47 protein-coding genes (1 of these 47 running past the window's edge) are annotated in these 57,671 nt (G+C 63.4%); 31 read left to right on the forward strand and 16 right to left on the reverse strand.

The genetic code is table 11. The features are described from left to right. From DUPY_RS17240 to DUPY_RS17260, 5 genes are all read left to right on the forward strand, one after another. Positions 1-1,230: PEP-CTERM sorting domain-containing protein (locus DUPY_RS17240; RefSeq protein WP_141749588.1), on the forward strand; the 1,230-nt coding region annotated here is incomplete at its 5' end. A gap of 328 nt (positions 1,231-1,558) precedes the next feature. Then, complete coding sequence (locus DUPY_RS17245; protein ID WP_070249631.1) at positions 1,559-3,487, forward strand: methyl-accepting chemotaxis protein; 1,929 nt, start codon at positions 1,559-1,561, stop codon at positions 3,485-3,487. 114 nt (positions 3,488-3,601) lie between these two features. Continuing rightward, complete coding sequence (locus DUPY_RS17250; protein ID WP_070249632.1) at positions 3,602-5,863, forward strand: TonB-dependent siderophore receptor; 2,262 nt, start codon at positions 3,602-3,604, stop codon at positions 5,861-5,863. A 66-nt stretch (positions 5,864-5,929) separates the two neighbouring features. Further along, entirely contained in the window at positions 5,930-6,331 is a 402-nt protein-coding gene (locus DUPY_RS17255; protein ID WP_070249633.1) for a DUF2946 domain-containing protein, read from the forward strand. 58 nt (positions 6,332-6,389) lie between these two features. Continuing rightward, positions 6,390-8,396 carry a TonB-dependent receptor gene (locus DUPY_RS17260; protein ID WP_167359079.1) on the forward strand — a complete coding sequence of 669 codons (2,007 nt, stop codon included), beginning with the start codon at positions 6,390-6,392 and terminating at the stop codon, positions 8,394-8,396. A 125-nt stretch (positions 8,397-8,521) separates the two neighbouring features. Here the strand turns inward: DUPY_RS17260 and DUPY_RS17265 are convergent, their stop codons facing one another. Next, on the reverse strand, positions 8,522-9,817 hold the full coding sequence (locus DUPY_RS17265; RefSeq protein ID WP_070249634.1) for an aminotransferase class V-fold PLP-dependent enzyme: 1,296 nt from the start codon (positions 9,815-9,817) through the stop codon (positions 8,522-8,524). 136 nt (positions 9,818-9,953) lie between these two features. On the opposite strand from DUPY_RS17265, the gene DUPY_RS17270 reads away from it, so the two are divergent. Then, positions 9,954-10,868, forward strand: coding sequence for a LysR substrate-binding domain-containing protein (locus tag DUPY_RS17270; protein ID WP_070249635.1), 915 nt, complete (start codon positions 9,954-9,956; stop codon positions 10,866-10,868). A gap of 31 nt (positions 10,869-10,899) precedes the next feature. Here DUPY_RS17270 and DUPY_RS17275 read toward each other — a convergent pair whose 3' ends face one another. Next, positions 10,900-12,045, reverse strand: coding sequence for an FAD binding domain-containing protein (locus DUPY_RS17275; protein WP_070249636.1), 1,146 nt, complete (start codon positions 12,043-12,045; stop codon positions 10,900-10,902). Between the two features lie 169 nt (positions 12,046-12,214). Here DUPY_RS17275 and DUPY_RS17280 point away from each other — a divergent pair, with 169 nt between their 5' ends. From DUPY_RS17280 to DUPY_RS17295, 4 genes are all read left to right on the forward strand, one after another. Next, on the forward strand, positions 12,215-13,075 hold the full coding sequence (locus DUPY_RS17280) for a CPBP family intramembrane glutamic endopeptidase (protein WP_070249637.1): 861 nt from the start codon (positions 12,215-12,217) through the stop codon (positions 13,073-13,075). Positions 13,076-13,095: 20 nt separating this feature from the next. Further along, on the forward strand, positions 13,096-13,542 hold the full coding sequence (locus DUPY_RS17285) for a MarR family winged helix-turn-helix transcriptional regulator (protein WP_229255409.1): 447 nt from the start codon (positions 13,096-13,098) through the stop codon (positions 13,540-13,542). 214 nt (positions 13,543-13,756) lie between these two features. Continuing rightward, complete coding sequence (locus DUPY_RS17290; protein ID WP_070249639.1) at positions 13,757-14,578, forward strand: nidogen-like domain-containing protein; 822 nt, start codon at positions 13,757-13,759, stop codon at positions 14,576-14,578. A 68-nt stretch (positions 14,579-14,646) separates the two neighbouring features. Next, positions 14,647-15,828, forward strand: coding sequence for an aminotransferase class V-fold PLP-dependent enzyme (locus DUPY_RS17295; RefSeq protein WP_070249640.1), 1,182 nt, complete (start codon positions 14,647-14,649; stop codon positions 15,826-15,828). On the opposite strand, the gene DUPY_RS17300 is transcribed toward DUPY_RS17295, so the two are convergent. Next, a complete protein-coding gene (locus DUPY_RS17300; protein ID WP_070249641.1) occupies positions 15,803-16,744 on the reverse strand; it encodes a LysR substrate-binding domain-containing protein in 942 nt (313 codons plus the stop codon). The two genes, DUPY_RS17295 and DUPY_RS17300, sit on opposite strands and share 26 nt — an antisense overlap. Positions 16,745-16,845: 101 nt before the next feature. On the opposite strand from DUPY_RS17300, the gene DUPY_RS17305 reads away from it, so the two are divergent. Next, on the forward strand, positions 16,846-17,856 hold the full coding sequence (locus DUPY_RS17305) for an aldo/keto reductase (protein ID WP_070249642.1): 1,011 nt from the start codon (positions 16,846-16,848) through the stop codon (positions 17,854-17,856). 3 nt (positions 17,857-17,859) lie between these two features. On the opposite strand, the gene DUPY_RS17310 is transcribed toward DUPY_RS17305, so the two are convergent. The 3 genes from DUPY_RS17310 to DUPY_RS17320 all read right to left on the reverse strand — a co-directional run bounded on the left by DUPY_RS17310 (position 17,860) and on the right by DUPY_RS17320 (position 21,573). Beyond that, the gene (locus DUPY_RS17310) at positions 17,860-19,092 is read right to left on the reverse strand and encodes an SUMF1/EgtB/PvdO family nonheme iron enzyme (RefSeq protein WP_229255410.1); all 1,233 of its coding nucleotides are present in this window, start codon (positions 19,090-19,092) and stop codon (positions 17,860-17,862) included. After that, complete coding sequence (locus DUPY_RS17315; RefSeq protein WP_371851799.1) at positions 19,092-20,960, reverse strand: arylsulfatase; 1,869 nt, start codon at positions 20,958-20,960, stop codon at positions 19,092-19,094. Before DUPY_RS17315 ends, DUPY_RS17310 begins: the two co-directional genes overlap by 1 nt. 172 nt (positions 20,961-21,132) lie before the next feature. Further along, on the reverse strand, positions 21,133-21,573 hold the full coding sequence (locus DUPY_RS17320) for a DUF3597 domain-containing protein (protein WP_070249644.1): 441 nt from the start codon (positions 21,571-21,573) through the stop codon (positions 21,133-21,135). A 118-nt stretch (positions 21,574-21,691) separates the two neighbouring features. Between DUPY_RS17320 and DUPY_RS17325 the strand changes: the two genes are divergently transcribed. Continuing rightward, the gene (locus tag DUPY_RS17325) at positions 21,692-22,966 is read left to right on the forward strand and encodes an MFS transporter (RefSeq protein ID WP_070249645.1); all 1,275 of its coding nucleotides are present in this window, start codon (positions 21,692-21,694) and stop codon (positions 22,964-22,966) included. Positions 22,967-23,112: 146 nt separating this feature from the next. On the opposite strand, the gene DUPY_RS17330 is transcribed toward DUPY_RS17325, so the two are convergent. Beyond that, positions 23,113-23,580 (reverse strand): PIN domain-containing protein, encoded by a 468-nt coding sequence (locus DUPY_RS17330; RefSeq protein ID WP_070249646.1) that lies wholly within the window; start codon positions 23,578-23,580, stop codon positions 23,113-23,115. Then, the gene (locus DUPY_RS27990) at positions 23,571-23,777 is read right to left on the reverse strand and encodes a hypothetical protein (RefSeq protein WP_141749589.1); all 207 of its coding nucleotides are present in this window, start codon (positions 23,775-23,777) and stop codon (positions 23,571-23,573) included. Before DUPY_RS27990 ends, DUPY_RS17330 begins: the two co-directional genes overlap by 10 nt. 299 nt (positions 23,778-24,076) lie before the next feature. Between DUPY_RS27990 and DUPY_RS17335 the strand changes: the two genes are divergently transcribed. Then, positions 24,077-25,393: an alpha/beta hydrolase family protein gene (locus tag DUPY_RS17335; protein ID WP_070249647.1), complete on the forward strand. Its 1,317-nt coding sequence runs from the start codon at positions 24,077-24,079 to the stop codon at positions 25,391-25,393. Positions 25,394-25,467: 74 nt separating this feature from the next. Here DUPY_RS17335 and glmS read toward each other — a convergent pair whose 3' ends face one another. Continuing rightward, positions 25,468-27,297 carry a glutamine--fructose-6-phosphate transaminase (isomerizing) gene (gene glmS, locus DUPY_RS17340; protein ID WP_019924073.1) on the reverse strand — a complete coding sequence of 610 codons (1,830 nt, stop codon included), beginning with the start codon at positions 27,295-27,297 and terminating at the stop codon, positions 25,468-25,470. A 141-nt stretch (positions 27,298-27,438) separates the two neighbouring features. On the opposite strand from glmS, the gene DUPY_RS17345 reads away from it, so the two are divergent. Beyond that, the gene (locus DUPY_RS17345; protein ID WP_070249648.1) at positions 27,439-27,891 is read left to right on the forward strand and encodes an Lrp/AsnC family transcriptional regulator; all 453 of its coding nucleotides are present in this window, start codon (positions 27,439-27,441) and stop codon (positions 27,889-27,891) included. Between the two features lie 137 nt (positions 27,892-28,028). On the opposite strand, the gene DUPY_RS17350 is transcribed toward DUPY_RS17345, so the two are convergent. Beyond that, a complete protein-coding gene (locus DUPY_RS17350) occupies positions 28,029-30,236 on the reverse strand; it encodes a TonB-dependent siderophore receptor (protein WP_070249649.1) in 2,208 nt (735 codons plus the stop codon). A 527-nt stretch (positions 30,237-30,763) separates the two neighbouring features. Then, the gene (gene glmU / locus DUPY_RS17355; protein WP_070249650.1) at positions 30,764-32,140 is read right to left on the reverse strand and encodes a bifunctional UDP-N-acetylglucosamine diphosphorylase/glucosamine-1-phosphate N-acetyltransferase GlmU; all 1,377 of its coding nucleotides are present in this window, start codon (positions 32,138-32,140) and stop codon (positions 30,764-30,766) included. A gap of 26 nt (positions 32,141-32,166) precedes the next feature. Between glmU and DUPY_RS17360 the strand changes: the two genes are divergently transcribed. Genes DUPY_RS17360 through DUPY_RS17375 form a run of 4 tightly spaced genes read left to right on the forward strand, consistent with a single transcriptional unit; the run spans position 32,167 to position 34,587 of the window. Beyond that, positions 32,167-33,054, forward strand: coding sequence for a DUF6279 family lipoprotein (locus DUPY_RS17360; protein WP_371851798.1), 888 nt, complete (start codon positions 32,167-32,169; stop codon positions 33,052-33,054). A 51-nt stretch (positions 33,055-33,105) separates the two neighbouring features. Beyond that, positions 33,106-33,765 carry a 16S rRNA (guanine(966)-N(2))-methyltransferase RsmD gene (gene rsmD / locus DUPY_RS17365; protein ID WP_070249652.1) on the forward strand — a complete coding sequence of 220 codons (660 nt, stop codon included), beginning with the start codon at positions 33,106-33,108 and terminating at the stop codon, positions 33,763-33,765. Between the two features lie 60 nt (positions 33,766-33,825). After that, positions 33,826-34,317: a pantetheine-phosphate adenylyltransferase gene (gene coaD, locus DUPY_RS17370; RefSeq protein ID WP_070249653.1), complete on the forward strand. Its 492-nt coding sequence runs from the start codon at positions 33,826-33,828 to the stop codon at positions 34,315-34,317. Between the two features lie 15 nt (positions 34,318-34,332). Beyond that, positions 34,333-34,587: a YfhL family 4Fe-4S dicluster ferredoxin gene (locus tag DUPY_RS17375; protein WP_070249654.1), complete on the forward strand. Its 255-nt coding sequence runs from the start codon at positions 34,333-34,335 to the stop codon at positions 34,585-34,587. On the opposite strand, the gene DUPY_RS17380 is transcribed toward DUPY_RS17375, so the two are convergent. Continuing rightward, entirely contained in the window at positions 34,584-34,769 is a 186-nt protein-coding gene (locus DUPY_RS17380) for a hypothetical protein (RefSeq protein WP_070249655.1), read from the reverse strand. The genes DUPY_RS17375 and DUPY_RS17380 overlap by 4 nt on opposite strands. 160 nt (positions 34,770-34,929) lie before the next feature. Between DUPY_RS17380 and DUPY_RS17385 the strand changes: the two genes are divergently transcribed. After that, the gene (locus DUPY_RS17385) at positions 34,930-35,892 is read left to right on the forward strand and encodes a LysR family transcriptional regulator (RefSeq protein ID WP_019924063.1); all 963 of its coding nucleotides are present in this window, start codon (positions 34,930-34,932) and stop codon (positions 35,890-35,892) included. Positions 35,893-36,023: 131 nt separating this feature from the next. Here DUPY_RS17385 and DUPY_RS17390 read toward each other — a convergent pair whose 3' ends face one another. After that, a complete protein-coding gene (locus tag DUPY_RS17390; protein WP_070249656.1) occupies positions 36,024-37,589 on the reverse strand; it encodes a methyl-accepting chemotaxis protein in 1,566 nt (521 codons plus the stop codon). A gap of 82 nt (positions 37,590-37,671) precedes the next feature. Beyond that, a complete protein-coding gene (locus DUPY_RS17395) occupies positions 37,672-38,127 on the reverse strand; it encodes an Lrp/AsnC ligand binding domain-containing protein (protein WP_008443393.1) in 456 nt (151 codons plus the stop codon). A 233-nt stretch (positions 38,128-38,360) separates the two neighbouring features. Between DUPY_RS17395 and putA the strand changes: the two genes are divergently transcribed. Further along, positions 38,361-42,011, forward strand: a complete 3,651-nt coding sequence (gene putA / locus DUPY_RS17400; RefSeq protein WP_070249657.1) for a trifunctional transcriptional regulator/proline dehydrogenase/L-glutamate gamma-semialdehyde dehydrogenase — start codon at positions 38,361-38,363, stop codon at positions 42,009-42,011. A 113-nt stretch (positions 42,012-42,124) separates the two neighbouring features. On the opposite strand, the gene DUPY_RS17405 is transcribed toward putA, so the two are convergent. Both DUPY_RS17405 and DUPY_RS17410 read right to left on the reverse strand, forming a co-directional pair. Continuing rightward, on the reverse strand, positions 42,125-42,811 hold the full coding sequence (locus DUPY_RS17405; protein WP_070249658.1) for a 5'-methylthioadenosine/adenosylhomocysteine nucleosidase: 687 nt from the start codon (positions 42,809-42,811) through the stop codon (positions 42,125-42,127). 382 nt (positions 42,812-43,193) lie between these two features. Continuing rightward, positions 43,194-45,011 (reverse strand): sensor domain-containing diguanylate cyclase, encoded by a 1,818-nt coding sequence (locus DUPY_RS17410; RefSeq protein ID WP_071651664.1) that lies wholly within the window; start codon positions 45,009-45,011, stop codon positions 43,194-43,196. Between the two features lie 636 nt (positions 45,012-45,647). On the opposite strand from DUPY_RS17410, the gene DUPY_RS17415 reads away from it, so the two are divergent. The 11 genes from DUPY_RS17415 to DUPY_RS17465 all read left to right on the forward strand — a co-directional run. Then, a complete protein-coding gene (locus tag DUPY_RS17415) occupies positions 45,648-46,439 on the forward strand; it encodes an ABC transporter ATP-binding protein (RefSeq protein WP_070249660.1) in 792 nt (263 codons plus the stop codon). Next, complete coding sequence (locus DUPY_RS17420; RefSeq protein ID WP_070249661.1) at positions 46,439-47,146, forward strand: ABC transporter ATP-binding protein; 708 nt, start codon at positions 46,439-46,441, stop codon at positions 47,144-47,146. Before DUPY_RS17415 ends, DUPY_RS17420 begins: the two co-directional genes overlap by 1 nt. A gap of 33 nt (positions 47,147-47,179) precedes the next feature. Beyond that, positions 47,180-48,376, forward strand: a complete 1,197-nt coding sequence (locus DUPY_RS17425) for an ABC transporter substrate-binding protein (protein ID WP_070249662.1) — start codon at positions 47,180-47,182, stop codon at positions 48,374-48,376. A gap of 114 nt (positions 48,377-48,490) precedes the next feature. Beyond that, on the forward strand, positions 48,491-49,375 hold the full coding sequence (locus DUPY_RS17430; RefSeq protein WP_070249663.1) for a branched-chain amino acid ABC transporter permease: 885 nt from the start codon (positions 48,491-48,493) through the stop codon (positions 49,373-49,375). 10 nt (positions 49,376-49,385) lie between these two features. Continuing rightward, positions 49,386-50,369: a branched-chain amino acid ABC transporter permease gene (locus DUPY_RS17435; RefSeq protein ID WP_070249664.1), complete on the forward strand. Its 984-nt coding sequence runs from the start codon at positions 49,386-49,388 to the stop codon at positions 50,367-50,369. Between the two features lie 138 nt (positions 50,370-50,507). Continuing rightward, the gene (locus tag DUPY_RS17440) at positions 50,508-52,583 is read left to right on the forward strand and encodes a 3-hydroxybutyrate oligomer hydrolase family protein (protein WP_070249695.1); all 2,076 of its coding nucleotides are present in this window, start codon (positions 50,508-50,510) and stop codon (positions 52,581-52,583) included. A 233-nt stretch (positions 52,584-52,816) separates the two neighbouring features. Beyond that, complete coding sequence (locus tag DUPY_RS17445) at positions 52,817-53,578, forward strand: sulfite exporter TauE/SafE family protein (protein WP_208600063.1); 762 nt, start codon at positions 52,817-52,819, stop codon at positions 53,576-53,578. Between the two features lie 184 nt (positions 53,579-53,762). After that, a complete protein-coding gene (gene mnmG / locus DUPY_RS17450) occupies positions 53,763-55,700 on the forward strand; it encodes a tRNA uridine-5-carboxymethylaminomethyl(34) synthesis enzyme MnmG (protein WP_070249665.1) in 1,938 nt (645 codons plus the stop codon). Continuing rightward, entirely contained in the window at positions 55,697-56,356 is a 660-nt protein-coding gene (gene rsmG / locus DUPY_RS17455; RefSeq protein WP_070249666.1) for a 16S rRNA (guanine(527)-N(7))-methyltransferase RsmG, read from the forward strand. Before mnmG ends, rsmG begins: the two co-directional genes overlap by 4 nt. Before the next feature lie 94 nt (positions 56,357-56,450). Further along, positions 56,451-57,221, forward strand: a complete 771-nt coding sequence (locus tag DUPY_RS17460; protein WP_070249667.1) for a ParA family protein — start codon at positions 56,451-56,453, stop codon at positions 57,219-57,221. 20 nt (positions 57,222-57,241) lie between these two features. Then, on the forward strand, positions 57,242-57,671 hold the 5' portion of the coding sequence (locus tag DUPY_RS17465; RefSeq protein WP_070249668.1) for a ParB/RepB/Spo0J family partition protein. 452 nt of this gene lie beyond the right edge of the window; 430 of the gene's 882 nt are visible here — the first part of the coding sequence; the start codon lies at positions 57,242-57,244; its stop codon lies beyond the right edge, outside the window.

The following is a 57,671-nucleotide window of genomic DNA, read 5'->3' on the forward strand; positions in this document are numbered from 1 at the left end:
GAGTGCGCCGCCGAGGCCGCTGGTGACGGTGGACATGGCGTTGCCGCCGGCGGCATCGGGGGCAGCGGCGCTGGCAACCCGTTCACCGACCCGCTGTCGGGCACGCCGGGCGCGGGCGGCAATGCCGCCAGCACCATCTCGCTTACCGGCGCCGCGCCGGCGGCCGGCAGCTGGAATGCGGTGATCGCCGCCGTAGGCGCCGGCGGCGACCAGGGCGGAGCCGCCAACGCGCGCGCCACGGTCACTTCCAACTACGGCGCGGTCGCTGCCGCCACCGCCAACGGGGGCGGCGCCTTCTTCAACCCTGGCGCGCCGGCAATCGCGCGCGCCGACGCCACATCAGCCTGGCACGCCAGCGCGGATGCAGTCGCCATGTCCGGCAGCGGCCGCTTTGGCAATACCGAACCGGCATCGGCCATCGCCCAGGCCTCGGTCAACCGCGCAGCCAGCCGGCCACCACTGCCGCCTGCCTCGCTGCTGGCGCCAGAGGCGCGCGCGCACGCGCTGGCCAGTTTCCGCGGCGGCGACGTGCTGGCGCGCAGCAGCTACAGCGACGCCAGCCTGGGCGCCGTGGTGGTGGCAACCGCCAGCTCGGCACAGCCCGCCGAGTTCTACCAGCCCGAGGCTTACAGCGCTGCCAACGTGGGCGGCAACGCCTACGGCCCGTGGACGCCCGATGCCGCCACCGGCATGGTCGCCTCGTACGCCAGCGCCTTGCCCGATCCGGCCTCGCTGGCGCCGCTGATGGCGGCCTCGCCCAGCATTGCGGCGGCGTTCGACGATGCACAGGTGCTGGGCGCAGGCACCATGGGGGCGATGTTCTTCCCGTTTACCGCCACGGCGCAATACAGCGTACCGTTTGCCGCCGGCAGCCATTTACTGCTGGGCCTGGGACTGCCGTATAACTCGGACTTCGACACCGCCAACTTCGAGTTTTCGGTCAGCAATGGCGCGACCGAACTGTACGCGGGCAGCTTCAACAACCCGGACCAGGCCGCACTGTTCTTCTCCGATAACGTGCTCGACCTGGGTGTATTCAACACCAGCACGCTCGATTTGCTGGTGCGCTTCTCGTTCAACGGTGGCATCTATGGCTTCAGCTATGTGCTGGGCGCTGGCAATGCGCTCACGCCGGTGCCGGAACCGGGTTCCTGGCTGATGCTGGTGCTGGGACTGGCGCTACTGGCCTGGCGCGGGGGCGTATTGCGACGGCTACCCGCACGCGTTTGATCTGGCGCAAACACCGGGCAGCGGGGTAGCCTGCAACACCCTGCTTGAAAATGCTTGCCACAAATCACGGCCCCATGACATGATCAATGTCAGACTTTTGCTTCCGGCTTCTCCGGAATGGGGCTGCAATGGATCGTGTGGTTGGCTTGTCCGCGCAACACCAGCGGCGCGCCCCGGCGCCGCGCCACACAACGCCCCCGATTACTCCTTGCATGCCGCTAGCTGTGCGCTGCATTAGCTGTACCAGCGGTCATTCCCTCTTCTTTTCCCCCTGCATGCCGTCGCCCTCAGGTTGGCAGGCATGCGCATATCCGTTTCAGGAGCGACTATGTTTGCAAACATGAAGGTAGCGGTACGTCTGGCGATCGGTTTCGGCGCGGTGGTGGTGTTGCTGCTGGTGCTGTCGGCGGTGAGCCTGACGCGCATGGCGGCCATGGACCATGACATGGACTTGCTGATGGAAGACCGCTACCCGAAGGTGATGATGGCCAACGAGGCCGCCACCCGCACCATCGACAACGGCCGCCAGGTACGCAGCATGATGCTGGCCACCAGCGACGCCGAGCGCGACAAGTACAAGGCAGCGGCCGAGGCCAACCGGGTCAAGGTGGCGGAGGCGGTGTCCAGGCTGGACAAGCTGATCAACAGCGACAAGGGCCGCGCGCTGTACCAGGACATCGTCGAAAAGAACAATGTGCTCAACCCGGCCTACAACCAGCTCTATGCGCTGATCAAGGAAGACCCCAAGCGTGCGCTCGAGTTTATGAAGGAAGAGTTCGTGACGATCAACAGCGCCTACCTCGCTGCGCTGGAGAACCTGGTCAAGTACCAGGTCGCGCTGATGGACGAGGAGCGCCGCATTGCCAACGACAATTTCGAGAGCACGCGCAACCTGGTGATCGCATTATCGGCTGGCGCGGTACTCATCGCGGTGGTGCTGGCGTGGGCCATCACGGCCAGCCTGGTGCGCAGCCTCGGCGGTGAGCCTGCCTATGCGGCGCAGGTAATGCAGCGCATTTCCGATGGCGACCTGTCGAGCGAGGTCGTCACCCGGCCCGGCGACAAGGGCAGCCTGCTGTTGACGGTCAAGCAGATGGTGGCCAAGCTCAAGCAGGTGATCGACGGCCAGCGCACCGTGGTGGAAGCGGCCAATCGTGGCAACTTTGGCGCCCGCGTCGAGCTGGCCGGTTTGCAGGGCTTCCAGCGTGACATGGGCGAAGGCTTGAACCAGCTGGCCACCACCACCGGCGCCAGTATCGACGACGTGGTGCGGGTGATGGGCGCCATGTCCGACGGCGACCTCACGCAAACCATCGACAAGCCGTACGAAGGCGCGTTCGGCGAACTGAAAAAATACGCCAACACCACCGTGGCCAAGCTGGCGCAGGTGGTGTCGGAAGTAAACGCCAATGCCGAAGGACTGGCGGCCGCTTCCGAGCAAGTCAGTGCGACGGCCAACTCGCTGGCGCAGGCCGCCAGCGAACAGGCGGCCGGGGTGGAAGAGACGTCGGCCTCGGTGGAACAGATGACCGCGTCGGTGGCGCAAAACACCGACAACGCCAAGGTCACCGACGCCATGGCCAGCCGCGCAGCCGTTGAAGCGACCGAAGGGGGCGAAGCGGTGCGTTCGACGGTGTCGGCCATGAAGCAGATCGCCGCCAAGGTCCTGATCATCGACGACATCGCCTATCAGACCAATTTGCTGGCCTTGAACGCCGCCATCGAAGCGGCGCGCGCGGGCGAACACGGCAAGGGTTTTGCGGTGGTGGCGGCCGAAGTGCGCAAGCTGGCCGAGCGTAGCCAGGTCGCCGCCCAGGAAATCGGCGAAGTGGCCACCAGCAGCGTGAGCCTGGCCGAGCAGGCCGGCCAGATGCTGGGCGCGATGGTGCCCAATATCCGCAAGACGTCCGACCTGGTGCAGGAAATTACGTCGGCCTCCGAAGAGCAGTCGGCCGGCCTGGCGCAAATCAATTCCGCCATCGCCCAGCTGAGCCAGACCACCCAGCAAAACGCCGCCGGCTCCGAACAACTGGCGTCCACCGCAGAACAGATGAGCAGCCAGGCCGAGGAGTTGCAGCAGGCGATGAGTTTCTTCCGGGTCGCCGGCAGCGTAAGAAGCCCCGGCGCCGCATCGGGCAATCCCGGCGCCAGTAGACACCAGGCACGCCCGGCTGCGGCTGCACGCAACATCGCAGCGCCACGCCAACAGGAGTTCGCCTCGACCGGGCCGGATGAATCGAAGTTCGTGCGGTACTAATTCAGCCCCCCACCTACCCGGATGGTTACACTTTAATAGCATAGACGTAGTCACAATTCCTGATTATAATTGCGAGTGATTATCATTTAGATTGCTCACCATTCAGGAGTTGTGATGTTCCACCGCGCAGGCAAACCATTTTCATCCATGCCAGCCATGCGCCCCGTGCGCCTGGCGGCCCGACTGGCACTGCTCTGCGCGAGCGCGGCCATCACGTTCCCGCTCGCCCACGCTGCCGATGCTGCCGATGCTGCCGATGCCGTGGCGCCAGCGCGTGCCGATGGCGACCGCGACGCGCTGCTGCCCACCGTGACCGTCACCGGTACCAGCGACCGTGTCACCACCGAGAACTCTGGCTCGTTCGGCAGCCGCAAGACGTCGATCGTCAAGGGCCTGGAGTCGGTACGCGAGATTGCGCAGCCGGTCACCGTGCTCACGCGCCAGTTCATCGAAGACCGCGCGCTGCTCAACCTGACCGACCTGATGCTGGCCACGCCCGGCATCGCGGTCGATTACACCGACAGCGAACGCATCACCTATCACTCGCGCGGCTACCAGATCGACGCCATGCAGATCGACGGCCTGACCATCACCCAGGGCGGCTCGGCCTTTGCCCAGCCCGATGCGGCCGTGCTCGACCGCGTGGAAGTGCTGCGCGGCGCGTCGGGCATGTTGCGCGGCTCGGGCAATCCGTCGGCTACCGTCAACCTGATGCGCAAGCGCCCCACGCGCGACTTCCAGGCGTCCGCCACGGCCGTGCTCGGCTCGTGGGACCGGCGCCGTGCCGAAGGCGATATCGCGGGCGCCCTCAACGATGCCGGCACCGTGCGCGCGCGCCTGGTAGCGGTCAGGGAGAAGAAGGACTCGTTCCAGAAGGCGATGCAGGAAGACCGCCAGGTGCTGTACGGCGTGGTGGAAGCGGACCTGTCGTCCGACACCCTGCTCACGGCCAGCCTGCAGCGCACCGAGCTGGATGCCACCGGCGCGTGGGGCGGCATGCCGGCCAAGCTGGACGGCTCGTCGATGAACCTGCCGCGCGACACCTTTCTCGGCGCCTCGTGGAACCGCTGGAACCGCGCCAACGAGCAGGCTTTCGTGGAACTCGAGCACCGCTTCGACAATGGCTGGAGCGCCAAGGCCAGCGCCGGCTACCTGCACCTGAAAATGGATCCGAACGGCTTCAAGCAGTCGTACATCGCCCGTCCCACCGGCAGCAAGGACGATTACCTGTTCGGCGTGACCACGTCGCAATACACGGGCGACGACAGCCAGCAGGACAATTACTCGCTCAGCGCCAACGGCCCGTTCACGCTGCTGGGCCGCCAGCACAAGCTGGTAGTGGGCGCGGAAACGCTGCGCACGCGCACGGTCGCCACGGCCGGGCTGGGCAACCAGTTCCCGCTCAATAACATCGACATCCGCAACTGGGATCCGTACAGCACCTACCCGGAAAACGACCTGGTCACGGTCAACACCTTGCAGCCGACCTTTGTCCAGCAGCAGGGCGTGTATGCCACCACCAGCCTGTCGCTGATGGACTCGCTCACGGCGCTGGCCGGCGTGCGCCTGAGCTGGTACGAGTACCGCGCCCCGGCGGCCCCTGCCACCAGCTACAAGGTGGAGCGCCAGACCACGCCGTTCGTGGGCCTGGTGTACGACATCACGAAAAAGCTCAACGCCTACGTCAGTTATACCGAAATCTTCACGCCGCAGAACGTCAAGGACGTCAACAACAATATGCTCAAGCCGATCACCGGCGAAGACTACGAGGCGGGCCTGAAAGGCGAATTCTTCGGCGGCAAGCTCAACGCATCGGCCGGCATCTTCCGCATCAACAACGTCGGTCGCGCCGTGGAAGACTCGACCGGACCGGCCACCTGCGCGCCGTCGAACCCGACGGGCCGCTGCCGCATTGCCGGCGGCAAGACCGAGAGCCAAGGCTGGGAAGCGGAGCTGTCGGGCGAGCTGATGCCCGGCTGGAGCATCCAGGGCGGCTACACCAACACCCGCACCAAGTACGTGGTCGATACCGCCGCCAACACCAACCAGCCGCTGCGCGCGATCGATCCGCGCCACCAGTTGCGCTTCTTCAGCAACTACCGCCTGGCCGGCCTGCTCAAGGGCTGGACCGTGGGCGGCGGCGCCAACATCCAGAGCGACGCCACCGTCACCGGCAGCGGCCTGTCCGCGCGCCAGGGTGGCTACTCGGTGCTCAACGCCATGGCCGGCTACCGCTTCAACGACCGCTACTCGGTGCAAATCAACGTCAACAATCTCGCCGACAAGACTTACTACAAGCGCTTTGCCCCGACCGGCCTGGCCTATTACTACGGCGATCCGCGCAACGTGGTGGTGACCTTGCGCGCGGCGTTGTAAGCGCTGGCCTGGAACGCAGCGCCTGCCTGGCGCTGACGGCTGGCCGGGTTGCTCTATAATCGGGCCATGTTTTACTCCCTCGCCCGCCGCCGTCTGACGCTCTGGATCGCCATGCTGGCCATCCTGTTCAGTGCGCTCGCGCCGGCGGTATCGCAGGCACTGGCCGTCAACCGGGCCAGCGCCGGCTGGGCAGAAATCTGTACCGCTGCCGGCAGCAAGCTGGTCCAGCTCGGTGTCGAACAGCCCGGCGGCCAGCCGCAGCCGGCCTCCGATCCGCTTTCTCACCACCTGAAAAACTGCCCGTACTGCGCCGCCCATGCCGGCGGTCCGGCGCTGGCGCCACCGCCGGCCATCGTGTTTGCCGTGCTCGGTGGCCACGACGTTTTCCCGCTGCTGTTCTACACCGCCCCGAGCGTGCAGTTCGCGTGGTCACCGGCCGCCCCGCGCGGTCCACCCGCCCTCGTGTAGTGCTTCTTCGCGCATCCCGCCTGGCCGGGATGCTATGCCAGACTACACAGGAACAATCATGCACAAGGTAATTATGAAGCACGCGCTCGTCTGCGCGGTGCTGGGTTCGGCCGTCGCCACGGTACAGGCGCAGGAAGAGTCGACGCTCATGCTCGGCAAGATGGAACGAGTGGAAATCAGCGCCCAGCGCACCGGGCCGCTGTCGGCGCGCAACGTCCTCAGTTCGGTCGATGTGCTGGGACCACAGCTGTTGCAAGACCAGCAGGTGCAGCACGCATGGGAATTGTTTGCGCGCGCACCGGGCGTGATGCTCACCCAATTCCGGCAAGGTAACGAATCGGGCAAGCTGTCGTTTCGCGGCTTTAACGGCGAGGGCGAGGTCAACGCGGTCAAGCTACTGATCGATGGCATTCCGGCCAACGACAACGCCGGCGGCATGCCGTTCCTCGACATGCTGTTCCCGCTCGAGATCACCGGCATCGAGATCGTGCGCGGCACCAACGACCCGCGCTACGGGTTGCACAATATCGCCGGCAACGCCAACGTCACCACGCGCAGCGGCGGCAACGAGGGGCAGGCGCGGATCAGCTATGGCAGCTTCGGCACGCGCGAGGTGCAGGTGGCGCAAGGCATCGAGCACGGCAACTGGTCGCAGAACTATTTTTTGGGCTATGTCGACTCGAACGGCTACCGCGATAATTCTGCGTTCAAAAAATACACGGTCAGTGGCAAGTGGTTCTACACCAGCGACGACGGCCGCACCCGCAGCGGCCTGTCGGTCCGCCACACCGAAGGCGACGGCGACGAGGCCGGCTACCTTGAGGCGCGCGATGCGCGCAGTCATCCGACCAGCGCCTACGACTACGCCAGCTCGACCGGTGGCAACCGCGCCATGACCCAGGCCAGCGTGCAGCTCGACCACAAGGTCGATGGCGCCTGGTCGCTGGCGACCAAGGCCTATGTCAACACGGTGCGCGACCAGCGCTGGCTGCGCTACGCGGTGACGGCATCGCAGCAGGAGCGCATGATCGACGAGCGCCACGTGGGCCTGATCGCCAGCGCCACGTACCGGCCATCGGCGCTGCTGGCGCTGGAAACGGGCGTGAGCGCCGAGCACCAGAACGATCGCAGTCCGCGCTACAACACGGTGGACCAGGTGCGGGTGGCCGCCATGCGCGACCAGCGCTTCCGCTTCGACACCTATGGCGCCTACGTGCAGGCCGTGTGGCAGCCAGTGGCCGGCCTGAAGGTGATACCGGGCTACCGGGTCGATCAAGTGGATGGGTCGTTCAACGATCCGTCGAAAGGTGTGCGCTACGCCATCGAGGATTACGGCCTGATTCGCCAGCCCAAGCTCAGCGCCGTGTACGCGCTGGGCGAGGGCGCCAGCGTGTACGGCAACTGGGGCCGCACCTTCCAGGTGGGGGCAGGCGCGGCGGCCTATCGCAGCACGGCCGCTTCGCTGCGGCCATCGATCAACGAGGGTTGGGAAGGCGGGGTGAAGTTCGCCGCCAGCGAATGGCTCGATGGCCGGGTGGCGCTATGGCGGCAGGATGCATCGGGCGAGGTCAAGCGTCGGCTCAATGATCCGGCGGGCGGCTCCGACAACCTGGGCCGCACCCGGCGCCAGGGCGCCGATCTGCAACTGAACGCCCGCACCAGCGCCAGCGGCAACGCCTGGCTCAGCTACTCGCTGCAACGCTCGCGCATCATCGAACCCGACCCGGCGGCGCCAGCGACGCTGGGCAAGCAGATCGACCACGTGCCGCGCACCTTGTACTCGGCTGGTTACGACTGGCAGGTGGCTGCCGCCCTCAAGGTGTCGGCATGGGCAAGCGGGCAGGGCGGCTACTTCCTCACCACGGCCAACACCGGCAACACCTGGGGCGCCTATACGCTGCTCAACCTGGGCGCGTCGTACCGCGTCTCGCCACAAGTGACAATTGAGGTGCAAGTAAAAAACCTGGCCAACCGGTACTACGAATATGTCTGGCAAAACGACCAGACCCGCCATGCTCCGGGCGACGGCCGCGCCATCTATTTAGCGGCCGCTTTCACCCTGTAAAACCGTCAAAAACACCGCTGAGAATAAATGTTTTATATCGTTTATATAGAATAAATAGTTTATTTCGTATAAACAGTATATATAAATATTTACGGGGCGTTTTTATGGCCGTTTTTGTTGTCAATTCATGTGGTGATTTTTCCGATCGCGGTGGTGAATTTATCGAGTTCTGCGGTGGTGGTGAACAGGGCTGGCGTCACGCGCAGGCAGGCGCCGCCTGCCGGTCCCTTGCGGGGCACCGTGAAGATGCCGTACTGGTCGATCAGAATCTTTTGCAGGGCGACGTTGTCTGTAAAACTTGTCTTGCCGGCCAGGCGCAGCGAGGTGACGGCGCCGCTCATGTCGTCGGGGGCCAGGATCTGCACCTTGCTGTTGCCGCGCAGTTGCGCCACCCAGTGGTCGCGCAGATGGCGCAGGCGGGCGCCCTTGTTGCGGGTGCCCATGGCGTCGTGCTGGCGCAGCGCATCGGGGATGGTCATCAGCGCGGCGGCGTTGACGGTGCCGGCCAGTACCCGCGCGCGGATGTCGGTGGGAGCGTAGTCGGCGTTGCCCAGGTGGACGCCGATCGCACTCATTCTCTCCTTGCGGATGTAAATGAAGCCCAGGCCCAGCGGCGCGCCGATCCATTTATGCAGATTGCCACCGACGAAGTCCGCCTGCAGGTCGGGCAGCTGGTAGTCGAGCTGCCCCCATGACTGCGCCACGTCCACGATCACATCGACGCCGCGCGCCTTGGCCATCTTCACCAGTTCCGCAATCGGGTACACCAGGCCGGTGCGGTGGCTGATGTGGGTCAGCAGCAGCAACCGCGTACGCGGGTGGGCCTTGAGCGCCTGCTCGTACGCGTCCAGCACGCCCTGGCGCGTGGCCGGCTCGGGGGTGGTCACCATGGCCACCGTGGCGCCACGGCGCGCGGCCAGATCGTTCATGGCGTACTGCATCGAATCGTAGTCGAGGTCGCCATACATGATGGTGTCGCCGGCCTTGAGCAGCTGGTAGTTGCTGATCAGGTTTTGCAGCGATTCGGTGGCGCCGCGCGTGAGCGCCACCTCGTCGGTGGGCACGCCCAGGTGCTGCGCCAGCGTGGCGCGGATGGCCTCGATACCCTGGCGGTCGAACTCGCGCCGCAGGAAGTACGAGTTGTCGCGGTTGAGACGGTCGATATTGCGCTTGAAGTCGTCCGCCACCGCGCGCGTCATGATGCCGTAGTAGGCGTTTTCCAGGTTGATGAAGTCGCCACTGACGTCGTAGTGCGACCGGATCTCGCGCCAGTACGCTTCGTCGCGCACCACTTGCGCGACCGGGCCGGCTGGCGCCTTGATGAACGGCGTCTGCGCCTGCGCGTGCAGCGCAGGCGTTGCGCCAACGGTGCCGGCGGCAATCATGGAACCCTGGAGAAAGGTGCGGCGGCTGATGGTCATGGCGGTCCTTTAGGTGATGGATGATGGGTGATGAGCGAGGGACGATCAGCGCATTGTAGGCAAACGCGACCGCCGTGCTTGCTGCCCGACTTCGCAAGCTATAAACTGGGCTTATACCCTCAAGCTACCGTCGACCATGCTGCTCCGCGAAATCGAGATCTTCCGCGCCGTGATGACGGCCGGCTCCGCCAGCAAGGCGGCGCGCCTGCTCAACCTGACGCAGCCGGCCGTGAGCCTGTCGCTACGCAAGCTGGAAACCCATGCCGGTCTGGCGCTGTTCGAACGCGTACGGGGCAAGCTGGTGCCCACCCAGGAGGCGCATGCGCTGCTGGCCGAGGTGCATCGCTGTTTCGTGGGTTTGGATGCCATCGAACACCGGCTGCGCAGCCTGCGCCAGTTTGGTGTCAACCGCATCCGCATCGCCAGCCTGCCGGGCATGGGCGTGGGTTTTCTGCCGCGCGTGCTCAGCGAACTGCAACTAAGCGAGCGCATGGTGAAGGTGTCGTTGCAGATCATGTCGTCGCGCGACGTGCGCGCGCGCCTGCTGGCGGGTGAGGCCGATATCGGCCTGATGGCCGACGAGGTCAGTGCCGACGGCCTGGAGCACTCGGTGTTCGCCCGCTACAACGGCGTGGTGGCGCTGCCGTTGAAACACCCGCTAGCGCGCAAGAAGGTGATCCGCCCGGCCGACCTGGCGCGCTACCCGTTCTTGGCGCTCAATCCCGAGGACGGCACCAGCGTGCGGCTCGACGCCATCTTTCGCGCCCACGGCGTCGTACCCGAAACGGTGGTCGAAACACCGTATACGATCAGCTTATGCGAGCTGGTACGCCACAACGTCGGCATCGCCATCGTCAACCCGGTCACCGCGCTCGATTACGCAGGCCGCGACATCGTGCTGCGGCGTTTTTCGGAAACCCTCGCATACGGCTGCCAGCTGGTCATGCCGGCCGGGCGGCCACTGACACCGTTCGCCCAGCAACTGCTGGCCACCATGCGCGCGCGGCTGGCGGCCGACCTGGCCGGGCTCGATGCGTCGCTGGACGGCTGAGCCTGGCTGCTGATGTAGTAAGAACTGTGTTTTAGGCAGCATTGCCCATGATCTGCCGGCCCGCATCGATGCCCCAGCTCACCAGCTGGCGGCCATGGCGCAGCTGGTCCGGCTCCCAGCGCGCCAGCGCGCCGTCGATGTCGGCGCCGCCGTGGGCGAGGGCCAGCGCCAGCGCGTGGGCATTGGCGGCAGCCTTGGCGGCGCCGCCGGCCGTATGGGGGCGCGGGATGAAGGCGGCGTCGCCGATCAGCACCGTACGGCCGAACACCATGCGCGGGGTTTCCAGGTCGACAATGGTTTGCAGGAACGGCTGCGCGGTCGCCTCCACCAGCTGCCGCAAAGGCGGCGCCAGCATGGCGCGCGCGTCCGCAAGCAGGTCGTCGTGGTCCACCTGCTTGACCGCTCCCGGATGCAGCGAGTAGCGGCGGCGCCGGCCGCTGGTGTCGGTCATCAGGGCATCGAGCGCAGCGCCGGCGGCGACGTTGCGGTACCACACCCAATTCCAGCGCCGCGCGCCCTTGGCGACCGACTCGTCCTGGCCCGGCACCATGTACTCGAGCAGCTGGTGGCCCTGGCCCTGCTGGAAGGTAAACACCTGTTCCAGCAGGCGGAACGCGGCGCCGTCGAGGGCGTGCTCGGGCACCAGGCCGCGCCACGCCACGTAGCCGGCATACGCGGGCACCGACTGCGGCAACAGTTGCGCCCGCACCGCCGAGGAAGGGCCGTCGGCGCCGACGAGCAGGTCGCCGGTGGCCAGGTGGCCGCTGGTGAAGTGGGCGGTGACCTGGCCGTCATGCTGCTCGAAGCGGTCGAGCTGCTGGCCCGCTTCGATGATGCCATCGGGCAGGGCCCGGCGCAGCAGCGCATACAGCTTGTTCCACGACGACTGCACCTGCGGCATATGGGCGCGCTGCAGCACGTCGCCGCTGGCGGTAAGGAAAATGCGGTCGCCCGACCGCACGCCGATGCTGGCGTCATGCTGCACACCGGCATAGTCGAAGGCGGCCGTCACGTCGGGCTGCAGGACGATGCCTCCCCCGCGTCCGCTCAAGGCGTGCGGCGAGCGCTCGAACACCTGCACCTGCCAGCCGGCGGCGCGCAGGCAGGTGGCGGCCAACAGGCCGGCCAGCGAGCCGCCGATGATCAGGGCGCGGCGGGGGAGGTTGTTGTCGGTCATGGCGGGGTCCTGGCAGCGAGGTAAGAGATGATGCAATTTTGCGCCTGTTGCGGGCACCCGTAACGTCCCGGATGGGAGGGAAAACCACACATCAAAAATTCACGTGCCAATTTATATAAGTGCTTATATAATTGGCGTCATCGATGGTCAACCCAACCCCGGAGTCGCAATGGATATCGCCCACTACCCGCCCGCCACCACAGGCCTCACCCGTTTTACTGTCGTCCGCATCGTGCTTGCGCTGCTGGCGGTCTGCCTGCCGGTGGCGCTGGTGCTGATCGCCTCGAACCAGATTGCCGACAAGGCGCTGCGTGCGTACTGGCCGCCGCTGCTGGCCACCGCGCTCGGTGTCACGGGCTACCTGTACTGCGTGCGCAAGCTGGAACAACGCGTGGCCTCGGAACTTGGGGGAGCGGCATTGCGGCGCGAACTGGGCATGGGGCTGGGCCTCGGTACCCTGCTGTTCCTGGCGGTGATGGCGCTGGCCGCCACCGGCGGCATCCAGTGGCTGGGCTTCGGCGGCTGGCGCACGCTGCCCAAGTCGCTCACCGAGATGCTGTTCGTGGCGGTGATCGAGGAGATCGTGTTTCGCGGCGTACTGCTGCGCATCACCGAGCGCGCGGTGGGCAGCTGGGCGGCGCTGATCGTCTCGGCGCTGCTGTTCGGGCTGGCGCATGTGCCCAATGACGGTGTCACCGCGCTGGCCGTGATCAACACCGTGGTGGCCGGCCTGCTGTTCGGCGCCGCCTACCTGGCCACGCGCCGCCTGTGGCTCACCATCGGCATCCACTTTGCCTGGAACTTCGTCTCCAGCGGCGTGTTTTCGGTGCCCACGTCGGGCAATCCGGGGCACGGCCTGCTACAGTTGCAGTTCACCGGCCCGACCTGGCTCACCGGCGGCGCTTACGGCCTCGAGGCCTCGGCCGCCACCCTGGTCGTGCTGGCCGTTGCCACCGCGTGGCTGTTGCGCCAGGCCCGGCGCGCCCACCATCTTGCCCCGCGACGGGGCGGAAAGAACACCACATTGTGAAGCAGGGACTGGGAACACAATTGCGCCACCTGATCGAACTGCTCGACGGCGCGGTCGAGCAGTCTTACCTCGACGCGGGCCTGACCTACCGGCCGCGCTACACGCCGGTGATGAAAGCGCTGCTGCAACGCGAACCACTGACCATCGGCGAGATCGCCATCCAGGCCGGCATCACCCAGCCGGCCGCCACTCAGACCGTGGCGCTGATGGTCAAGGAAGGCTTGCTGACGGCTGCCGCCGGCAAGCTCGATGGCCGCCAGAAAGTGATCAAGCTCAGCAAGAATGGGCGCGCCCTGCTCGGGCAGATCCAGCAGTGCTGGCAGGCCACGGCGGCAGCGGCGGACAACCTCGACGCGCAATTGCCTTACCCGCTGTCCACCGCCCTGGCACAGGCCATCGCCGCACTGGAGCAGCAGCCATTCGGCGCCCGCATCCGCGCCGCACGGGCTGCGCAGTCCGATCAATAATCAAATAAATGAAGAGTTCGGTTACAAAGTGTGAATATTTAAAGTTTCCAATATGATATGTTTCGGTTTATAAAAATATTATATTTATATAAACTAAACACTAGGGAAACTTCAGTTTCAGCAGCGTATTTTTATTTTATTCCAAGGAATTATTGGAATAAGAAAATATACGTTTCCGTGACTGTTATTATTTAATCCACTGATCGGACTCTCCATGAAAAAACTCACGCTGTGCGCCCTGACCTCCCTGTTTGCCCTCTCCAACTATGCCGCTGCCGGTCCAGTGACCAGCGGTTTTAATAACCTTGGTACCGTTGAACTGTGCGACGATTGCTACACGTCGGAAGTGGCGATCGGTTTTAACGCCAACTACTTCGGCGACACCTACAATACTACCTATGTCAGCAATAACGGGTATATCACTTTCGGTACCGGCCAAGGGGATTACACGCCCACCGGTCTGACCGCTAATTACTTGGGCGCACCGATTATTGCGCCATTTTTCTCCGACGTCGATACCCGGGCGGCAGCAGGCGGCACCGTCACCTACGGCAACGGCACCTACGCGGGCGGGAACGCCTTCGGCGTGACCTGGAACCAGGTCGGCTACTTCGCCGCGCGCGACGACAAGCTCAATACCTTCCAGATGATCCTGGTGGACCGCAACGCCACCGGCGCCGGCAACTTCGACATCTACTTCAATTACAATCAGGTGCTGTGGGAAACCGGCGAGGCGGACGAAGGCGTGGACGGCCTGGGCGGTATTTCCGCATCGGTGGGCTTTGCCAACGGCAGCGGCGCGGCCGGCACCTACAACCAGCTGGCCGGTTCGCTGGTCAACGGCGCGCTGCTCGACGGCGGCGTCAACGCGCTCACCGCCAACAGCAATAACGGCGTCACTGGCCAGTACCTGTTCCAGGTGCGCAACGGCGTGATCACCGCCGTACCGGAACCGGAAACCTATGCCATGCTGCTCGCCGGCCTGGGCCTGGTGGGCGCCATGAGCCGCCGCCGCCAGCGCAAGGCTGCGGTTTGATGCGGTAGTACGTCTCGCGTACACTCCCTGGCAACGCCGCCCGCTGCGGCTTGCCATGGGAGTCCACAGTGCCACCACCGATCACCAGCGTCGCTGCCGACGACACCGCGTTCTGGGACGCTATCCGCGCACAGTACGCGCCCTCGCCCGATTTCATCAACCTGGAAAACGGCTACTTCGGCATGCCCGCCAACCCGGTGCGCGCCGCCTTGCGCCGCTACCAGGACGAAGTCGATGCCGAGAACAGTTATTTCCTGCGCCAGCGCTGGCCGCAACGCCTGGCACAGGTTCGCCAGGCGCTGGCAGCCTTCACCGGCGTCGATGCGGCGGAGCTGCTGATCACGCGCAGCGCCGTGGAGTCGCTCAACATCGTCTTGCAGGGCTACCCGTTCGCGCCCGGCGACGCGATCGTGTACGCCCACCACGACTACGACAGCGCGCTCGATATCGTCGCCGCCCTGGCTGCGCGGCGCGGCGTGGTGCCGCTGGTGGTCGACGCTCCGCGCGATCCCGTCAGCGACGCCGAGATCGTGGCGGCCTACGCGGCTGCCATCACGGCGCGCACGCGGGTGCTGCTGCTGACCCACATCGTGCACCGCACCGGCCAGATCATGCCGGTGGCGGCGATTGCGGCGATGGCGCGCGCACGCGGTATCGACGTGATCATCGACGCCGCCCATTCGCTGGCGCAGCTCGACTACCGGGTGCCGCAGCTGGGCGCGCAATTCGTCGTGTTCAACCTGCACAAGTGGGTGGGGGCGCCGCTGGGCACGGGACTGCTGTACGTCGCGCGCGAGCGCATCGCCGACCTCGCGCCGTTCTATGCGGACAGCACCCACGCCGCCGCCGATATCGACAAGCTCGGTCACTTCGGCGCGGTGCCGCCGGCGCCGATCATGGCGATCGACGATGCGCTGGCCTTCCACGCCCGGATCGGCACGGCCAACAAGGAGGCGCGCCTGCGCTGGCTGGCGCGGCGCTGGATGGACGCGGTGCGCCACGTACCTGGCGTGCGCCTGTACACGCCCACCGATCCGGCGCGCCACTGTGCTCTCGGCGCGTTCGGCATCGAGGGAATGGCAGCGGCGGATGTGGCGCAGCGATTAATGGAAGAGCACCGGATATTTACCGTGGTGCGCCAGCTGGGGACGGAATCGATCGTGCGGGTGACGCCGCACCTGTACACGCGCGTGGAAGATGTCGATGCGCTGGCGGCGGCGATTGTCAGGCTGGCTGCGGCGCGGACATGACGATCTGCCCGCTGTCGGCGCTGGCGTTGGCGCCGGCGAGCAGCATGGCCCGGAAATCTCCCACCAGCGGCCGCAGGTTGATGCGGTGCCAGGCCGCCCACAATGGCGTGCGGTAGCTGAACCACGGCAGCTCGCGCAGCACCACGCCCGGCGGCGCCTGGTGCCGCAAGCCCTGCTGCACCATGGCGATGCCCAGTCCCGCCCCCACCAGTCCCAGCGCCGTCAGCGGCTCGGTCGCCTCCATCCGTACGCGCGGGGTAAAACCAGCGCGCGCGCACTCGGCGATGAAGTTGTCGTGCTGGCGTGCGGTGTCCTTGTGGCGCACCAGGATCCAGTCTTGCGCCGCCAGGTCGGCTGGCGCCAGTGCCGGCAGCGCGGCCAGCGGGTGGCCGTCGGGCAGCGCCAGCAGCATCGGATCGCGACGTACCAGCGCACTATCGAGGTCGGCATCATCGGGCGCCGGCGGCTCGCATAACAGGGCAATATCGAGACTGCGCTGGCGCAGGCCCTCGATCTGCTCGGCCGAGTGCATGTTGTACAGCGCCACGTGCACCTGTGGGCGTTCGCCGCGCAGCGTGCGCAGGCCGTCGGGCAGCACGCCGGCGTGCATGGCGTTGTCGATGTAGCCGATGCACAGCCCGCCCTCGTCGCCCCGGCCGAGGCGGCGCGCCATCGCTTCCAGGCGCGTGGCGTGGACCAGGAAGGCGCGCGTTTCGGTAAGAAAAGTGCGGCCGTCGCGGGTAAGGCGAATGCGCTGTTGGCTGCGCTCGAACAGGGTCAGGCCGAGTTTTTCCTCGAGCTGGGCGATCTGCCGGCTCAGCGGCGATTGCGAAATGTGCAGGCGCTCGGCAGCGCGGCCCACGTGTTCTTCCTCGGCTACGGCGACGAAGTATTGCAGCTGGCGGATATCGAGCATATCAGACCTAATCGGACTTAAGATGCGCAAATTATGTCTTGGACGGTCTGTAAAAGTCAAACTACACTGGTCTCATTGATTTATCCAGCAAGGAGAACCCCATGAGCATCCGTCAACACCTGCAAGGCAAACTCGGCTTCGGCACCGCCCCGCTGGGCAATATGTACCGCGACATTCCCCCGGCCGAGGCGATCGCCACGGTCGATGCGGCCTGGGACCAGGGCATCCGTTTTTTTGACACCGCGCCGCTGTACGGCGCCGGCCTGGCCGAGATCCGCCTGGGCGAAGCGCTGGCCCGCCGCCCGCGGGACGAATACGTGTTGAGCACCAAGGTCGGCCGCGTCATCCTCGACGAACTGGAAGACCCGGCAGCGCGCGACATGGGAGAAAAGGGGGGCTTGTTCGAATTCGGCCTGAAAAACAAGATCGTCAACGACTACAGCGCCGACGCCACGCTGCGCTCAATCGAGGCGAGCCTGCTGCGCCTCAAGACCGACCGCCTCGACATCGTCTGGGTGCACGACGTGGCGCAGGATTTCTTTGGTGACGAATGGCTGGCGCAATACGAAATCGCCCGCACCGGCGCCTTCCGCGTGCTGGACCGCCTGCGCAACGAAGGCGTGATCAAAGGCTGGGGGCTGGGCGTGAACCGCGTGGAGCCGCTCGAACTCACGCTCGACCTCGACGAACCGAAGCCGGACGGCTTCCTGCTGGCCGGCCGCTACACGCTGCTCGACCACGACCGCGCGCTGCAACGGCTGATGCCGGCCGCCGCCGCGCAACAGGTGGACATCGTGGTCGGTGGTCCGTACAGCTCGGGCATCCTGGCCGGCGGCACGCATTTCGAATACGCCAAGGCGCCGCCTGCCATCGTCGAGAAAGTGGCGCGCCTGACTGCGCTGGCCACTGAGCACGGCATCGGCATCAAGGCCGCCGCCTTGCAGTTCTCACTGGCCCATCCGGCGGTAGCCAGCGTGATCCCCGGCGCCAGCCGTCCCGAGCGCCTGCTGGAAGACCAGGCGGCGCTGCGCCAGGTGGTACCGGCGGCGTTCTGGCAGGCTTTGCGGGAGCAGGGGCTGGTGTCGCCACACGCACCGCTGCCGGGCCAGTAAGTATCAATTGCGGCGCACCGTGCGAAAGCCGATGTGCGCCGCTGCCAGGTCGCGCTCCTGCGACTCGCGGGCCGAGGCGCGGTAACGCACGCAGTAATCGGGCGCGCACAGGAAGGAACCGCCCTTGATCACCATCGCGGCGTTGGCGGGGCTGGCGGGGTTGGCAGGGCGGCCAGCCGCCACGGCGGTGTCGCCATTGGCGTGCGGCTGACGGGGACCGGTATAGGGGTCCCGGGTCCACTCCCAGACATTGCCGATCATGTCGTGCAGGCCGAAGCCGTTGGGCGCGTAGCAGCCCACCGGGGCAACGCCGGCATGGCCGTCTGCGGCCACGTCGAGTTGCGGGAACGCGCCTTGCCAGTAGTTGGCGGCAGGCTTGCCTGCGGCGTCGGCGGGCGCCGTGTCGAGCTGCGCATCGCTGCGGCCGGCCTTGCCGGCGTACTCCCATTCGGCCTCGGTGGGCAGGTCGCGGCCCAGCCAGCGGGCGTAGGCCAGCGCGTCCGCCTGCGTGACCAGGGTGACCGGCAGATGGTCGCCGCTGGTGCTGACGGTTGCCGACGCGGCCGGTGCCGCCGATGCCGCCGATGCCATAGCAGCTGCTGGCGCTGGCGATGACATTGAGGCAGAAGCTGGCGCTGATGTTGACGCCGATGCGCCAGCTTGCACCGTGCGCCATTGCGCGCCTTTTTCCAGCGTCCACCACGCGTACGGGCGTTGTTGCAACTCTTCTGCCGTGGGGACGTGGAACACCACGCCGGCGCCCTGGCGCTCCGCTTGCGTCACATAGCCGGTAGCGGCCACAAAGGCGGCGAACTGCGCTTGCGTCACTTCCGTGCGGTCGATCCAGAAGCCCGCAACGCGGGTGGCGCCGGCTTGCGCAGGCCGCTCGTCCGGGTAACCGTGCTCGCTGCCGAAGATAAAACTGCCGCCGTCCACGCGCACCATGCCGGCGTGCGGATCGCTGCCCCAGCCGGCGGGCAGACCGCTGTAGGCAGCGCACGCTGGTTCGCTGCCGAGCCTGCTCGTCGATGCCGCGGCCAGCGCGTGGCCGACACCGATGGCGTCACCTTGACTGGTGCCGGCACCATCAGCGGTGCTATTGCCCGTGCTGTTGCCGGTGCCCGAGCCCGTGCTGGCGCCGGCATGCCAGTCCCGCGCCAGCAACACCGCCCCGATCGCCAGCACCAGCACCAACAACACCAGGCGCCATCCCCGCACGCGCAACGCCACGCCCATCAGTAATATCCCTGCGGCTTCAATGGTTCCACGCCGCCCACGCGCTGCATGAATTGCTGCCACTCGCCGACCATGGTGTTGGTCAGCGCCTGGTTTTGCGCGGCGACGTCGGTGGTCTCACCGCGATCGCGGGTCAGGTCGTACAGTTGCCAGCGGCCGTCGAGCGGACCCACCGGTGGTTCGTTCCACAGCGCCTTCCACTTGCCGTCGGCGCTGATCAGGTAGGCGCGGCCGTACGACTCGTGCCCCAGCGGCCCGGTGCGCACGCTGGCGGCGCCGCCTTCGAGCAGCGGCAGCAGCGACTTGCCGGTGACCGGATAGACATTGCGGCCGTTGTACACCACCTTGCCGCGGTTGCGATCGACGCCGGCCGCATCGACCGCCGGTGGCGCGGCCTGGGTGGGCGGCGTCACGCCGGCCAGCGCCAGGAAAGTGGCGGTGTTGTCGGTAACGTGGGTGAGCGCATTGAGGTTGGGCAGCCGCGCGCTCTGGCCCGGCAGGCGCACGATCAGCGGCGTGGCCACGCTGCCCTCGCCGGCATAGCCCTTGGTCAGGCGAAACGGCGTGGCGCTCACCTCGGCCCAGCGCAGGCCGTATTGCAGCCTGCGGGCGGCCTGGGCGCCGTTGTCGGTGCCCAGCGTGGCGTACACCGGTTCGGTGGCGTTGGCTTCGTCGGTGAGGCGGGGATCGGCGCCGCTGTCGATCGGCCAGCCCTCGGCGCCGTTATCGGACTGGAACATGATGTAGGTGTTGTCGTATTCGCCGATGTCCTTCAAATGCTGGATCAGCAGGCCGATATTGTGGTCGAGGTTATCGACCATGCCGGCGTAGATTTCCATGTAGCGCGCCTGCGCCTTCTTTTCCAGCGCGGTGAGGCTGGCCCACTTCTTGTTGACCTTGCCGGGGCCGTAATCGGTATAGCCCTGCGCCATGCCGTTGTTGGCGTTGATGTACTTTGCAGTGGCCGTATTGAAGCCGGCCGTGGCCGGGCTGCGCGCGGTGGTGTCCGGCGCGCCCGCGTACGGGGTGAAGTCGGCGGGGATGATACCGAGCTGTTTCTGGCGGGCGATGCGCGCGTCGCGCACGGCCTCGTAGCCGGCATCATACTTGCCCCTGTACTTCGACAGCCACGGCTCCGATACTTGCAGCGGCCAGTGCGGCGACGTGTAGGCTGCATAAGCGAAGAACGGCTTGCCGTCGGCCTTGTTGCGGTCGATATAGGAGATCAGGCGTTTGGTATAAAAGTCGGTCGAATAGAACGGCTCACCGCCCACGCCGCCGGGCTGGCCCGGTTGGCCCGGCTGGACGAACTTGCCGTCTTCGGTGTAGTTGGTCGAGCCTTCGCGCTCGTGCGCAAAGTGGTTGGCGGCGGCGCCCGCCAGCAGCGCGTAGCTGTGCTCGAAGCCCCACTGGTCGGGCGTCTTGCCGGCGGTGGTGACGGCGCCGCCGGCAATGGCGGAACCCAAGTGCCATTTGCCGGCCATATACGTGTGGTAGCCGGCGTCGCGCAGCAGCTGCACGAACGATAGCGAGCTCTCGTTGAGGAAGCCCTCGTAGCCGGGCAGGCCGCGCCGCTCGTCGTTGGGTGCGCCCATGTGGCCTTCGCCCACCAGGTGGTGGTCGGTGCCGGACACCAGCATCGCACGCGTGATGGCGCAGACGGTGCCGGTGTGATGGTTGGTGAGCAGGCGGCCTTGTTTGACCAGCGCGTCCAGGTTGGGCGTGTCGATCTCGCCGCCGAAGGCGCCGATGTCCGAATAGCCGAGGTCGTCGGCCATGATGTACAGGATGTTGGGTTTTTTGCCAGCCGCGCTTGGGGCTGCGGAGGACAAGGGTTCCTTGGCCGATTCGGCGCAGCCAGCGAGCATCACGGCGCTGGTGACGGAGACAGCGATCAGGGTTCGTTGCGCGGTGCGCAGCAGGCGGGCAGGGCGAGACATGGTATTCCTTGCGGACACGAGATCCGCAAAGAATAAATGTTATCGGCAAGGCCAGGAACGAAGCATTTCGCGTTAGGTCATGCGATTTTTGAAACGACGATCAGTCCTTCAGATCGGCCGGCACCTTGCCGCCGTTTTCGGCCAGCTTGTTCATCACCTGGCGGTGCAGCCAGATGTTCATGGCGGCCGAGTCGCCGGTGTCGCCGCTGTAATGCAGCTCCTGCGCCAGGTCCTTGCGCGCCTGCAGGCTGCTGTCGAGGTCCAGCAGCTTCAGCAGGTCGACGATCGAGGTACGCCAGTTGAGCGGCTGCCCGGCTTGCTGGGCCTTGCCGTTGAGGATGGACTCCACGTCCACCTCGGACAGGTGCACGCTAGCTGGCGCTGCGGTGGTGTCTGCCGCAGGCACGTTCGATGCTGCAGGTGCGGCCGGCACGGCGGCCGGGTTGGCGGGCGCCGGCACCGTGGTGCCTTGCGGCGCCTGGGCGATGGCCGGGTGCGAGGCCGGGAAGATTTTGTGGAAGATGTTGCTCAGCATGCCCATGTGGGATCTCCTGTGGGGTGGGTCAAAAGATTGAGCATACGGGTTTGGGGCGGGGGGGCTGTGCGCGAGCTAACGGCGTCGGCACCGCGCTGCCGCACTGCGGCTATACTCGCACCCCATGAAAAAAACCTATAACGAGACCCCCCCCCGCATCCTGCGCCGCCAGCAGCTCTCGCTGGTGCTGCTGGTCGTCTGCGGCGTGATCAACTACCTCGACCGCGCCACGCTGGCGGTCGCCAACGAATACATCCGCGCCGACCTGGGCCTGTCGCTGGGGCAGATGGGGCTGCTGCTGTCGGCGTTCTCATGGAGCTATGCGCTATGCCAGTTGCCGGTGGGCGCGCTGGTGGACAAGGTCGGGCCGCGCTGGCTGCTCGGCGGCGGCCTGGTGGTGTGGTCGCTGGCGCAGGCGGCCGGTGGATTTGCGGCCACGTTCGGCTACTTCGTGCTGGCGCGCATTGCACTCGGCATTGGCGAGGCGCCGCAGTTTCCGGCAGCGGCGCGCGTGGTGAGCAACTGGTTCCCGGCGCGCGCGCGTGGCACGCCGACGGGCATCTACAACTCGGCCTCGCCGCTGGGCGTGGCGCTGGCGCCGCTGGTGCTCGCGCCATTGATCATTGCCACCAGCTGGCACTGGGCCTTCTTCATCACCGGCGCCATGGGCCTGGTGGCGGCCGTGGTGTGGGTGGCGCTGTACCGCGACCCGGTGCGCGCGGACATGACGGCCGAGGAAAAGGCTTATCTCGAAGTGGAGGAGATAAGCACTGCGGCGCCCAAGGCCGGCTTTGCCTCGTGGCTGGCGCTGTTCCGCTACCGCGTGACCTGGGGCATGATGCTCGGCTTCTTCGGCTCGGTGTACCTGAACTGGGTCTACCTGACCTGGCTGCCCGGCTACCTGCGCACCGAGCGCCACATGGACCTGGCCTATGCGGGACTGGCAGCGTCGGTACCGTTCATGTGCGGCTTTGCCGGCGCGCTGATCGCCGGCTGGGCCTCGGACCGGGTGGCGCGCGCGGCCGCCTCGCCGGTCACGGGCCGGCGCAACGCGGTGGTGGTGGCCACCCTGGGCATGGTGGTGTTTACCATTCCGGCGGCGCTGGTGGACAGCAATGTCGTCGCGGTGGCGTGCATCTCGATCGTGATTTTCCTGGCCAACGCCTCGTCGGCGTGCGCGTGGTCGTTGGCCACCGTGGCGGCGCCACCCAGCCGAGTGGCCTCGCTCGGTGCGCTGCAAAACTTCGGCGGCTTCCTCGGCGGCGCGCTGGCGCCTATCCTCACCGGCTACATCGCGCAAACCTGGTCGTTCGTGCCGGCGCTGCTGGCGGGGGCGGGGATTGCGTTCATGGGGGCGATGTCGTATCTGTTTTTGGTGACCAAGCCGATTCCTGAGTAATTACCCACGTCGGCCGGCAGCGGCTTCAGTTTTCACCCACCGACCGCAGCGTATGCACGGGTTGGCGCATGCGACTGGACCTCGGTGCGGCGACCGCTTACTGTGTGGGGACGCATGCGGTATGCGCGCAGACTCACCGGCGAGAGTTATTTCAGGCGTGTAAGCGTCGGCTTCGATTTGAAGGCGGTGAACTTCGGTCGAATGTTCGTCACTATTCCGTTCGTGGAGTCATAGTCGTACGGGATGTGAACGTCAATGCCCTCCCACCGGAAGTCCTTTGGGTTACGCGTGACGATGGGAATTTTGTAGGCGGCGGCGGTGGCTCCTATGATCGCGTCGGGCAACTTGACTTTCGGGCCTGTGACCAGACTGCTACCGCGAATCTCGATGGCGTGCTCCATCACCATCTGGTCGATCTGGATGACCTGGAATTCTGCCAGCACCACGTCAAGAATCGGCGCCTCGTGCGGACGCAACTTCTGACCAGCGCGCAGCTCCATGTAGGTGATGGCGCTAATAGCGGGAAAATCGTAACTGGAAAGCTCAATGGTTGCCTGTTTGCAGCCACCGAGCATGTCGATAAAGATATTGGTATCGAAGAGGATCAATGCCATTCAGACCTCAGTTGTTCCTGGGCCTCAACACCATCTTTCGGTATATCGGTACGGTCTTTCCACAGCCCTTCAGCAGCCCGCAAGGCAAGAAAACGCCTTTCGCGGGCTGCAACCAAGGGGTCAGGAGAATTCAGCGTCGGCGCCGGTGCGATGGGTTCGCAGTCGTCAGCGCCCACTTCTTTCATTAACGTGCTCATTGCACACCTCCTTACTCGATGCGGTCAATACGACCAGTTTAGCGTATTCGCTTCAGACTGTCGCGACATCGACAGACGTCAGACGCTGCGAACTGTGAAAGTTCAGACAGTGTAACCATCTGCACCACCGAGGTCTCGACCAGGCGACGAACTGTCGTCATCGGGTCATGGAATGCGACCAGGATGCCGCCAACGCGGCCCCGCCCGCGAAGGGCGCCGTAGCTCGAGCCCAGTCTGCTCATGTACACTCGGCAAGTCCGCGTCGTGCCTGGCGCTCCAGTCGATCAGAATGGAATGTTATGAGACTGTCTTTTCCGTGCGCACTTGCCGTCGCCGCGCTGACCATCGGCTGCACCGCCATGGCCCGCGCCACCCCGTCCGGACCGGAAGGCGCCGCGTCCATGGCCCCGGTTGCCGCTGCGTGCGAGACGGGCATTTTCCGGAAGGACGGCGCCAGCTTCATCGCCATCACCAGGAGCAACAAAGGATACGACTACAGCTTCAGCGACGGCACCCTCGGCAATGCCAACGATGCCAGTGCTGTGGTCGCATGCGGCGCGGGCGCGGGCGCGGTGCGGGTTCGGGGGCAGGATAACTGGGCCAAGGTTGCCGTCGCCGAAACCAATACGGTGTTCGTATCGGACGGCGTGATGCTGGCTGGACGTTTGATGGCGCCGCCGGGTGCGGACGCGCACACACCCCTGGTCGTGATTGCACATGGTTCCGAAGAGGGCGGCTGGATAGACCGGGCGCGCGATCCGTATCAGATGGTGGGCCGGGGCATTGCTGTTTTCGTCTATGACAAGCGCGGCACCGGATTGTCCAAGGGCGCGTACACGCAGAATTTACCGCAACTGGGCAACGACCTGGTGGCGGCAGCGCAGGAAGCCAAGCGGCTGGCGCGAGACCAGTACGGCGGCTACGGCCGCTTCGGCCTGTTCGGCCTGAGCCAGGGAGGTTGGGTGGCGCCGCTGGCGGCGGTACGCGCCAAGGCAGAGTTCATCGGCATCGGCTATGGCCTGGCGGTCGATATCGCCGAGCAGGATGCCGCCCAGGTCAGCCTCGAGCTGCGCGAGCGCGGCTTGGGTGAGGACGTGGTCGCCAAGGGACGCATGCTGAGCGACACGACTGCCAGGCTGGTGAAATCGGGCTACAAGGATGGCGTCGATGAGCTGGCGGCAGCGCAAGCCCAGTTCGGCAAGGAGCGCTGGTTTGCGCGCATCAAGGGCGGCTACACGGGCGTGGTGCTGGGGATGTCAGTCGACGATCTGCGCAACCGGGGGATACCGCACCTCGACAAACTGGGCGTGGACTGGTCGCTCGAACCGGTGCAGATCCTGGCCGGGATCGATATTCCGCAACTGTGGGCGTTTGCCGGCGAAGACCGGCAGGCGCCGATTGCGCTGACCCTCGAGCGCCTGTCCGCATTGCGCAAACAGGGCAAAGACATCTCCATCTATATCTTCCCCGATACCGAACACGGCATGTGGAATTACGTCCAGGCGGCGGACCTGTCGCGCAAGCACACGCGCATCGCCGCCGGGTTCTACGATCTCATGGCCGATTGGGCGCGTGGTGGTGTCGAGGGGCGCTATGGCAAGGCCGAGCGCCGGTGAGTGGGGTAGCGCTTGCCGGGCATCAGGCTCGGATCGTGCTGCTGTACGAATAACCGCCCGAGTGCCCCGCCCGCTCACTCCACCGTCACCGACTTCGCCAGATTCCTCGGCTTGTCCACATCCGTCCCGCGCGCCAGCGCCGTGTGATACGCCAGCAGCTGCAGCGACACCACGTGCAGAATCGGCGACAGCAAACCGTAATGCTCGGGCAAGCGGATCACGTGTACGCCTTCGCCCGGCGTGATGCGCGAGTCGACGTCGGCGAACACGTACAGCTGGCCGCCACGGGCGCGCACTTCCTGCATATTCGATTTGAGTTTTTCGATCAGGGCATCGTTTGGTGCCACGGTGACCACCGGCATTTCCTCGGTCACCAGCGCCAGCGGGCCGTGTTTCAATTCACCGGCCGGATACGCTTCGGCGTGGATGTACGAAATCTCTTTCAGTTTCAACGCCCCTTCGAGCGCGATCGGGTAGTGCATGCCACGGCCCAGGAACAGGGCGTTTTCCTTGCGGGCGAAGTCTTCGGCCCAGGCCATGATCAAGGGTTCGAGCGCCAGCACCGAGGCGATTGCTACCGGCAGGTGGCGCATGGCTTTCAAGTGCTGCGCTTCCTGTTCGTCGGAGAGGCGGCCATTGACTTGCGCCAATGTGAGCGTGAGCAGGAACAGACCGGCCAGCTGGGTGGTGAAGGCCTTGGTGGACGCCACGCCCACTTCCACGCCAGCGCGCGTGATGTAGGCCAGTTTGCATTCGCGCACCATGGCGCTGGTGGCCACGTTGCAAATGGTGAGTGTGTGTTCCATGCCCAGGCTGCGCGCGTGCTTGAGCGCGGCCAGGGTGTCGGCAGTTTCGCCGCTTTGCGAGATGGTCACCACCAGCGTGTTCGGGTGCGGCACGCTGTCGCGGTAGCGGTATTCGCTGGCGATTTCGACGTTGACCGGGATTTTGGCGACCGATTCGATCCAGTACTTGGCGGTCAGACCCGAGTAGTAGCTGGTGCCGCAGGCCAGGATCAGCACGCGGTCGATCTGCTTGAAGACGGCGTGGGCGCCGTCGCCGAACAGCTCGGGCATCACGGCCATCACGCCTTCCAGGGTGTCGCCGATCACGCGCGGCTGCTCGAAGATTTCCTTCTGCATGTAGTGGCGATATGGTCCCAGGTCGGCCGCGCCGGTGTGGGCGTGCACGGTCTTGACGTCGCGCTGAACCGGCTTGCCGTTGACGTCGACGATCCAGGTGCGGCCCAGTTGCAGGTCGACCACATCGCCCTCTTCGAGGTAGATGATCTGGTCGGTGGTGCCGGCCAACGCCATGGCGTCGGACGCGACGAAATTCTCGCCCTGGCCCAGGCCCACGATCAGCGGCGAACCCTGGCGCGCGGCCACCACGCGGTGCGGTTCTTCGCGGGCGAACACGGCAATGGCGTAGGCGCCGGTCAGGCGCTTGACGGCTTGTTGCACGGTTTCGAACAGGTCGCCGTTGTACAGGTGATCGACCAGGTGGGCGATCACTTCGGTATCGGTCTGGCTCTGGAACACGTAGCCGAGCGCGGTCAGTTCGGCGCGCAGCTCGTCGTGGTTTTCGATGATGCCGTTGTGGACCAGCGCAATGCGCGCGACGTCGGCCGATGGCGAAAAGTGCGGGTGGGCGTTGTGCGTGGCTGGCGCGCCGTGGGTAGCCCAGCGCGTGTGGGCGATGCCGGTGAAGCCGTGCAGGTGGGTGTGCTCGATCTGCTGTTCCAGGTCGGCCACGCGCGACGTGCTGCGCGAGCGCTGCAACTGGCCATCGACGTGCAGCGCCACGCCGCAGGAATCGTAGCCACGGTATTCGAGGCGCTTCAATCCTTCGATCAGGATCGGGGTGATGTTACGTTGCGCTACCGCGCCGACGATGCCGCACATGGGGAACCTCTTCAATTAGGTGAGGGAATCATCCTAGAGGAGACTGGATGAAATATGCTTTCTCATTATGAGCTCAAACGAAATATTATTTCACCACCGTGATACCATGAAATATTATTTCATTTTATCGCCGTTAATTTTATGGATGACATCGATCGTCGCATTCTCACTGCCCTGCAACTTGATGCTGCACAGACCAATAGCGAGCTGGCGCAAGCGGTGCACGTGTCGCCGCCCACCTGTTTGCGGCGGGTCAGGCACCTGACCGACACCGGTGTCATCACGCGCCGGGTGGCGCTGGTCGATCCGGCCAAGATCGGCCCCAGCCTGACGGTCATCGTGGAAATCTCGCTCGACGTGCAAGCGGCTGAGCGCATGGCCGAGTTCGAAACCCTGGTGGCGACCGAGGCAGCGGTGCTGCAATGCTACCGGGTGGCACCGGGGCCCGATTTCGTGTTGATCGTGCAGGTGGCCGACATGCCGGCCTACCACGCGCTGGCGCACCGCCTGTTTGCTGCGCACGCCAATGTGCGCAACGTGAAGGCGTATTTCTCGACGTTTCGCAGCAAGTTCGAGACCCGGGTGGCGGTGTAATCCACAGTTTTGCACCGCTTATACAGAGGTTTTCCCTGGCTTTTCCAGCGGTTTTGCACCGGCTTATCCATGCGGTTATCCCCGTGGTTCTCACCAGCTTGTTGACAGGCTTGCCCACAGGGATATCCACAGGCTGATTAAAACTTTGCGGTCAGCGCAAGCCGCACATTGCGCGGTTCGCCCCAGAACACGCTGTCGTAAAAGCCCACGTTGCGGTAGTACTTGCGGTCGGCAAGATTCGAGATGTTCAGTTGTACGCCCAGCTGGCGGTTGATCTCGTAAGACGCCATGGCATTCACCAGCGCGTAGCCGCCCTGGCTGATGCGCGCGTTGCGGTCGCCGGTGACCGGCTGGCCGTACCAGGTCACGCCGTAGGTGGCGCTTTGCGCAGTCACGCCGCCGCCCACTTTCAAGCCCGGTAACACATCGTCGAGGCGATAGGCCGTGGACAGGCGCAGCAGGTGGCGCGGCTGGTTGGGCTCGGCGCGCGCGCCATCGACATCTTTGACACGCAGGAAGGTGTAGCCGGCGCTGACATTCCACGACTGGCTCAACTGGCCCGCCACCTCGAATTCGATGCCGCGGGCGGTGATGCCGTCGCCATTGGCAGTGTAGGCGCTGTTGCCGTTGGGGAGCTTGAAGCCGGCGGGAACGGTCGTATCGAGCACCGCCAGATTCTTCTTGAGCGTGCGGAACACGGCAGCCGAGGCATTGAGCCGCTGGTCGAAAAATTCACCTTTGATGCCAAGCTCGGCATTGGTGCCGGTCTCGGGATCGAGCAACTGGTTATTGCGGTCCCGGGCCGACTGCGGGCTGAACAGCGAGGTGTAGCTGGCATAGGCCGACAGTGCGTCGCTCAGGTCCAGCACCGCGCCCACGTAGGGCGTGAATTCATTCTTGGTCTTGCGCAGGTTGTCGTAGCCGATCAGCCGGCCTGAAGTGTCCCATGCCCCTTCCTCGGTGCGATAGTTGCTCAGGCGACCGCCGAGTACTACGGTGAACGGATCGGCCAGGCTGAAGCGTCCCGCCAGGTAGGCGCCGCCCTGGCGTACCTCGGTTTCGGTGTGCGAGCCATCGGGCGTAAAGGTGGGCATGGGGATATTGCCGGTCCAGCTGCGGTAGTCGGGAATCTGCGGCGGGTACGCGATGGTCGGCGCGCCCCCCTGGCTGTGGCTCACCGAGCGTGAGCCATTCCAGCCGGCGATCAGCACGTGGCGCCGGCCCAGCAGGCTGAACGGACCGGTGGCGTACAGGTCGAGGTTGTCGTCGATATTCTTGCCTTCACCCCACACCCCGGTCCACAGGCGCATGCCGGTGCCGGTGGCGGGATCGGGATAGCCGGCGCCGCCGTAGGCGACGGTGGTGTGGTTGCGGCTGTCGGTGCGGGTATAGCCGAGGTGTACCTTCCAGCCGTTGCCGAAGCGGTGCTCGAGCGACGTGAACGCGCTTTGCTCGCGGTTGCGCCAGGTGCTCCACGGCGTGGACAGCGAAAAATTGCGCGGCAGGTTGGCCAGGCTGCCATCGGCGTTCCAGTAGGGCACCGCGCCCCACGTGGCGCCGGTGGGATTGTTGTGCTGGAAGGTGACGCCGGCGGTCAGCAGGGTGGCGGGGCCCAGGTCCGCTTCGACGATGGCCATGCCGACAGTTTTGCGCTCGTGGTACATATCGTAATACGAGTCGCGGTCCTGGTAGGCCATGGCGGTACGGCCGCGCACGCTGCCGTCGGCGTTCAATGGTGCGCTCACGTCGATTTCGGCCCGGCGGTCGTCCCAGCGGCCCAGCACCGCCCTGGCGCTGGCTTTCAAGGTGCGGCCCGGACGCTTGCGCACCAGGTTGATGGTGGCCGACGGGTCGCCGGTGCCACCCATCAGGCCGCTGGCGCCGCGCACCACCTCGATGCGGTCGTAGAGGATGGTGTCCTGCAGCGGCGCGTTGCCGCCCATGGCCATGCCATCGACCTGGATGTTGGTGATGGAAAAGCCGCGTGCATAAAAGCTGGTGCGTTCGCTGTCCATCTGGCCGACCGTGATGCCCGGGGTCTGGGTCAGCACTTCGTCGAGGCGCACCGCGCCCAGGTCGTCGATCATGGCGCGCGTGACCACGCTGACCGACTGCGGCGTGTCGCGGATCGACATGTCCATGCGGGTGGCCGTGCGCATGGCGCCGGTGGTGTACGCATCGGAGCCATCGGTGACACTGCCGAGCGTGTCGCTCTTGACCGTCACCTGGCCCAGTTGCGCAGGCTGGTCGGCTGGGCCGGACTGGGCCGACGCTGCTTGCGCGACGGCAGCCGTGGCCATGATTACCGCCACGTGGATGGCGGTAGGGCGTAACGATAGGTACATAAGCTTCCTTGCGGTGGGGCACAAGCGTGCCCGGGCCTGGCTCGGATGTGAGCCTGGCACTGGTTTTCAAAGGACTAGCTGGCGGCTTCGCGCGGAGGGAAGGGGCTTGCTGCGCAGCCGGCAAGGACGCCGGCGAAATGGAACAATACTTCGGAACAAGACTTCGATGAGAATGATTCTCATTCTATCATAATTGCGCTATGGTGAAAACAACAATCTGGCAGTTTTCCACCGCTTGTGCACGTGCTGTACCGGACTTCTCCACAAAGTTGCCCACAGGCCGCTACACGGCAAACAATCAGGAAAGCGCGTTATTCATGGTTATCCCATGCTTATTCAATGGTTGTTCCGCAGTTTGCGCACAGGGTTATCCACAAATACCGGAAGTCACTCAAAACCTCAAAAGGTAATCGGCTCGATCTTCTGTGGTTTTTTGATAGTACGCAGATATCCACCATCTATGCACTGCTTGCGCACCAGCTGTTCACAGGGTTATCCACAATAGAGGGACCGGGCGCGCGTAGCGATCACTTCTTGATTTTCACCGGACGGGTCCAGTTTTCGATGGTCACCTGGCGCGCGCGCGAGACGGTCAGCTTGCCGGCCGGCGCGTCCTTGGTCAGCGTGGTGCCGGCGCCGATGGTGGCGCCCTGCCCCACGGTGACCGGCGCCACCAGCTGGCTGTCGCTGCCGACGAAGGCGTCGTCTTCGATCACGGTGCGGAACTTGTTGGCGCCGTCGTAGTTGCAGGTGATGACGCCGGCGCCGATGTTGACGCGCGAGCCGATGGTGGCGTCGCCGATATAGGCCAGGTGGTTGGCCTTGCTGTGCGCAGCCACCTGGCCGTTCTTGATTTCAACAAAATTGCCGACGTGGACGTCTTCGGCGAGCACGGTACCGGGGCGCAGGCGCGCGTACGGGCCGATGATCGACACTTCGCCCACCACCGCTTCCTCGATATGGCAGAACGGCTTGATCCTGGCGCCGGCCAGGATGCGGCTGTTGACAATCACGTTATGGGCGCCGATGTGGACGCCGTCGGCGATTTCCACCTTGCCTTCGAACACGCAGCCGACGTCGATGGTCACATCGCGTCCGCAAACCAGTTCGCCACGCACGTCGATGCGCTGCGGGTCCATCACGGTGACGCCTTGCTCGAGCAGGCGGGTGGCGATATTGCGCTGGTGGATGCGTTCCAGTTCGGCCAGTTGCACCTTGCTGTTGACGCCCGCCACTTCCCACTGCGCCGCCGGCTGCGCCGACACCACCGGCACGCCATCGGCCACGGCCATGGCGACGATGTCGGTCAGGTAGTACTCGCCCTGGGCGTTGTCATTCTTCAGTTGTCCCAGCCACTTTTTCAGTTGCACGGTGGGCACCACCAGGATGCCGCTGTTAATCTCCTTGATCGCGCGTTCGGCCTCGTTGGCATCTTTTTGCTCGACGATGCGCACAATCTGGCCATGGTCACGGACGATGCGGCCGAGGCCGGTCGGGTCGTCCTGCACCACGGTCAGAATGCCCAGCTTGTCGTTGCCGGCCGCATCGATCAGCGCCTGCAGCGAGGCGGTGGTGGTCAACGGCACGTCGCCGTACAGGATCACGGTAGGGGTATTGTCGTCGAGCTCGGGCAGCGCTTGCATGACGGCGTGGCCGGTGCCCAGCTGCTGTTCCTGCTGCGCGGTGGAGACTGGGTGCGGCTGCTTTGCCAGCAGCTCCAGCACGGCTGCGCCGCCATGTCCATAAATCACGCATACTCTGGACGAAGCACCTGCGGTAGCCAGGCTGCGCGCCGTGTCGAGCACATGGGCGAGCAGCGGCTTTCCAGCCAGTGGATGCAACACTTTCGGCAAGGCCGACTGCATGCGCTTGCCCATACCGGCAGCCAAAATCACGACATTCATAAGTATCACTTAGAGAGAGTAAGTTAATGCAAAAGTCTAACATGCCCTCCAGCGCCAGCCAGACGCTGCGCCGCCTTTTCCTGATCACTGTCATCGGCCTGCTGGCCGCGTGCAGCTCGCTGCGCCTGGCTTACAACAACGGCGACACCTTGCTGTACTGGTGGCTCGACGGCTATGTCGATCTCAATTCCGACCAGAAGGACTGGGTCAAGAAAGATATCGACAAACTGTTCCAGTGGCACCGCAAGACCCAGCTCGAGGACTACATCCAGATCCTGCAAACGGGCCAGCGCCAGCTGGCGGGCAATCCCACTTCGGCCGACCTGCTCGGTGATTTTGATGAAATAAAGAAACGCACCCAGCGCCTGCTGCTGCAAGCCAAGCCCGAACTGGCCGACCTGGCGCGCTCGCTGCAACCGGAACAGATCGACAAACTGGAAAAGAAATTCGCCTCCAACCTCGACGACTTCCGCAAGAAGAACATGAAGGGCGACCGCGAAGACCAGCAAAAATTCCGCTACAAGAAATCGATGGAACAGTTCGAACTGTGGTTCGGCCGTTTTAGCACCGAGCAGGAAGTGCAGCTGCGCAAGGCATCGGACGCCCGTCCGCTCGACAACACGATCTGGCTCAACGAACGCCAGCGCCGCCAGAACGCCATCCTGACACTGGTGCGCAAGGTGCAAAAGGACAAGCTGAGCAAGGAAGCCACCATGGCCCTGATCGACGCCCTGGTCAAGGACAGCTTCAACCGCCTCGACAATTCCGAGCACAAGGCATTCTTTGACGCCTCCGAAAAAGGCACGGCCGAGCTGATCCTCACTGCGATCCGCATTGCCACGCCGCAGCAAAAAGCCCACGCGCAGCAGCGCATGCAGGGCTGGATCGGCGACTTCCAGAGCCTGGCCAAATAAGCGCCATGTTATGATGTGGCCTGTTGAATCAATGACTTAGAACAGCGCCACATGCCAAAAAAGCCCGTCAAATCTGCCGCCAAGCCGGCCAAAGTCCCGGTCCACGGTCCCCAGCACAGCAACCAGGTGCGCATCATCGGCGGCCAGTGGAAACGCACACCGCTGCCGGTACTCGCCGCCCAGGGCCTGCGGCCCACGCCCGATCGTGTACGCGAGACGGTCTTCAACTGGATCAACCACCAGCGCGACGCCAACTGGGCCGATGCCCAGGTACTCGACCTGTACGCCGGCAGCGGCGCGCTTGGTTTTGAAGCAGCCAGCCGTGGCGCGCAGTCGGTCACCATGGTGGACATGGCCACCCCAGTCGTGCGCCAGCTTGAAGACATCAAGGCCAAACTGAAGGCAGATAACGTCCAGATCCTGCGCGGCGATGCGCTGGTGGTGGCGCAATCGGCCGCAGCGCGCGGCCAGAAATACGATTTGATCTTCCTCGACCCGCCCTACCAGCAGGAATTCCTCGAGCGTAATTTGCCGCTGTGCGTGCGCCTGCTCAAGGAAGGCGGCCTGGTGTACGCAGAATCGGGCGCGGCGCTGGCCTGGCCCGACGGCGACACCCCGGACTGGATGGCCGGCTGGGAAGTGATCCGCGCCGACAAGGCGGGGATGGTGTTTTACCACCTGCTGCAGGCGACAGTAACTGCTAAAATTTAAGGCACTCGCGCTTTTCGGGCATAATGCACGTTCTATAATGGTGCAGTGCAGGGAGACACAATGGTAGTAGCTGTTTATCCGGGAACGTTCGATCCGCTGACCCGTGGTCACGAAGACCTGGTGCGCCGCGCTTCGGGCCTGTTCGACACGCTGGTGGTTGGCGTGGCCGACAGCAAGAACAAGAAACCGTTCTTTTCACTGGACGAACGCCTGGCCATTGCCAACGAAGTGCTCGGGCATTACCCGAACGTCAAGGTCGAGAGTTTTTCCGGCTTGTTGAAAGATTTTGTGCGCACGCACGATGCTCGCGTGATCGTGCGCGGCCTGCGCGCCGTGTCCGACTTCGAATACGAGTTCCAGATGGCGGGCATGAACCGCTACCTGCTGCCCGACGTCGAAACCCTGTTCCTGACGCCGTCCGACCAGTACCAGTTTATCTCTGGCACCATCGTGCGCGAGATCGCGGTGCTCGGTGGCGACGTCTCCAAGTTCGTGTTCCCCTCGGTTGACCGCTGGCTGCAGAAGAAAATCGCCGCCACCAAGATCGATTAAGAAAGAAGACCTGTCATGGCCTTAATGATTACCGACGACTGTATCAATTGCGACGTGTGCGAGCCCGAGTGCCCGAACGACGCGATCTACATGGGTCCGGAAATTTACGAAATCAATCCCGACAAGTGCACCGAATGCGTTGGGCACTTCAACGAGCCACAGTGCCAGCAGGTATGCCCGGTCAGCTGCATCCCGTTCAACCCCGAGTGGCGTGAGACGGAAGAGCAGTTGCGGGCAAAATTTGAGGTATTGCAGGCGGCAAAGGCTTAAAGTTCAAGCCCGGCCCGCTTGGGCGCGAAGTACAGTCTGACCGCCAGCGCAGCAGCGCGCGCGCATCCCACCAGCAGCGGCTTGAACAGCAGCGCCAGCGCCGCAGTCACACCGATCCCCAGCGCCAGCAAGAGCGTGGCGACCAGCGAAAAACCGTGAATGAGGTCGATCAGAGTGGACATGATGGGGCGGGACATTTAGAATCAATGCCAATATAGTGCAGCGCAACATATGGCGCCAATTTAGTTCTCCGATAACAATTATGCGATTGGTGAATGGATTGGCGTATGATGGCTGCACGCCGTTCCCCTTTGTCGTTCCACCTCCCGACCCCGAGCCAACATGAGCTTTCTGACGCTGGACTTGAATTTGTTACGCGTCTTCGACGCCGTGATGACAGAACAAAATCTGACACGCGCGGCCGGCCACCTGGCCATGACCCAACCTGCGGTATCGAACGCCATCAAGCGCCTGCGCGAGAGCCTCGGCGACGAACTGCTGATTCGCACCGCCTACGGCGTGAAACCCACGCCGCGCGCCGAAGCGTTGTGGCCGTCCGTGCGTAGCGCCCTGGCCAGCCTGGAAGCGGCCGTGGCGCCCGAAACCTTCGACGTCTCGGCCGCCCACGCCACGTTCCGCTTGGCCATGGCCGATGCCACCGCCGCGATGTGGCTGCCGTCCCTGATGCGCTCGATCGAACGTGAAGCGCCCGGTGTCAACGTGCGCATGATGCCGCTGACCACGCGCGAACCACGGCCGATGCTGCTGCGTGGCGATATCGACCTGGCGGTGGGCTTCTTCCCGGGCGTGGCGGCACAACTGTCGTACGAAACCGGCTCGCCGATCCGCCACGAGCGTCTGTACTCGGGCCAGTACGTGTGCGTGATGCGGCGCGAGCATCCGCTGGCCAAGGTCGAGCTCAACCTCGACAACTACTGCAAGGCCAACCATTTGCTGGTGAGTTTTTCGGGTCGCGCCCACGGCCTGGTCGATGAAGCGCTGGCGCAGTTGCAGCGCGAGCGCCGCATTTTGCTCACCGTCAACCAGTTCTTCACGGCCGGCCGCGTGGTGGCCAACTCGGACCTGATTACGGTATTGCCGCGCCACCTGATCGCGTCCACCGGTATGACCGATGCGCTGATCTGGAAAGAATTGCCGTTCCAGCTGCCGGCGGTCCACCTCGACATGCTGTGGCACGAACGCGATGCCCGCAGCCCGGCGCACAAGTGGCTGAGGTTGCACCTGGAGGGGATGAACCAGGGCGCGGCCAGGGCGGCGACTGCGGCCAAGAAAGATGCGGCTTAAGGTCGCTATTCCACGAAGCAGACGCTCCATAGATCCCCGCGTGCGCGAGGATGACGTAGCATCCGCCTGCGACCGAAAAGTCGTCTTCCCCGCGCACGCGGGGATCCATGGACAATACGCCTAGCGCCAGCTCAGGCAGTACTCGACCGGTACCCGATCCTGAACCCACCCCAATGCTTGCCGTCCACATAAATCGGTGCCGACAAGTCATGCATCACTTCCCCCGTATCGCGCTTGTACGTCTGTAACAGGAACGGCCTGGTGTTCGCGCCGCAGCGCTTGCCGGTGCGGTCGCTGAAGATGCGCTTGGTGCGGTTGTTGACGATGTCGACGTCGTAATTGCCCGTCAGCGGCTGCGAGAATTTCTTGTTATGGGTCGGAAAATAGCCATTGTTGTCCACCGCGCCAGCATAGGCCAGCTGCGGCATGGCAGCCAGCAAGCCTTCCTGCAACCCCGGCAATACCCGGTCGGTAAAATCGTCGAAGCGGGTCTTGTGCTTCGGTGGATCGGTGTTCGGAATGGCCGTGTAGGTGCGGTCGAACAGCGCCTCCCTGGTGATCTTGCCCGCCTTGATGGCCGCCTCGAAAATCTTGCCCACTTCGTGCGCGGCGGTTTGCGCGGCGGTGCGGATGGCGTCGTGCGAGGTTTCGATCGACGATTCTCCCAGTGCGCCGTTGATCAGCTCGGCCCGTTCGGCCAGGGCCATGGCCGAGCTGGCCGCGCGCGGCAACTCCTTTTCGGTCGACAGCAGGCTGTCGCGGATACTGGCAATGGCAGCGGCGATATCGTCGGCAATGGCCACGTGCTCGCGCGACGCCCGGGCGATTTCGCCGATTTCCGCCTCCGACACGCCCGATGAACGCTCGATATTACCCAGCAGCCCATGCACGGTTTCCACGTTGCCGGCGGCCTCGCTGACCTTGGTGGCAAGCGCGTTCATGCCGGTGGCGGCGCGCTCGGCTTGCTGGTTGATCTCGCGCACCATGGTGCTGATCTCGTCGGTGGCTTCCTTGGTGCGCAGCGCCAGCTGGCGCACCTCGCTGGCGACCACGGCAAAGCCGCGCCCCTGTTCGCCGGCGCGCGCAGCCTCGATGGCGGCGTTCAGCGCCAGCAGGTTGGTGCGGGCGGAGATTTCACTGATCGCTTCGGTAAAACCGTAGATTTTGCGGGAATTGGTTTGCAGTTCGGTCATCACGGCCGACGCCGCCTGCGCGTCGTGGCGCGCGGTGCGGATCCGTTGCAGGCCGGTGTCGGCCTCGGCGCGGCCGGTGACGGTTTCGCCGCGCACCTGGGTGGCGATTTTTGCGGCCCGTTCGGCATTGGCGGCAATGCGCTCGGTGGTGGCGGCGTTTTGCGCCGAGCTGTGGGCGATGGCGCCGGCGGTGCCGACGTCGAGCTCGATCTTCTTCTTCACCGAATCGACGAAGTACGAGGTTTCCGCCGCGCCAATCATGATGGCGTCGATTTCCTCGCCCACGGTGTGGGCGAACTGGCGCACGCCGCCGTCATCGCTGTGCTGGCGCGCGGCCAACCAGGCAATCGCGGCGCCGGCCAATGCGGCCGGGGCGGCCGTATAGACCAGCGCGGCACTGTCGCCAGCAACCATGTTTGACACATACGCCAGGGCGGTACCGCCCACGGTCGCACCCAGTAACCACAATCCACGCTGCACCAACTTATGTTGCAAATGACTCATGTCGTCCCCCGCTCGGTTCTGGCCACCGGGTGCGCTGCCAACGCTGAACGCTGGCGGCGTCCGGATTTATTTATTGGTAGTACTATTTTATGGGTAACTTGGTGGTATTCTTGACTTCTTCCATGACCGCATAGGTGTGGGTTTCGCGCACGCCTTTTTGCAGCAGGGTTTTTCCGAGGAACTCGCGGTACGCTGCCATGTCCTTGACGCGGGCTTTGACCAGGTAGTCGAAGCCGCCGGCAACCATGTGGCATTCGAGCACTTCGGGGATCACCTGCACGCTGTGCTTGAAGGCGTCGAACACTTCGGGCGTGGTGCGGTCGAGCACCACTTCGATGAAGACGAGCAGGGATACGTCGAGCAACTGCGGGTTGAGTTGCGCGGTGTAACCCATGATGTAGCCCGACTCGTGCAACTTGCGCACGCGCTCGAGGCAAGCGGCCGGCGACAGGTTCACCCGCGCAGCCAGCTCCACATTGCTGATGCGGCCATCGCTCTGCAACTCCATCAAGATTTTCTTGCTGATCTTGTCTAACATTTCAGGGGACTCCCAAATAAATATTATTTGGTTAAATTGTCGCACTAAAAACAATCTATTGCTAGTCCCCTGTAATACCAGAATTAATCCGAAAGAATACACTTTACAATCGAATCATCAGCAGTTCACCGATTCGATACCCAGAATCAACCATCTTCACGCCCTCAAGCTACCCGCTTGCAGGGCGTGTTTTTGTAAGTGGACTGCGTTCATTCATACTTGAAAGTATTTTCATGCACGCAGCAGAACCGACCGTTTTCACCCCTTTCGCAGCGCTCCAGGCGGAGATCCTGCGCGACCCGATTCCCCTGCGCGCCGCAGTGACGGCAGCCTACCGGCGCGATGAAATCACTGCCGTGCAGTGGCTGCTCGGCCAGGTCGCCAACCACGACGGCGCCAGCGTAGAACAAGCGCGCCAGCTGGCCCATAAACTGGTCAGCGCGGTGCGCCAGCAGCGCACCCGCGCGTCCGGTGTCGATGCCCTGATGCACGAGTTTTCGCTGTCGTCGGAAGAGGGTGTGGCGCTGATGTGCCTGGCTGAAGCGCTGTTGCGTATTCCCGACAATGCCACCGCCGACCGCCTGATTGCCGACAAAATCAGCAAGGGCGACTGGCGCAAGCATCTCGGCGAGTCGCCGTCGCTGTTCGTCAACGCGGCCACCTGGGGTTTGCTCATCACCGGCAAGCTGGTCTCGACCAACAGCGAAACCGGCCTCGGCTCGGCCCTGACCAAGCTGATCTCGAAAGGCGGCGAACCGCTGATCCGCAAAGGCGTCGATCTGGCCATGCGCATGCTGGGCAACCAGTTCGTTACCGGTCAGACCATCGGCGAGGCGATCAAGAATGGCCAGCCCAACGAGGCGCGCGGCTACCGCTATTCGTACGACATGCTGGGCGAGGCGGCGCTGACCGAGCAGGACGCCAAGAATTACTACGCCTCGTACGAGACCGCCATCCACGCGATCGGCAAGGCCTCGAACGGGCGCGGCATCCGCAACGGCCCCGGCATTTCGGTCAAACTGTCGGCGCTGCACCCGCGCTACAGCCGCGCCCAGCGCGACCGCGTGCTGGCCGAACTGCTGCCGCGCGTGCGCGCGCTGGTGCTGCTGGCCAAGCAATATGATATCGGCCTCAATATCGATGCGGAAGAGGCCGACCGCCTGGAACTGTCGCTGGACCTGATGGAAGCGCTGGCCCACGATCCGGCGCTGGCCGGCTTCGAGGGCATCGGCTTCGTGGTGCAGGCGTATCAAAAACGCTGCCCGTTCGTGATCGACTACCTGGTGGACCTGGCCCACCGCAGCGGCCGCAAATTCATGGTCCGTTTGGTCAAAGGGGCGTACTGGGATGCGGAAATCAAGCGCGCCCAGGTCGATGGCATGCCCGGCTACCCGGTCTATACGCGCAAGGTGTACACCGACGTGTCGTACCTGGCGTGCGCCCAGCGCCTGCTGGCCGCCACCGACGTGATCTACCCGCAGTTTGCCACCCACAACGCGCAAACGCTGTCCACCATCTACACCTGGGCCCAGCGCGACGGCGTGACCGACTACGAATTCCAGTGCCTGCACGGCATGGGGGAGTCGCTGTACGACCAGGTGGTCGGCAAGGACAACCTCGACAAGCCGTGCCGCATCTACGCCCCGGTGGGCACCCACGAAACCCTGCTGGCCTACCTGGTGCGGCGCCTGCTGGAAAACGGCGCCAACTCGTCGTTCGTCAGCCAGATCGTCGATGAAGCGATTCCCGTCGAAGCCCTGATCAAGGATCCGGTCGCCCAGGCGCGCGAACAGGGCGGCTTGCCGCACCCGGCAATTGCTTTGCCGCTGGCCATGTTCGGCGCCGAGCGTCAAAACTCCGCCGGTTTCGACCTGGCCAACGAAGATGTGTTGCGCGAGATCGCCGCCGCGCTCGCAACCCCGCGCAGCTGGCATGCCATGCCGCTCTTGGCCGGTGGCGTCTCTGCCGGCCAGCCGATTCAGAACATCACCAACCCGGCCCAGCGCACGGATGTGGTGGGCCAGCTGGTGGAAGCGACCGCTGCCGACGTGGAATCGGCGCTGATCGGCGCCAGCCATTTCGCCATGGACTGGCAAACCACCGAGCCGGCCATGCGCGCGGCTGCGCTCAATCGCGCCGCCGAGCTATTCGAAGCGAACGCCATGGAACTGATGACCCTGGCCATCCGCGAAGCCGGCAAGTCCTTGCCGAACGCGATAGCCGAACTGCGCGAAGCGGTCGACTTCCTGCGTTACTACGCAGCTGAAGTGGCTGGCGCCACCAATTTGCTGGCGCTGGGCCCGGTCACCTGCATCAGCCCGTGGAACTTCCCGCTGGCGATTTTCACCGGCCAGGTCGCCGCCTCGCTGGCCGCCGGCAACGTGGTGCTGGCCAAGCCAGCCGAGCAGACCCCGCTGATTGCGTTCCGCGCGGTGGAGTTGCTGCACGAAGCGGGCATCCCGCGCGCCGCGCTGCAATTTTTGCCGGGCCGCGGCGAAGTGGTCGGTGCAGCATTGACTGCCGACGCGCGCGTAAAAGGTGTGATCTTTACCGGCTCGACCGAGGTGGCGCAGTTGATCAACCGCACGCTGGCCAAGCGCGCCGCTGCTGAACACTGCGACATTCCGCTGATCGCCGAGACCGGCGGCCAGAATGCCATGATCGTCGATTCGTCGGCCTTGCCCGAGCAAGTGGTGCAGGATGCGATTTCGTCGGCATTCGACAGCGCTGGCCAGCGCTGCTCGGCGCTGCGGGTGCTCTTCCTGCAGGAAGATATTGCCGAGAAAACCATCCACATGCTCAAGGGCGCGATGCAGGAGCTCAAGGTCGGCAGCCCGGACCGCCTGGTCACCGATATCGGACCGGTGATCGATGCCGAGGCGCAAGCGAACCTGCTGGCGCACATCAACAAACTGAAAAGCACGGCGGTCAACTACTTCTCGCTCGACTTGCCGTCGCACGTGATCACGGCAGGCACCTTCGTGCCGCCGACGGTGCTGGAAATCCGCTCGCTGGCCGAACTCACGCACGAAGTGTTCGGCCCGGTCTTGCACGTGATCCGCTATCGCCGCGCCGACTTGCCGAAACTCGTCGAGCAAATCAACGCGTCCGGCTTCGGTCTGACCCTGGGCGTGCATTCGCGCATCGATGAAACCATCGATTTCATCACGGCCAACGCCCATGTCGGCAATATTTATGTCAATCGCAACATCGTCGGCGCCGTGGTCGGAGTGCAGCCGTTCGGCGGCGAAGGCAAATCGGGCACCGGTCCCAAGGCTGGCGGCCCGCTGTACCTGAAACGCCTGCAGCGCAACGCGGTCGCGACCACCACCCACCAGCGCCAGCCAACGCCGGCGCTCGATGCCTTGACCGCCTGGGCCAACCTGCACGGCCAGCAGCGCCTGGCGGCACTGATCGAGCAATACAGCCGCACCAGCCTGCTGGGCACCCTGAGCACGCTGCCCGGTCCTACCGGCGAGCGCAATACCCTGGCGCTGCTGCCGCGCGGGGCAGTGCTGTGCGCAGCCACTACCCAGCCGGCGCTGCTCAATCAACTGGCAGCGGTGCTGGCCACCGGTAACACGGCGCTGGTGATGTTTGAGGCGGCAAGCCTGTTGCCAACCGACTTGCCGACGGCAGTGAAAGACCGCATAGTCCGCGCCAGCGACAGCGTCGACGGTCCATTCCAGGTGGCGCTGGTGGAATCGCAACTGGCGGCAAGCCTGCATATGCGTTTGGCGGCCCGGGAAGGGGCCCTGGCGAGCCTAATCGATACCACTGCCGAGGATGGTATCCCCCTGTGGCGTTTGCTCGCTGAGCGGGCCCTGTGCGTCAATACCACGGCGGCAGGTGGCAATGCCAGCCTGATGACGCTGTCGGTGTAGTCCGGAACCTGTTGTAGACCCTTGGGGCCGGCGTTTGCCGGCCTTTTTTTTGCTTGCATAACCTGGATACCGGCCTGCACGGGTATGACGGTTTGCCTGCAACTTCCGTCCAATCAATTTTTACAGAAGTTCTCGATCACTTCGTGGGCATAGCGCGACGCCACCGTTTGAATGAAATGCAGGAAATCGACGGCCGCCTCGTCGTTGGCATTGTCGGAAATGGTGCGGATCACGGCGAACGGGATGCCCAGCTCGAAACACACTTGCGCCACTGCAGCGCCTTCCATCTCCACTGCCAGCAAGTCGGGCAGGGCGGTTTTCAGCGCGGTGATCTGTTGCAGGCGACCGATGAACTGGTCGCCGCTGGCAATCAGGCCACGATGCACGCGCGTGGTTTTGGCAGCCGCTGCCGCCAAACGCTCGGTCAGTGCCACGTCGGTGGCAAAGCGCGTCAGGCCCGTCAATGGCACCTCGAAACGAGGAAACAGCGGCGACGCATCCATGTCGTGCTGAACCAGGCTGTCAGCCACCACGATATCGCCGACATTCACCTGCGCATCGCCGCTGCCGGCAACGCCGGTGAAGACGATGTGGGTAACTCCGAACTTTTCCACAAGGATCGCCGCTGTCATGGCAGCGGCAACCTTGCCAATTCGCGACAGGACGCACACAGCGTCGATTTCCCACAGTGTCCCTGCCGTGTACTCACGCATGCCGTGAACGCGCGTGACGGGGCTCTCAAGGGCTTCCAGTAGCCCCTGCTGTTCTTCTGCCAGCGCACTGATGATGCCAAGACGCATGTTTTTTCCCTGTTTTTGGAGGTGTACAGGCGTGTTGCCTGTGGATTGCCACGCCCTTGTCCACAGCGCAGCGTTCAAAACGGTCGATTTTAAGGCGTTTTTTACGTGCAGAACGGACTTCAGACCATGAGCAGGCGCGTGGTTTACCCGGTTTGGGGTGGTTTTTGCGGTTTTTTGGCGTTGCCGTGGCTTTTGCTGTTTACGTTGTTTACAAAGAATTTATATAAAATAATAGTAGTAGTAAACGCGTTCAAAGCTGTGGATAAGTTCTGTATACGTTTACGAATCAGCTGTTTACAACTTTTACAAGCAGGCGCATAAGCGCTGTACCAGTTGCAGGACAATTTCTGCATAAAATGGCGGTGGTGGATCGAATCGGTGCTTACTCACATCGATCCTTGTGGATATCCAGAACGTTATCCACAGAAGCGTAGTACTGGTAGCGGTTTTTACCGTTTTCCTTGGCCCCGTACATGGCCTGGTCGGCGTTTTTCATGAGTGTTTCGATATCTTTGCCGTCTTGCGGGTACAAGGCGATGCCGATGCTGCTGGAAATGTTGGCAATCTGCTGGCCGTCACCGTCCAGGTCGAACGGCGTGCTCATCTTTTTAAGGATTTCTTTTGCCGTGCGGGTCACGTCCGGCGGATTGCGCAGCTCGCCAAGCAGGGCGATGAACTCGTCACCGCCAAGCCTGGCCACCACGTCGGTGCCGCGCATCGATGCGGTCAGCCGTTCTGCCACTTGTTTGAGCAGCAGGTCGCCCTTGTCGTGGCCCATGGTGTCGTTGACCTCCTTGAAGTGGTCGAGATCGACGAACAATATCGCCATCGGCAGCCTGGCGCGGTCCGATTTTTTCATTTCCTGGCGCAAGCGCTCGTGGAACATGCGCCGGTTGGGCAACCCGGTCAGGGTATCGAAGTTGGCCTGGCGCCAGATCCGTTCTTCCGATGCCTTTTTTTCGGTCACATCGCTGAGCAGCACAACGTAACGGAACGGGTGGCCGAAGTCGTCGTGGACGGTGTCGAACCGGATTTTTGCCAGGTACTCGGTGCCGTCCTGGTGCCGGTGCCACACTTCACCGTCCCACTGGCCCGTGTCGCGAATGGTTTTTGCCATCTTCGCAAAAAATTCGACCCCTTCGCGACCGGCGGTCAACTCATAGCTGCGGCGGCCGATCACTTGCTGCTCGGTGTAACCACTGAGTAAAGAAAACGCCGGATTGACGGTGAGGATGCGGCCACCGGCGTCGGTCACCATCATCGCTTCGCCGATATTGTGGAACAGCAGCGCCGACAATTTCATCGATTCTTCGTTGGCGCGCAGCTTTTGCTCCATCTCGCGGCTCTCGCCCAGCAGTGCGCGGATGCGCAACTCGCGTGCTTCCTGGCGTGCATGGGTGCGCAGCGAGAATATTCCACCGGCCGTCATCAGGAACAACAGGCAAATCAGGCCGGCGCCGGCCACCAGGTAGCTGCGGTCGCGCTGGCGTACCGCATCGGCGTCGCTGCTTCCGACCAGCATTATCAGCGGCAACTGCTCGAACACGCGGTAACTGTAAATACGGTGCAAGCCGTCAACGATGCCGACGGCTTTATAAGTACCTGAATTGCCGTTGCGCAGTTGCCGGAACAGTTCGCCGCCAGACAGGTCGCGTCCGAACGATTGCTCGAACAGCGGCGAGCGGGCAATCACCCGGCCGTCGCGGTAGAGCAGGGTGATCGACATATCGGCGGTAAATCGCGAATTGTCGAACAGTGCCGCATAACGCCGCACGTCGAGCGGCGCCAGCAGTACCCCGATGAATTCGCCCTTGGCATTTTCCACGCGGCGGCTGACAAAAAACAGCTTGGCGCCCGTGTATTTGCCGATCACCGGCGCACCGATGAACGGGCGGTTGCCATGGCTGTTGTCGAGATGGGCCTTGAAGTAGTCGCGTTCGGCATAGTTGTGGCCCTCGATGTCGATATCGAGCGAGGTGGCAATCACGTTGCCCTTGGTATCGAGGAAAGAAAGCCAGTAATCGGCGTTGAAATTGGCTGCGCGAGCGGACAACAACTCGGAAACGGCGGCACGATTTTGCGCGTTGGGCAGCACCTTGATGGCATTGGCAAAACCGATCATGGCCAGGTCCACCGATTGCAGCGCGTGCAACACATACGCTTCCATCGCTTTGGCGTAGTGATCGGTCTGGCTTCGCATGGCCTGCTCACGTTCGACATAGGACGTGCGAACCTGGGCGATGACCACCGTGATAGCGAGCGCAGCTGTTAAACACAGGCCAGTGAGCAAGCGACGGCGAAAGCGCAGGTAGGCAGGCGATCGCGGTTGGGCAGGCAAGGATGACAATCGGTCTCCAAGGCGGTGGGTGGCAAGCCGAGTATAACGCTGGCGCTGCTGTGGTTTACTCTAAAGATGTATATAAAGAATAGTAGTAGTTGTTTACGTGGACACTTTTCTGTGGATAAGTCCTTATTTTGGATTAAAATCAGGCGTTTACGCGCTGTAGAACCGGGCGCGTAAACTGTGTATGCGGACAGGCACTGTTTTTGGATAAAAAATGGCGTCCCCAGAAAATTTTTGTTTACGCACAATTCACACCTGTGGATATCCATAAGGTTATCCACAGCGCAAAACACCCTCCAGTCATTCTCTTTTTTCCATACCGATTCGCGTGGAAAAACAGCCGTGCTCATCAAGAAACCCAATCAGCATAAGGGTGTCTGACTAGATCCAGATCAAACAATCCTCGTATTTATACCGTATTGTTGACCATTTTGTTACTGTGTATGATCTGAAAAAAAGGCAGTACCTTGCATAAAAATACAAGGAGACAGGATGTCAGGCTTTATTCTAGAAACACAGAATTTGACCAAGGAATTTCGCGGCTTCAAAGCCGTTTGCGACGTCAATCTTCGCGTACAGCGTGGCCACATCCACGCTCTCATCGGCCCCAACGGCGCCGGCAAAACCACCTGTTTTAATCTGCTCACCAAGTTTTTGGTCCCCACGTCCGGCCGCATCCTGTTCAACGACAAGGACATCACGGCGGCCAGTCCGGCGCACATTGCGCGCATGGGCGTGATCCGTTCGTTCCAGATTTCCGCCGTATTTCCGCACCTGACGGTGCTGCAAAACGTGCGCATCGGCTTGCAGCGCCAGCTCGGCACCAGCTTCCATTTCTGGCAGAGCGAACGCAAGCTCGACGCCCTCAACGACCGCGCCATGGCGCTGCTGGCCGAAGTCGACCTGGCCAGTTTCGCCGACACCATTACGGTCGACATGCCTTACGGGCGCAAGCGCGCGCTGGAAATTGCCACCACCCTGGCCATGGAACCGGCGCTGATGCTGCTCGACGAACCCACCCAGGGCATGGGCCACGAAGACGTGCACCGGGTTACCGAGCTGATCAAAAAAGTCTCCACCGGGCGCACCATCCTGATGGTCGAACACAATATGAAAGTGGTGGCTGGCATCTGCGACCGCATCTCGGTGCTGCAGCGTGGCTGCATGCTGGCCGAAGGCACGTACGCCGACGTGTCGCGCAACCCGCAGGTAATGGAAGCGTATATGGGCACAGAGGCTGGCGCCGAAGGGGCCCATGCGCAGGAACTCGAAGGAGCGCACTGATGACAGCCGCGCTCGACATCAGCAACCTGCAAACCTGGTACGGCGAATCGCACATCTTGCACAACGTCAATCTGCGCGTACAGCCGGGCGAGGTGGTCACCTTGCTCGGCCGTAACGGCGCCGGTCGCACCACCACTCTGCGCGCCATCATGGGCCTGACCGGCGCGCGCAAGGGTTCGATCAAGGTCAATGGATCGGAGGCGATCGGCCTGCCCACCCACCAGATCGCCCACCTGGGCATCGGCTATTGCCCCGAGGAGCGCGGCATTTTCGCGTCGCTCTCCACCGAGGAAAACCTGCTGTTGCCGCCGCAACTCGCTGGCGGCAAGCAGGGCATGTCGGTGGCCGATATCTACGCCATGTTTCCCAACCTCGAAGAACGCAAGCATAGCCAGGGCACCCGGCTCTCGGGTGGCGAGCAGCAAATGCTGGCCGTGGCGCGCATCCTGCGCACCGGCGCCCGGCTGCTGCTGCTCGATGAAATCTCGGAAGGGCTGGCGCCCGTGATCGTGCAAGGCCTGGCGCGCATGATCAAGACCCTCAAGGCCAACGGTTACACCATCGTCATGGTGGAACAGAATTTCCGGTTTGCCGCGCCCCTGGCGGACCGGTTCTATGTGATGGAACACGGTCAGATCGTCGAGACCTTTGTTGCATCCGAACTCAGCGCCAAGATGCCAGTGTTGACGGAGCTTCTCGGCGTGTAGCGCATTTTTGTTCGAACTACCTCGGGAGACACCATGAAACGCAAAGCAATGATTGGCGCCTGCGCGCTATGCCTGTCCTATGGCGCGCAGGCGCAAATTTCAGGCGACACCATCAAGATCGGCATGATCACCGACATGTCCGGCCTCTACACCGACATCGACGGCGCCGGCGGCGCCGAAGCGATCAAGATGGCGATCGCCGATGCCGGCGCGGTCGTCGCCGGCAAGAAGGTCGAATTCATTTCGGCCGACCACCAGAACAAGGCTGACATTGCCGCCTCCAAGGCGCGCGAATGGTTCGACCAGCAGGGCGTGGACATGCTCATCGGCGGCACCAATTCCGGCGCCAGCCTGGCCATGGCCAAGGTGGCGGCGGAAAAGAAAAAAGTGTTTATTTCGATCGGCGCCGGCTCGGCCCGGCTCACCAACGAAGAGTGTACGCCGTACACCGTGCACTACGCCTACGACACCATCGCCCTGGCGCGCGGCACGGGTGGCGCCATCGTCAAGCAGGGCGGCAAGAACTGGTACTTCCTGACCGCCGATTACGCCTTCGGCCAGTCGCTGGAAAAAGACACGGCCGACGTGGTGAAATCGGCTGGCGGCAAGGTGATGGGCGCCGTTAAACACCCGCTGTCGGCGTCGGACTTTTCGTCGTTCCTGCTGCAGGCGCAAGCGTCGGGGGCGCAAATCCTGGGACTGGCCAACGCTGGCGGCGACGCCATCAACGCCATCAAGGCTGCCAACGAGTTCGGCATTACCAAGAAAATGAAGCTGGCCGGCCTGCTGATCTTCATCAACGACGTCCATTCGCTCGGGCTCAACCTCACCCAGGGCATGTACCTGACCGACGGCTGGTACTGGGACCAGAACGACGATACCCGGGCCTGGTCCAAGAAATATTTTGCCAAGATGAAGAAATCACCGTCGATGCTGCAGGCGGCCGATTATTCTGCTGCCGCCCAGTACCTGAAAGCGGTCAAGGCCACCGGCACCGACGATGCCGACAAGGTCATGGCCTGGCTCAAGGCCAACAAGGTCAACGACATGTTCGCCAAGAACGGCGTGATCCGTCCGGACGGGCGCATGGTCCACGATATGTATTTGATGGAAGTAAAAAAACCGTCTGAATCGAAATATCCGTGGGACTACTACAAGGTGGTGGCCACCATTCCTGGCGACCAGGCCTACGCCACCAAGGCGGAAACCAAGTGCAGCCTGTGGAAATGATGTAACGAGTACTGCCGGGGCAGGCCGCCAGGTCCCCCGGTTTTTTTTACCCTCCCTCCCGACCCCCGCCTGGTGCGATACCCATGCAGCAGGCGATTTTAAGTTAGTGATCTCATGGAAATATTCGGCTACCCCTTGACCGTCTGGTTGAGCCAGCTAATGCTGGGACTCGTCAACGGTTCGTTCTACGCGATGCTATCGCTGGGCCTGGCAGTGATCTTCGGCCTGCTCAACGTGATCAATTTTTCCCATGGCGCCCTGTACATGATGGGCGCCTTCGTGGCCTGGATGGGGATGACCTATTTTGGCCTCAGCTACTGGTGTATGTTGTTGCTGGCGCCCCTGGTGGTGGGCGCGTTCGGCGTGATCGTGGAAAAAACCATGCTGCGCTGGCTCTATAAGCTCGACCACCTGTACGGCCTGCTGCTCACCTTTGGCATCACCTTGCTGGTCGAAGGCCTGTTCCGTTCGTTCTACGGCGTCTCGGGCCAGCCGTTCCAGACGCCCGATGCGCTCGCTGGCGCCAGCGACCTCGGCTTCATGGTCATGCCGCACTACCGCGCCTGGGTGGTGGTCGCCTCCGTGGTGGTGTGCCTGGCCACCTGGTACGTAATCGAAAAGACCAAGCTCGGCTCTTACCTGCGCGCCGGCACTGAAAACCCCAAGCTGGTCGAAGCGTTCGGCGTTAACGTGCCGCTGATGGTCACGCTCACCTACGGCTTCGGGGTCGCTTTGGCGGGCTTTGCCGGGGTGCTGGCGGCGCCGATCATCCAGGTCCAGCCCCTGATGGGTCAGAACCTGATTATCGTCGTGTTCGCCGTTGTGGTGATCGGTGGCATGGGTTCGATCATGGGCTCGATTCTGACCGGCCTCGGGCTCGGCGTGATCGAGGGCCTGACCAAGGTGCTGTACCCGGAGTTTTCCTCGACGGTCGTGTTCCTGGTGATGATCGTGGTGCTGTTGCTGCGTCCTGCCGGGTTGTTTGGTAAAGAAAAATAAGAGGTCCTTCATGAACAAGAAACTCGGTTATTCCCTGGCCCTGGCCGTTGCGCTGGCGGCGCCGTTTATCGGCTACCCGGTATTCCTGGCCAAGCTGCTGTGCTTTGCGCTGTTTGCCTGCGCCTTCAACCTGCTGATCGGCTTTACCGGCCTGCTGTCGTTCGGCCACGCGGCGTTCTTTGGCGGCGCCGGCTATGTGGTGGGCAACGCTCTCAAGGTGTGGGGCTGGCCGGTCGAGCTGAGCCTGGCCATGGGCCTGCTCACCGGCGCCGGCCTGGGCCTGGTAATGGGCGGCCTGGCAATTCGGCGCCAGGGCATTTACTTTTCCATGATCACGCTGGCGCTGGCGCAGATGGTGTTCTTTGTCGCCTTGCGCGCCGGCGGCTTTACCGGCGGCGAGGATGGCTTGCAGGGCGTTCCACGTGGAAGCGTGCTGGGCATGATCGATCTCGGCAGCGATCTCACGCTGTACTTCTTCGTGCTGGCGCTGGCGGTCGGCGCGTTTGCCCTGATCGTGCGCACGGTGCACTCGCCGTTCGGCCAGCTGCTGATGGCGATCAAGGAAAACGAGCCGCGCGCGGTCTCGCTCGGCTACGACGTGGACAAGTACAAGTTGCTGGCCTTTGTGCTGTCGGCCGCGCTGGCCGGCCTGGCCGGTGGCCTCAAGGTGCTGGTGCAGGGTTTCGAAACCCTGACCGACGTGCACTGGACCATGTCTGGCCTGGTAGTGCTGATGACCCTGGTGGGCGGCATGGGCACCCTGGCCGGCCCCATCCTTGGCGCGCTGATCATCATCATGCTCGAGAACAAGCTGGGCGACTGGGGCATCTACCTGTCGTCGGTCAGTGGCATCGAATGGTTCACCACGATCGGCGAGGCAGTGAACATGGTGGTGGGGCTGATCTTCATCATTTGCGTGCTGGCGTTCCGGCGCGGCATCATCGGCGAGTTCCTTGCCTGGACCCGAAAGAAGCCGGTCATCAAGACGGCATGATCGTCATTTGACTGAAACATGATGCAGCACATACGCCGGGCGATCTGCCCGGCGTTTTCCATTCGGGCGGGTTAAGTTCTGGCAGCAGGGGCTGGAGGGAGCCTTTCCGTCCGTTATTGACTAACCTGGAGGATGAACATGAAAACCACGACACTTGTGACGGCCGTCTCCGCAGCCGTCGCCACCATGGCCCTGGCTGGCTGCGGCTCGCACGGTCACCATCACCAAGGCGAACCGAACGAAGCACCGCGCTACTTGCGCGGAATCACTGTCGCCACCTACGATGGCGTCGCCGACGATTTGCTCACCGGCGGCCTGGGCGCCTCGGGTTTGAGCGCCGCCGCGCCGGCGCCCGGTTACGCCGACCCGCTCAATCCCACCCCGGCCGAGCTGCGCCGCAACGCCATCTATTTCAATTACCGGGCGATCGCCGACGTCAATCCCACCGCCGGTTACGGCCGCCTGTACGGGCCCAACGTCGATATCAACGGGGTACCGACCACGGGCGAGGGCAAGATCGCCGGCACCGAGTACATTGCCTATGCCGACGACGGCAGCGGCAAGCAGAACGTCACAGTGATGGTGCAGATACCGGACAGTTTTGACGTTACCAACCCCTGTATCATCACCGGCGCCTCGAGCGGTTCGCGCGGTGTGTACGGCGCCATCGCCACCTCGGGCGAGTGGGGACTCACGCACAAGTGTGCCGTGGCCTATACCGACAAGGGCACTGGCACCGGCCTGTACACGTTCGAAGACGACAGCGTGAACCTGCGCAATGGCGTGCGTGCGCCGCGTGCCACGGCCGCCCTCAACGCCAATTTCGCGCCGACCATTACGGACGCCGAACGCGCCGCGTTTGCTGCCGCCTACCCGGGCCGCATCGCCTCCAAGCACGCGCACTCGCAACAGAATCCTGAAAAGGACTGGGGCATGCACGTGTTGCAATCGGTGGAGTTCGCGTTTTATGCGCTCAACGAAAAGTACGGCGAAGTGAGCAAGGATGGCAAGGGCCGCCGCGTGCGCTTCACGCCGCGCAACACCATCACCATCGGCTCGAGCATTTCCAACGGCGCCGCGGCGGCGCTGCTGGCGGCCGAGCAGGATCGCAAGGGCCTGATCACCGGCCTGGCGGTGAGTGAGCCGCAGATCCAGCCCAAGGACGCCACCAGCTATTCGGTACGGCAGAACGGCGCGCCGGTGACAGGGCAGGGCAAGCTGCTGATCGACTATTCCACTTATGCCGCGTTATACCAGCCGTGCATCGCCGCCACCGCAGCCACGGCCGCGCGCTGCACGGCGCTGGCCGCCAAGGGCTTGCTGGCCGGCGCCGATCTGGCGGCGCAGCAGCTCGATGCACGGGCGCGGCTGCGTGCCTATGGCTGGCTGCCGGAGTCCGATCCTTTGCAGGCGACGTACTCGCCGACCAATGTGCTGGTCGCCGTCACCTACAGCTTTGCCTACGGCCGCTTCGCTCCCACCGACAAGGTGTGCGGCTTTACCTTCGCCCCGGTCGATGCGGCAGGCTTGCCCACCGTCTTCACGCCGGCGCAAAAGGCGGCCAGCTTCGCCACCCAGAACGGCATCATCGGCACGCCGATCTACGAGGACTCGGCCGGTGGCGCGCGGTCGTATGCGCTCGGTGTCTCGCCCAGCACCAACCTGGCCGATCAGTCGCTCGACGGTTTCCTGTGCCTGCGCGCGCTGGCCACCGGCATCGATCCGGTCAATGGCAATGCGTTGACCGGCGCCTTGGCCGAGCAGAGCCGACGGGTACGCCAGGGCGCAGCCGAGGTGGTTGCAAATGGCAAGTTGAACGGCAAGCCGGCAATCATCGTTCACGGCCGCAGCGACACCATGATGGTGGTGAATTTTACGTCGCGCGCTTACCTGGGGTTGAACGCCGCAGCGGAAGGTTCGTCGAGCAAGCTGCGCTACATCGAAGTTACTAACGGCAACCATTTCGATGTGCTCACCACGGCGCTGCCGCAATACGTGATCCCGCTCAACGTGTACCTGTTCCGCGCGCTCGACGCGATGATGGCGCACTTGCGCAGCAATGCGCAGCTGCCGCCGTCGCAGGTGGTACGCACCACTACGCGACCTGACAACACCGTGCCGCTGACGGAGGCGAACTTGCCGCCGTTCGTGGGTGCACCGGCGCCGGCCAACGCGATCACGGTGAGCGCTGCGACGGTGGATGTGCCGCAGTAAATCGGACGAGGTGGCAGCGTTTCCTGCTGCCGCTTTTCACATCACTAGTGCCAGCATCTATGCCGAATCGGCATCGCCTGCAAGTAGCGCAGGCGGCCGATTGTGATACCGCTGGCGCTGCCGGCCTGTTGCGTCTTTGCTTCCCTCACCGGGGCCATGCCATCTCGGCATCAAGCTTGAGACCGGTTGTTCCGTACAATACAGCCTTGATCAATGGACGGACGGCGGCAGTAGTGGATTACTTGATTTTGGGTGTGGCCGCATTTGGCGCGGGACTGGTCGATGCGGTGGTGGGCGGGGGCGGGCTGATCCAGATGCCGGCGATTTTCTCGGTGTTCCCCAACACCGCGCCGGCCACCTTGATCGGCACCAATAAGCTGGCGTCGATCTTCGGCACCAGCGTGGCGGCAGTCAGTTATGCGCGCCGGGTTGTGGTGGCCTGGAGCGTCGCTGCGCCGGCGGCGTTTGCGGCGCTGATCTTCTCCTTCCTTGGCGCCTACACGGTGACCAAGGTATCGCCAGACTTTCTGCGCACGGCCTTGCCGGTGGTACTGCTGCTGGTGGCGATCTATACCTTTGCCAAGAAAGACCTGGGCTCGGTGCACGCGCCGCTCCACACTGGCCGCAAGGAGCAAACGCTGGCGCTGATCATTGGTTCGGCAATCGGCTTTTATGATGGCTTCTTCGGCCCCGGCACTGGAAGCTTTTTGGTGTTCCTGTTCGTGCGCGTGTTCGGCTTCGACTTCCTCAGCGCGTCCGCCGTCAGCAAGATTGTCAACGTCGCCTGTAACTTTGCTGCCCTGGTGTGGTTTGGTTACAGCGGACACTTGCTGTGGCAACTGGGCTTGATGATGGCGGTGTGCCAGATCGCCGGTTCGGTGATTGGCACTGGCTTGGCGATGAAACACGGCAGTGGCTTCGTGCGCAAACTGTTCCTGATCGTGGTGTCGGTACTGATTGCCAAGACCGGTTACGACGCCTACCTCAGATGGTAGACATGACGTGATGTTTCACGTGGAACCAACACCCGTGTGAAAAGAAGGGCGCTGATCGACAGACCAGCGCTTTTTTTCATTGTTTCACGTGGAACAAAAGCAGAATATTTTTGCCTAAAAAAGTCGCAGCTACAAAAAGACTCTATAATTTGACCTTACTCCCTCCGCTTTAAAAAATTCCATCATGTTATTTCCAACTTCATTCGACGTCATCGTTGTCGGCGGTGGTCATGCCGGCACCGAGGCCGCACTTGCTTCCGCCCGCATGGGCCAGAAGACTTTGCTCTTGACGCACAACATCGAGACACTGGGCCAGATGTCCTGCAACCCCTCTATCGGCGGTATCGGCAAAGGCCACCTGGTCAAGGAAGTCGATGCCATGGGCGGCGCCATGGCGATCGCTACCGACGAGTCGGGCATCCAGTTCCGCATTTTGAATTCCTCGAAAGGCCCGGCAGTACGCGCCACGCGCGCCCAGGCCGACCGCATCTTGTACAAGGCAGCGATCCGTTCTCGCCTGGAAAACCAGCCCAACCTGTGGCTGTTCCAGCAGGCCGTCGATGATTTGATGGTGGAGGGCGACCGCGTGGTTGGCGCCGTCACCCAGATCGGCCTGAAGTTCTTGGCGCCTGCCGTGGTGCTCACCGCTGGTACTTTCCTCGACGGGAAGATCCATGTCGGCCTGCAAAATTACTCCGCTGGCCGCGCTGGCGACCCACCGGCGATCTCGCTGTCGGCTCGTCTGAAGGAACTGAAACTGCCGCAAGGCCGCCTGAAAACCGGCACGCCGCCGCGCCTCGACGGCCGCTCGATCGACTTCGCGCAGATGGCCGAACAGCCGGGCGACCTTGATCCGGTACCGGTGTTCTCCGTCATGGGCAACACCGCCATGCACCCGCAGCAGTTGCCATGCTGGGTCACCCACACCAATAACCAAACGCACGACATCATCCGTGCCGGCCTTGATCGCAGTCCCATGTACACGGGCGTGATCGAAGGCGTGGGCCCGCGTTATTGCCCGTCGATCGAAGACAAGATTCACCGCTTCGCCTCGAAAGAATCGCACCAGATTTTCCTGGAACCGGAAGGCCTGACCACGCACGAATTCTATCCAAACGGCATCTCTACCAGCCTGCCGTTCGACGTGCAAATCGCCCTGGTGCGCTCGATGAAGGGACTGGAAAACGCCCACATCCTGCGTCCGGGCTACGCCATCGAATACGATTATTTCGACCCGCGCGGCCTGAAAGCGTCGCTGGAAACCAAGGCCGTCGCTGGCCTGTATTTCGCTGGCCAGATCAATGGCACTACCGGCTACGAAGAGGCGGCAGCCCAAGGCATGCTGGCAGGTATCAACGCCGCGCTGCAAACCCAGGGCCGAGAAGCATGGACCCCGGCGCGCTCGGAAGCGTACCTGGGCGTGATGGTCGATGACCTGGTCACGCAAGGCGTGATGGAGCCGTACCGCATGTTTACCAGCCGCGCCGAGTACCGTTTGAGCCTGCGCGAAGATAATGCGGACATGCGCCTGACCGAAATCGGCCGCAAACTGGGCTGTGTTGGCGACGCCCAATGGGAGTCGTTCGACCGCAAACGCGAGGCTGTCGCTCTTGAACTCGAGCGGCTGCGTTCCACGTGGATCAATCCCCGCATCGTCGAAGCTGCCGAATCGGAGCGCGTGATTGGCCAGGCCATCGAGCGCGAATACTCGCTGGCCGACCTGCTGCGCCGTCCCGGCGTGGGCTACGACAAGCTGATGACACTGGCTGGCATTGATGGTCGTGACCTCGCTGGTCCGGGCGTTACCGACGACGCGGTGCGCGAACAGATCGAAATCCAGCTCAAATATTCGGGCTATATCGACCGCCAGACCAAGGAAGTCGAGCGTCACGAGCACTACGAAAACCTCAAATTGCCCGAGGGTTTCAACTACCTGGACATCACTGCGCTGTCGGTGGAAGTGCGCCAGAAGCTGCACGCCCAGCGTCCGGAAACCCTGGGCCAGGCCTCGCGCATCTCCGGTGTAACCCCGGCCGCGATCTCGCTGCTGCTGGTACACCTGAAAAAAGTGGGCTTCGGCGGCTTCCTCAACAAGGAGATGAAAGACGAGGTGGTGCAATGAAGGTGTTCGATCGCGCTGTCGTCGCTGATGTTTTACGCACCGGAATCGCCGGCCTCGCGCTCGATTTGAGCGAAGTGCAGGTCGAAAAATTGCTCGACTACCTGGCCCTGCTCAACAAGTGGAACTCGGTGTACAACCTGACGTCGGTGCGCGATCCGCTGCAGATGGTCACGCTGCACTTGCTCGATTCCCTGGCAGCCGTTTCGGCGTTCGCAGGCGCCAAAAACGTGCTGGACGTAGGCGCGGGCGGTGGTTTGCCAGGCATGGTGCTGGCCATTAGCCGGCCCGACATGAACGTGTCGATGATTGACACCGTGCACAAGAAAACTGCTTTCCTGAACCAGGTCAAAGCGGAGCTGGAACTGACCAACGTGACGGTGTACACCAAGCGCGTGGAACAGCTGGAAGTGAAAACCAAGTTCGACGTGATTACCTCGCGCGCTTTTGCCGACCTGTCGGACTTCGTCAACTGGTCGGGGCATCTGCTGGAAGAGGGCGGCCAATTCATCGCCTTGAAAGGCACGGCGCCAGCGGAAGAACGCGAACGACTGCCAGAGCCGTGGAAGGTGCAGAAACTGGAGCCTTTGCAGGTGCCGGGGCTGGAGGCGGAGCGTCATCTGGTGTTCATCAAATCAGAGCAAACCGAAACGGTGTAAATCATTTAAACGATATAAATGATTTATGCGAAATAAACAGTATAAATCGTTTAAACGGTATAAATAATTAAAGAGAAAAGACGATAACAAATACATGGCGAAAATTTTCTGCGTAGCGAATCAGAAGGGCGGGGTGGGCAAGACCACCACCACCGTCAACCTGGCGGCCGGCCTGGCAAAGCTGAACCAGCGCGTGCTGCTGGTGGACCTGGACCCGCAGGGCAACGCCACCATGGGCGCAGGCATCAACAAGGCCGGCCTGGCCGCCTCCACCTACGAGGTGATGCTGGGCGAATCCGACGTGGCCACCGCGCGCCTGCGTTCGGAGGCAGGCAGGTTCGACGTGCTGCCATCGAACCGCGAACTGGCTGGCGCCGAGGTGGAGATGGTGGTGCTCGACAACCGCGAGCGGCGCCTCAAGTTGGCATTGGCGGCAGTGGACCAGGACTACGATTTTATTTTGATCGACTGCCCGCCCGCACTGTCGATGTTGACCCTGAACGGCCTGTGCGCCGCCCACGGCGTGATCATCCCGATGCAGTGCGAGTACTACGCACTGGAAGGCTTGTCCGACCTGGTCAACACCATCAAGAAGGTGCACGCCAACCTGAACCAGGACTTGAAAATCATCGGCTTGCTGCGCGTGATGTTCGATCCGCGCATGACGCTGTCGCAGCAGGTGTCCGCCCAGCTCGAACAGCACTTCGGCGACAAGGTCTTCAAAACCATCATCCCGCGCAACGTGCGTCTGGCTGAAGCGCCGTCGTATGGCATGCCCGGCGTCACGTTCGATCCATCGTCCAAGGGCGCGCAGGCGTATATCGCCTTTGGCGCCGAGATGGTCGAACGCATCAAGAAAATGTAACGCATTCTTCATACATATATATGGCAACCAAAAAACTCAAAGGCCTGGGGCGCGGCCTCGACGCGCTGCTCGGCGGCGACGACAAGGCGCCTGACGCCAACACGCCGTCCGAATTGCCGGTCACGCAAATGCAGGCCGGCAAATACCAGCCGCGCACGCGCATGGACGAGGGCGGCCTGCAGGAACTGGCCGCGTCGATCAAAACCCAGGGCATCATGCAACCGATCCTGGTGCGCCCGGTCGGCAGCGACCCGCTGACCGGCGCGGTCACCTACGAGATCATCGCCGGCGAACGGCGTTTCCGCGCGGCGCAACTGGCCGGGCTGGAAGTATTGCCGGTGCTGGTACGCAACGTCGACGACCAGGCCGCCGCCGCCATGGCGCTGATCGAGAACATGCAGCGCGAGGATCTCAATCCGCTGGAGGAAGCGCAAGGTATCCACCGCCTGA

Origin of the sequence: Duganella phyllosphaerae (assembly GCF_001758785.1) — a bacterium.
In the GTDB taxonomy this organism is placed as follows: Bacteria; Pseudomonadota; Gammaproteobacteria; order Burkholderiales; family Burkholderiaceae_D; genus Rugamonas; species Rugamonas phyllosphaerae.

Bases quoted from the DNA above. Each gene is read 5' to 3' on its own strand.
- DUPY_RS17385 (WP_019924063.1), top strand. From the start codon at position 34,930: ATGAGCTTTCTGACGCTGGACTTGAATTTGTTACGCGTCTTCGACGCC.
- DUPY_RS17275 (WP_070249636.1), bottom strand. From the start codon at position 12,045: ATGACCGACAACAACCTCCCCCGCCGCGCCCTGATCATCGGCGGCTCG.
- DUPY_RS17270 (WP_070249635.1), top strand. From the start codon at position 9,954: ATGCTGCTCCGCGAAATCGAGATCTTCCGCGCCGTGATGACGGCCGGC.
- DUPY_RS17440 (WP_070249695.1), top strand. From the start codon at position 50,508: ATGAAAACCACGACACTTGTGACGGCCGTCTCCGCAGCCGTCGCCACC.
- DUPY_RS17420 (WP_070249661.1), top strand. From the start codon at position 46,439: ATGACAGCCGCGCTCGACATCAGCAACCTGCAAACCTGGTACGGCGAA.
- rsmD (WP_070249652.1), top strand. From the start codon at position 33,106: ATGCCAAAAAAGCCCGTCAAATCTGCCGCCAAGCCGGCCAAAGTCCCG.
- DUPY_RS17415 (WP_070249660.1), top strand. From the start codon at position 45,648: ATGTCAGGCTTTATTCTAGAAACACAGAATTTGACCAAGGAATTTCGC.
- DUPY_RS17325 (WP_070249645.1), top strand. From the start codon at position 21,692: ATGAAAAAAACCTATAACGAGACCCCCCCCCGCATCCTGCGCCGCCAG.
- DUPY_RS17360 (WP_371851798.1), top strand. From the start codon at position 32,167: ATGCAAAAGTCTAACATGCCCTCCAGCGCCAGCCAGACGCTGCGCCGC.
- rsmG (WP_070249666.1), top strand. From the start codon at position 55,697: ATGAAGGTGTTCGATCGCGCTGTCGTCGCTGATGTTTTACGCACCGGA.
- DUPY_RS17305 (WP_070249642.1), top strand. From the start codon at position 16,846: ATGAGCATCCGTCAACACCTGCAAGGCAAACTCGGCTTCGGCACCGCC.
- DUPY_RS17265 (WP_070249634.1), bottom strand. From the start codon at position 9,817: ATGACCATCAGCCGCCGCACCTTTCTCCAGGGTTCCATGATTGCCGCC.
- DUPY_RS27990 (WP_141749589.1), bottom strand. From the start codon at position 23,777: ATGAGCACGTTAATGAAAGAAGTGGGCGCTGACGACTGCGAACCCATC.
- DUPY_RS17330 (WP_070249646.1), bottom strand. From the start codon at position 23,580: ATGGCATTGATCCTCTTCGATACCAATATCTTTATCGACATGCTCGGT.
- DUPY_RS17405 (WP_070249658.1), bottom strand. From the start codon at position 42,811: ATGCGTCTTGGCATCATCAGTGCGCTGGCAGAAGAACAGCAGGGGCTA.
- DUPY_RS17410 (WP_071651664.1), bottom strand. From the start codon at position 45,011: ATGCGAAGCCAGACCGATCACTACGCCAAAGCGATGGAAGCGTATGTG.
- mnmG (WP_070249665.1), top strand. From the start codon at position 53,763: ATGTTATTTCCAACTTCATTCGACGTCATCGTTGTCGGCGGTGGTCAT.
- DUPY_RS17255 (WP_070249633.1), top strand. From the start codon at position 5,930: ATGTTTTACTCCCTCGCCCGCCGCCGTCTGACGCTCTGGATCGCCATG.
- DUPY_RS17280 (WP_070249637.1), top strand. From the start codon at position 12,215: ATGGATATCGCCCACTACCCGCCCGCCACCACAGGCCTCACCCGTTTT.
- DUPY_RS17460 (WP_070249667.1), top strand. From the start codon at position 56,451: ATGGCGAAAATTTTCTGCGTAGCGAATCAGAAGGGCGGGGTGGGCAAG.
- DUPY_RS17435 (WP_070249664.1), top strand. From the start codon at position 49,386: ATGAACAAGAAACTCGGTTATTCCCTGGCCCTGGCCGTTGCGCTGGCG.
- DUPY_RS17290 (WP_070249639.1), top strand. From the start codon at position 13,757: ATGAAAAAACTCACGCTGTGCGCCCTGACCTCCCTGTTTGCCCTCTCC.
- DUPY_RS17260 (WP_167359079.1), top strand. From the start codon at position 6,390: ATGCACAAGGTAATTATGAAGCACGCGCTCGTCTGCGCGGTGCTGGGT.
- DUPY_RS17390 (WP_070249656.1), bottom strand. From the start codon at position 37,589: ATGAGTCATTTGCAACATAAGTTGGTGCAGCGTGGATTGTGGTTACTG.
- DUPY_RS17335 (WP_070249647.1), top strand. From the start codon at position 24,077: ATGAGACTGTCTTTTCCGTGCGCACTTGCCGTCGCCGCGCTGACCATC.
- DUPY_RS17250 (WP_070249632.1), top strand. From the start codon at position 3,602: ATGTTCCACCGCGCAGGCAAACCATTTTCATCCATGCCAGCCATGCGC.
- DUPY_RS17300 (WP_070249641.1), bottom strand. From the start codon at position 16,744: ATGCTCGATATCCGCCAGCTGCAATACTTCGTCGCCGTAGCCGAGGAA.
- DUPY_RS17395 (WP_008443393.1), bottom strand. From the start codon at position 38,127: ATGTTAGACAAGATCAGCAAGAAAATCTTGATGGAGTTGCAGAGCGAT.
- coaD (WP_070249653.1), top strand. From the start codon at position 33,826: ATGGTAGTAGCTGTTTATCCGGGAACGTTCGATCCGCTGACCCGTGGT.
- DUPY_RS17315 (WP_371851799.1), bottom strand. From the start codon at position 20,960: ATGCTCGCTGGCTGCGCCGAATCGGCCAAGGAACCCTTGTCCTCCGCA.
- glmU (WP_070249650.1), bottom strand. From the start codon at position 32,140: ATGAATGTCGTGATTTTGGCTGCCGGTATGGGCAAGCGCATGCAGTCG.
- putA (WP_070249657.1), top strand. From the start codon at position 38,361: ATGCACGCAGCAGAACCGACCGTTTTCACCCCTTTCGCAGCGCTCCAG.
- DUPY_RS17380 (WP_070249655.1), bottom strand. From the start codon at position 34,769: ATGTCCACTCTGATCGACCTCATTCACGGTTTTTCGCTGGTCGCCACG.
- DUPY_RS17430 (WP_070249663.1), top strand. From the start codon at position 48,491: ATGGAAATATTCGGCTACCCCTTGACCGTCTGGTTGAGCCAGCTAATG.
- DUPY_RS17350 (WP_070249649.1), bottom strand. From the start codon at position 30,236: ATGTACCTATCGTTACGCCCTACCGCCATCCACGTGGCGGTAATCATG.
- glmS (WP_019924073.1), bottom strand. From the start codon at position 27,297: ATGTGCGGCATCGTCGGCGCGGTAGCGCAACGTAACATCACCCCGATC.
- DUPY_RS17320 (WP_070249644.1), bottom strand. From the start codon at position 21,573: ATGGGCATGCTGAGCAACATCTTCCACAAAATCTTCCCGGCCTCGCAC.
- DUPY_RS17375 (WP_070249654.1), top strand. From the start codon at position 34,333: ATGGCCTTAATGATTACCGACGACTGTATCAATTGCGACGTGTGCGAG.
- DUPY_RS17345 (WP_070249648.1), top strand. From the start codon at position 27,439: ATGGATGACATCGATCGTCGCATTCTCACTGCCCTGCAACTTGATGCT.
- DUPY_RS17425 (WP_070249662.1), top strand. From the start codon at position 47,180: ATGAAACGCAAAGCAATGATTGGCGCCTGCGCGCTATGCCTGTCCTAT.
- DUPY_RS17245 (WP_070249631.1), top strand. From the start codon at position 1,559: ATGTTTGCAAACATGAAGGTAGCGGTACGTCTGGCGATCGGTTTCGGC.
- DUPY_RS17310 (WP_229255410.1), bottom strand. From the start codon at position 19,092: ATGGGCGTGGCGTTGCGCGTGCGGGGATGGCGCCTGGTGTTGTTGGTG.